The sequence below is a fragment of the Plantactinospora sp. BB1 genome, assembly GCF_003030385.1.
Taxonomy (GTDB): Bacteria; Actinomycetota; Actinomycetes; order Mycobacteriales; family Micromonosporaceae; genus Plantactinospora.
The window spans coordinates 2238360-2295411 of the sequence record NZ_CP028159.1 but is presented as its reverse complement, the minus strand read 5'-3'; the positions used below and the strand labels follow the sequence as shown (position 1 = coordinate 2295411).

Sequence of the window (57052 nt, the reverse complement as noted above, 5' to 3'; positions counted from 1 at the left end):
AGCCGGCCGTCGAGAATCGTGCCGACCGCCACCAGACAGGGCACCAGGGTCAGCGGCCCGTACGTGAACGCGGCGACCCGGGCGGTGAGCAGCCAGCCGGTGACCGGCGGCCGGCGCGGGGTGACCTCCCGCCAGGAGATGCCCCGCCGGTCGACGACCAGCCGGCTCGGGTGCCGGACCAGGTACTCCCGCAGCGACGGCGACCGGTAGAGCAGCCAGACGACGGCGACGCAGAGTACGGCCAGTACGGCGAAGCCGAGCACTCCCGGCAGCGCGGGTACGCCGGCCCGGGGCACGATCAGCCGGCCGACCGCGAAGACGGTGGTCACCGCGAGGATCAGCCCGAGCGGGCGGGCACCGGCCCGGCCCCGCCGGACGTGCCGGATCAGGATCAGGAAGCCGAGGGTACGCAGCAGCGCCCAGCCGCTGCGCACCGCCAGCCCGAAGCCGCGCTCGTCGGCGTACCACCAGTTGAGCGCGTCGACCGCGACGGTGGCCGCCGCGGTCGCGGCGAGCAGCCAGGTCAGCACGCGGACGGCGGACGGCCGCCGGACCTCGGTCGCGGCGGCCGTCGTCATGCCGTCGATGATGCCCGACCCGGGCCACCGGCACACCCGCTCGGGCGTGCGGAGCGGGCCGGGCCGGCTGGTCGGCCGGGTGTGCCCGGCGGGCCGAACCCGGCTGGTCGGCCGGCTGTGCCTAGCGGCCCGAGCGCGGCTGGTCCACGCCGACCCGGGCCGCCTCGTCGTCGAGTCGGGCCCGCAGCGCGTCCAGCTCGGCCCAGAGCACGCCGGGCAGCTTGTCACCGAACTTCTCGAACCACTCGGTGATCATCGGCAGCTCGTCGCGCCACTCCTCGACGTCCACCCGGGTCGCGATCCGCAGGTCCTCCGGGCTCATGTCCAGCCCGTCGACGTCGAGCGCGTCCGGGGCCGGTACGAACCCGATCGGCGTCTCGACCGCCTCGCCCCGGCCCTCCAGCCGCTCGACGATCCACTTGAGCACCCGGGAGTTCTCGCCGAAGCCGGGCCAGATGAAGTCGCCGTCGGCGTTCTTGCGGAACCAGTTGACGTAGTAGATCTTCGGCAGCTTCGACTCGTCGCCGTCGGTGCCCTTGCCCATCTCGATCCAGTGCCGGAAGTAGTCCCCGCCGTGGTAGCCAATGAACGGCAGCATCGCCATCGGGTCCCGGCGGACCACGCCGACCTCGCCGGAGGCGGCGGCGGTGGTCTCCGAGGAGAGCGTCGCTCCCATGTAGACACCGTGCACCCAGTCCCGGGCCTCGGTGACCAGCGGGATGGTGTCCTTGCGCCGCCCGCCGAACAGGATCGCGTCGATCGGTACGCCGTTCGGGTCGTTGAACTCGTCGGCGACGATCGGGCACTGGAGCAGCGGGGTGCAGAACCGGCTGTTGGCGTGCGAGGAGAGTTCGCCGCTCTCCGGGGTCCAGTCCCGGCCCTTCCAGTCGATGAGGTGGGCCGGCGGCTCGCTCATCCCCTCCCACCAGATGTCACCGTCGTCGGTCAGCCCGACGTTGGTGAAGATGGAGTTCCCCAGGTCGATGGTGCGCATCGCGTTGGCGTTGGTCTTCCAGCCGGTGCCGGGCGCGACGCCGAAGAGGCCGTACTCGGGGTTGACCGCGTAGAGCCGGCCGTCCGGGCCGAACCGCATCCAGGCGATGTCGTCGCCGATCGTCTCGACCTTCCAGCCCGGGATGGTCGGCTCCAGCATCGCCAGGTTGGTCTTGCCGCAGGCGGACGGGAAGGCGCCGGCGATGTACTTCACCGTTCCCTCCGGCGAGGTCAGCTTCATGATGAGCATGTGCTCGGCGAGCCAGCCCTCGTCCCGGGCCATCACGCTGGCGATCCGCAGCGAGTAGCACTTCTTGCCGAGCAGCGAGTTGCCGCCGTAGCCGGAGCCGTAGGACCAGATCTCCCGGGTCTCGGGGAAGTGCGAGATGTACTTGGTGTCGTTGCAGGGCCAGGCCACGTCCGACTGGCCCGGCTCCAGCGGTGCGCCGACCGAGTGCAGCGCGTGCACGAAGTCCGCGTCCTCCCCCATCCCGGCCAGCACCGTCGTGCCCATCCGGGTCATGATGCGCATGCTCGCCACGACGTACGGGCTGTCGGTGATCTCGACGCCGAACATCGGCTGTTCCGCCTCCAGCGGACCCATGCAGAACGGAATGACGTACATGGTGCGTCCGCGCATCGAACCCCGGTAGAGGTCGGTCATGATGCGCTTCATCTCGGCCGGGGCCATCCAGTTGTTGGTGGGGCCGGCATCGCCCTCGTCGACCGAGCAGATGAAGGTGCGGTCCTCGGCCCGGGCCACATCGCCAGGATCGGTACGCCCCCAGAACGAGTTCGGCTTACGGGCCGGATCGAGGCGTACGAGGGTGCCGGCGTCGACCAGTTCGTCGGTGATCCGGCGCCATTCCTCGTCCGAGCCGTCGACCCAGACCACCTGGTCGGGACTGGTGAGTTCGGCTACCTCTTTGACCCAGGCGAGTAGTTTCGGATGGCTTGTCGGAGCTTGATCGAGACCCCGGATAGTAGCCGGAGCGGCCATGACAGTTCTCCTTTGGTCGACGCTGACCGATTGCAGGGCGTGCGGTGCCGAACAGACCGGCGACCGCGTCGCCTTGTGAAAGCCTGGGATTTCCGTCAGCGTAAACCGAGCCGGCGTTCGGGGCAGCGAGACTGGTTGTGAAGAACTGCACAAGATGCGGCCGGGCTGCGGTAAGGCGATTCTTTCCTCGCTCCCACGCGCAGTTTCACGCAAATCCTTCAGGGCAACCGCATTGCGTCACGGCATCCTCACAGTGGTCAGTGACGCCAGGTGACCCGGACGTCACATCCGACCCTCCGCTCGCCGGACCCGCACGCTCGGCACGCCGGGCCGGACGGGGTCCGGCGCCGCGAGTCGCCGGTTGCGGCCCGTGCGGACGAGCGGCAACCGGTACGCTCAAGCCGTGTCCTCGACCGCCACCGGCGAACAGCCCTCCCTGCCGGATGCACGACGCGGCGTGATTCGCACCCTTCTGGACCGGTTCGGTCACCTGATCCATGAGCTGGGCAAGTTCGGCACGGTCGGCGGGGTGGCCTTCGTGGTCGACTTCGTACTGTTCAACTACGCCAACGCGAGCCTCGGCTGGGAGACCCTCACCGCGAAGACCTTCTCCACGGTCATCGCCGCGACCGTCGCCTTCGTCGGCAACCGGTTCTGGACCTGGCGGCACCGGGAACGCTCCGGCATGGCCCGGGAATACTCGCTCTACTTCTTCTTCAACGCCGTCGGCCTGGGCATCGGCCTCGCCTGCCTGGCCATCAGCCACTACGGGCTCGGCAGCATCTGGCCGGGCGTGTTCAAGTCGCTGGTCGCCGACAACATCGCGGCCAACTTCGTCGGCGCCGCGCTCGGCACCTTCTTCCGGTTCTGGTCCTACCGCCGGTTCGTCTTCGTCGGCCCGGCGGCCGCCGACGCACCGGATGTGATCACGCAGAGTCACAAGAGGCAGTGACCGGCAACCCACCTCCGTCCGGTCGGCGCACCCGGCGCCCAGATCTGCCCTAAGGTGGTCGAATGCGTTTCGCCCGTCTGTTGCCCGAACGCTGGCAGAAGTTCCTGCGTGAGGTGCTGAAATTCGGTGCCGTCGGGGGTTTGAACGCCGCCATCAACTACGCGGTGTTCAACGCCCTGGCGCTCACCGTGTTCGCTGACGGGCAACTGAAGGCGAATGTCATCGCCACGGTCGTCGCCACCGTCTCGTCCTATCTGATGAATCGGCACTGGACCTACCGGGACCGACCGAAGTCGGCAATGCGCCGCGAGTACGCCCTCTTCTTCCTCTTCAACGGCGCCGGGCTGGCCATCGAGCTGGGCGTACTCGCCGTGGCCAAGTACGGGTTCGGCATCAGCAGCCTGCTGGCGCTCAACGTCGCCAAGACGGTCGGCGTCGGGCTGGCCACCATCTTCCGGTTCTGGTCCTACCGCACCTTTGTCTTCCGGAAATCCCCGAACAGGTCGTTCGTCCCGGTCGAGGACGGTGCGGCGGGCGGCACCACCGCCTCCAAGCGGACCGCCGAGCTGGACGACGACTTCCTGGCCGAGCTCGACCCGGTCGCCGAACTCGCCGAGGCGGTCGGCGAGCTCACCGAGCCCGACACTGCCGGCCCCCAGCCTGCCGGCGTTGCCGGTGGTGGTCAGGGCGCGGGTCCGGAGACCGGGGTACCCGACCACGCGGCCACACCCGCCGCGAACGGGCGGCGAACCGCTGCCGGGACGCCGGACGCCTCCGCCCAGCCGCTCGAGGTCCAGTTCGCCGAGACCATCGACGCCGCGCTGGAGACCGAACTCGCCGCCGAGCTGAACGCCGCTCCCCGGCGTTCGTCAGCCCGCTGAGCGGCGCGGTGAGCCGCTCGGGTACCGGCGCGCCCGCCGAACTGTTCTTCGAGGACCTGACGCCCGGCCGCTCCTTCGACCTCGGGATCACCGTCGTCGACGGGCGGGAGATGGTCGACTTCGCCCGGCGCTTCGACCCGCAGTGGTACCACGTCGACGAGGAGTTGGCCCGGCGCAGCCATCACGGCGGACTGATCGCCAGCGGCTTCTTCACGGTGAGCCTCTTCATGCGGGCGTACGTCGACCACGTGCTCGCCCGGGCCGCCGGGGACGCCTCACCCGGGCTGGAGGAGCTGCGTTGGCTGGCCCCGGTACGCGCCGGTGACCGGCTGGCGACCCGGCTGACCGTACTCGGCAGCAAGCCGTCGGTCGCGCGGCCCGGCTTCGGGACCGTCACCCTGACCGCCAGCATGGACCGGCTGGACGCGGAGGGCAAGCCGGACCGCGAGGTGCTGCGTACCCGCTTCCGGGGCTGGTTCCTCATGCGGGAGCCGCTGCCGCCGGGCTGACCTGGCCGGGCGCCCGAACGAAAGGGCCCCTGCCCGGCCGCGCGCGGCGACTCGGGTGCCAGGGGCCCTTCCGGACGTTACTTCGACTCTTCGCGCAGCGGCTTGTTCGACTCTTCGCGCAGCGGCTTGCCCTCGGCCATGTCGGCCATGATCTCGCGCATCTCGCCGTCACCGAGCGAGTGCTTGTCGTGGTTGGCCTCGACGAGTTCGTAGAGCATGGTCTGCACCCGCTCCACGCCCGGGATGTCCTCCAGCACCGACTGGCCCCGCTCGCCGGCCGACTCGATGGTCAGCGTGCCGCAGCCGAGCAGCCGTTCGAGAAACTTCTGGTTCATCGAGTGGTCGTTGATCCGGCCGAGCGGGATGTCCCGGCGGTCGCGGGAGAAGACGCCCTTCTGCAACAGCACCCGCTCGTTGGTGAACAGATAGTGCGTGGTCCGCCAGACCAGGTACGGCCGGACGCTCAACCAGACCACCAGCACCAGCGCGACCGCCGCGATCACGTAGCCGAGCACCGTGCCGGCACCGCTCGACGGCAGCAGAACGAGGCCGGCGACCACGGCGGCAACGGCCAGCACCAGCACCACGACCGGTCGGATCAACGCCTTCCAGTGTGGGTGCAGGTGCGTTACGACATGCTCGTCCTGGGTGAGCACGTCCTCAGGGAAAGCCACCCCATCCTCCTCGTCCATAACCGAATGTCCGCGGTGACCGTAGCGGTTCCGCGCCACCGCCGTGGTATCCGGTATCGACTCTTTATCGACGGTCGGGATTCCGCGAAGGCGGCGGCGAGTCGGACGGTCGTCGTCGACTTCGCGGCGACTCCGCAGCCGATCCCCGCAGCCGATCCCTGCCGACGATCCGGTCGCCGGTGAGCGCTGGCGGTCAGCGCAGGTGCAGGACGTCAGCGCAGGTGCAGGACGTCGCCGGCGGCGACCCGGCGCTCGCCGTCAGCGGTGGCGAGCACCAGTTGCCCGTCCGGGTCGACCGTGCTGGCGGTGCCGACCAGTTCGTCCCCGGCCGGCAGCAGCACCCGTACCTCGCGGCCCAGGGTGGCGCAGTTGCGCACGTACGCCTCGTGCAGGCCGCAGGCGAGCGCGTCGCCACCGGCGGTCCGCCAGCGGCCGTACCAGCGGTCGATTCCGCGCAGCAGCGCCCGCAGCAGCGGGTCCCGGTCGGTGGCCGCCGCACCGGCCAGTTGCAGCGAGGTGGCCGGCAGCCCGGTCGGGTTGACCGGCAACTCGTCGGCGCGGACCGTGACGTTCACGCCCAGCCCGAGCACCACCCCCGGGTCCGCCGCACCGGCCGCGGAGACCCCCTCGGCCAGGATCCCGGCGGCCTTCGCCTCGCCGTTCGGCCGGCCACCGGCCGCACCGGTCGACGGACCCTCGGCGCCCGCCGCGCCCGGGGACCGGCCCGTCTCGTCCGGGAACCGGCCGGTCTCGTCCGGGGACCGCTCGGCGGGGCGGCCGTTGCGCGGGCCGGCCCAGAGCAGGAGATCGTTCGGCCACTTCAGCGCCGAGTCCAGCTCGGCCAGCAGGTCCACCGCCTCCACCAGGGCGACACCGGCCAGCAGGGGCAGCCAGCCGTACCGGGACGCCGGCACCGCCGGCCAGTCCCGGGCGGGCTCGGCCAACCCGGGCCGGAGCAGCACGCTGACCGCGAGCCCGGCCCGGGCCGGCGACTCCCAGGTACGCCCGCGCCGGCCCCGCCCCGCGGTCTGCCGCTCGGCGACCACCACCAGCCCCTCCGGCTCACCGGCCCGGGCGGCCTCGGCCGCGTCGGCGTTCGTCGACCCGGTCTCGCGGTGCAGTATCAGCCGGGTCCAGAGGCTCTCCGGGGTGATCAGGGCCCGCCGGAGCCGCCGCGCGTCGAGCGGCGGACGGTCCAGGTCGGTGTACGGCGATCCCGGCATCAGCCCAGCGTACGGCTCCGGCCCGCCGGTGCGGGGCCGACCGTCGCGGCGGGGTCCTCCCGCCGGTCGCCGGCCGGGCTCCCCGCACGGAGATCGAGTCCCGGGGCCGGGTGGTGCGGCACACGCCCCGCCACCGGGCGGTGGCCGGGGCGCCGGCCGTCGTTACGATCGCGAACGTGACTGGGCAGCCGAGCACCACCGACGTCGACCCCCACAGCACCGCCGGCCGCCTCGCGGACCTGGACCGCCGGGTCGACGAGGCGGTGCACGCCGGTTCGGCCCGGGCGGTGGAGAAACAGCACGCCCGGGGCAAGAAGACCGCCCGGGAGCGGATCGAGCTGCTGCTCGACCCCGGTTCCTTCGTCGAGCTGGACGGGCTGGCCCGACACCGGTCGACCAACTTCGGGCTGGACCGCACCCGCCCGTACGGCGACGGCGTGGTGACCGGGTACGGCACCGTCGACGGCCGGCAGGTCTGCGTCTTCGCCCAGGACTTCACGGTCTTCGGCGGCTCCCTCGGCGAGGTCTTCGGCGAGAAGATCGTCAAGGTGATGGACCTGGCGATGAAGATCGGCTGCCCGGTGATCGGGATCAACGACTCCGGCGGCGCCCGGATCCAGGAGGGCGTGGTCAGCCTCGGCCTCTACGGCGAGATCTTCTTCCGCAACGTCCGCGCCTCCGGGGTGATCCCGCAGATCTCCCTGGTGATGGGTCCTTGTGCGGGCGGGGCCGTCTACTCCCCGGCGGTCACCGACTTCACCGTGATGGTCGACCAGACCTCGCACATGTTCATCACCGGGCCGGATGTGATCAAGACGGTGACCGGTGAGGACGTCGCGATGGAGGAGCTGGGCGGGGCGCGTACCCACAACACCCGCAGCGGCAACGCGCACTACCTGGCCACCGACGAGGACGACGCGATCGACTACGTCAGGGCGCTGCTGTCGTACCTGCCGAGCAACAACCTCGACGAGGCGCCGGTCTTCGAGGCCCCGGCCGAGCTGGAGGTCACCGACGTCGACCGGGAACTGGACACGCTGATCCCGGACTCGGCGAACCAGCCGTACGACATCCGCCAGGTGATCGAGCACGTTCTCGACGAAGGGGAGTTCCTGGAGGTACAGCCCCTCTACGCGCAGAACATCGTGGTCGGCTTCGGTCGGGTCGAGGGGCGGCCGGTCGGGGTGGTGGCGAACCAGCCGATGCACTTCGCCGGCTGCCTGGACATCGCCGCCTCGGAGAAGGCCGCCCGGTTCGTCCGCACCTGCGACGCGTTCAACATCCCGGTACTCACCTTTGTGGACGTTCCAGGCTTCCTGCCCGGTACCGGCCAGGAGTGGGACGGCATCATCCGGCGGGGCGCCAAGCTGATCTACGCGTACGCCGAGGCCACCGTCCCGAAGGTCACCGTGATCACCCGGAAGGCGTACGGCGGGGCGTACGACGTGATGGGCTCCAAGCACCTCGGCGCGGACCTCAACTTCGCCTGGCCGACCGCGCAGATCGCGGTGATGGGCGCGCAGGGCGCGGTGAACATCCTCTACCGTGCCGAGCTGGCCGCCGCCGACGATCCGGCCGCCGTCCGGGCCGAGAAGATCCGGGAGTACGAGGACACCCTCGCCAACCCCTATGTGGCGGCCGAGCGCGGCTACGTCGACTCGGTGATCCGGCCGGCGGAGACCAGGAGCCAGATCGTGCGGGGGCTGCGGATCCTCCGCACCAAGCGCGAGACGCTGCCGGCGAAGAAGCACGGCAACATCCCGCTCTGACCCCGGCCGGGGCGACTCAACAGGGCGGGTTCGCGGCCTCGCAGAGCCGGACGGCGGCGCGCCGGGTCAACGCCTCGGCCCGCTTCGGGTCCGGCGCCTCGTCGACCCGGTCCACAGTGGCCACCAGGTCGCCGACCCGGACGACTCCGACCAGCCGGCTGGCCGGGCCGTCGACCACCGCCGCACTGTCCTGCCGGCGGACCGTGGTCCGCCAGTCCAGCAGCACCGACTCGTCCCCGGCGAAGTCCTCGGCCAGGACCCGCCAGCGGTGCTCCGCGTCGACGGCAAGCCCGCGGCCGTCGACCTCGATCGCCCCGGGGGTGCGGTATTCGGCGCAGAGGTCGGGCACCGCACGGGCGTCCGCGAAGACCTGCCGGGCCGCGCCGGGGAGGAGCCGGAAGACCCGTTCGTGTACGACCGGCGCGCCGCTGTGCGGGTCACCGGGTACCGTCGGCGGCTGCTGCACGGTGTGCCGGCGGACCACCCGGGCCAGCCCGTCGTAGCGGTCCCGTAGCGCGTACCCGGGGCAGCCCAGCGGCACGGTCGCATCGACCACCTCCACCACCGTCTCCAGCCGCACCTCCTCCCGTTCCACCACCAGCCCCGGCCCGACGTCCTCCGGTTGCAGCAGTGCCGACGCCGGAATGGCGACCGGATCCGGCGACGGCACCGGAGCCGACGGTCCGGCCAGCAGCGGCTGCCCCCCGGCCGGCAGCGGCCGTGGCACGTACCGCTCGACGGCCATCACCGAGCCCGACGCGACCACGACGAGCACCGCGACCGTCCCGACCAGCGACCTGATCCGACTACGCCGCCGGGCCCGCGTGCGGATCTCCTCGGGCGCGAGCCAGCGGACCGTGGCGACCTCCTCGGCGATCCGGTCCGCCAGCTCCGGCCCCACCCCGGCCGACAGATCCGTCGGACCGCTGGTGGAAGGGCGTGCCGACCGACCCGTCGACGGATCGGACCGGTACCCGGGCTGGGCGGCCCGGGTGGACATCAACTCAGGCATCGGCGGCCTCCTCCAGATCCACGACCGTCAGCAGGCCGGCCAACGCCGCCCGGCCACGGGCCAGCCGGGCCTTCACCGTGCCGACGGGTGCCCCGGTCTCCCGGGCCACCTCGGCCACCGGCAGGCCGAGCAGGTAGTACAGGGCGATCGCGGTACGTTGCTCCTCCGGCAGCCGGCGGAGCGCGGCGACCACCTCGATCGTCTCGGTACCCGGCGCCGGGGTGTCGGCCGGCAACCCGTGCCGCAGGTACGCCCGGCTCCGGCTGCGCAGGCTGCGCCAGCGGCTGATCGCCACCCGGGCGGCCACCACCCGTACCCACGCCTCCGGATCGGCGTACCCGGACACCCGCGACCAGCGCTGCCACGCCCGGATGTACGCCTCCTGGACGGCGTCCTGGGCCTCGGCCAGGTCACCGGTCAACAGATAGACGTACCCGAGCAGCCGTTGCCGGCTCCCCCGGTAGAACTCGTCGAAGTCGTCGACGTCGGGCACCTGCGACCTCCCCTGCCGGACATAGCCAATACGCCTGGGCCCCGGGGTGCGGTTGCGGGTCGGGTGCAAACTGTTCGGCAACGATGCCCTTCGGTCTGGGCTCGGCGGGACCGGTCAGGTCGCTCAGGTCAGCTCAGGTCAGGTCAGCTCAGGTCAGCTCAGGTCAGGTCAGCTCAGGTCAGCTCAGGTCAGCTCAGGTCAGGTCAGGTCAGCTCAGCTCAGCTCAGGTCAGGTCAGGTCAGCTCAGCTCAGGTCAGCTCAGCTCAGGTCAGGTCGGCGATCGGGAACTCGGCGGCCGGGATGTGTTCGCGTACCGCCCGGCGCATCGCCCGCTGCACCGCCGCGTTGGCCGGGGTCGGCACCCCGTGCAGCCGGCCGAGCAGCACGATCTCGCCGTTGAGGTAGTCCGTCTCGACCGATCCGGCGTCCCGGGCGAGGCTCTGCCAGGTCGAGCCGCCCTGCCGGGGCTGCCCGGCCACCGGTACCGCCTCGACCCGGTCACCGCGCTCGTCGGCTTCCTCCGCCCGCGAGGTGTAGCCGATCCCGGCCGCGTCGAGCACCGCCTCCCCCTCGGCCAGTACCGCCGCGAGCAGCTCGGCCGCCCGGGCCGCCCGCCGGTCGTCGGCCCCGGATGCGGTGCCGCCGACCGAGAGGCCGAAGAGCGCCTGGACGCCGTTGCCGAGGTTGCGCAGCAGCTTGCCGTACTTCCAGCGCATCACGTCGTCGCGGACCGGGGCGAGGAACCGGGCCGCCGCCAGGTCCGCGCCGATCCGCCGCGCGAGGTCGTCGGAACCGTGTGGGAAGGCGCCGAGATGCAGCATCCCCGAGTACGGGTGACCGCTGGCCACCACCCGTCCGGGTTCGAGGTGGGTCGCCGGGAGCCAGACGCAGACCGGATAGACCCGGTCGAAGAGCCGGGCGGCGGCGCGCTCGTTCGCGACCCCGTTCTGCGCGGTCAGCAGCGGCAGCCGCTCTGCCGCCGTACCGCCGCCCTGGACCGGGAGGTCGGCCCAGCTCCGCAGCGCGGCCTCGGTGTCCTGCGACTTCACCGTCAACACCAGCACGGTGTCCGAGGTCAGCGGCTGGTCGACTCGGTCCGTGGCGGGGTCGCCGATGGCGGGGAGCCGGCCGACGTACTCGCCGTCCGGGGTGTTCAGGGTCAGCCCGTGCGCCCGGATCGCGGCCAGGTGCGCGCCCCGGGCCACCAGGGTCACGTCCCGGCCGGCCTCGCCGAGCCGTACCCCGATGGTGCCGCCGACCGCACCGGCACCGATGATCACGTAACGCATCTCGTCCCCTGTTTCCTCGGCCGCTCAGCGTGGTCGGCTCGGCGTGGTCGGCGTGGTCGGCGTTCGGCCCGGCCCGCTGGTCAGCCGGGCAGGCCGGTGGAGTTCAGTATCGGGCCGGTGAGCAGGGCGGCTCCGGCCAGCAGGGCGATCAGGTTGACCGCGCCGAAGACCCCGACCCAGACCAGGCCCGGTACCCGGGTCAGCCAGGCGAGCTGGTCGGCGTCCGACTGCGGCAGTTGACCGCGCCGCCGCAGCGTCTGGAGTTCACCCACCGGCCGTACGCCGCCGAGCAGCAGGAACCACACCCCGGTGTACGCGAACGCCGCCTGCACCTCCGGCGACGCCATCCAGGAGACCCCGAGTACGACCCCGGTGGTGACCACGATGGAGATGATGCCGAAGACGTTGCGGATCATCACCAGCATGGCGAGCAGCAGTGCGACCGCGACCCAGAGCAGCAGAGTGATCCGGTTTCCGCCGAGTACCCAGGCACCGGCCAGCCCGATCAGTGACGGTGCCAGATAGCCGGCGAGCAGGGTGAAGACCATCCCGGGACCGGTCGGCCGGCCCGCCGACAGGGTCAGGCCGGAGGTGTCCGAGTGCAGCCGGATGCCCTGGAGACGACGTCCGGTGAGTACGGCCGCGAGCGCGTGCCCACCCTCGTGCGCGATCGTGATGGCGTTGCGGCCGATCCGCCAGGGCAGCCGGGTGAGCACCACGGTGAGGGCCACCAGCCCGGTGATCAGGACCAGCAGCGGGGGTGGGTCGGGCTGAGCCCCGAAGAGCTTGTCCCAGAGGTCTGTCAAGCCGTCCACTGACATCCGAGCGAGCCTAGCTCACGTCGCCGCTGCCCAGCGGGCTGCCTACTTTTCGTGCTCGACGACGAAGACGCCCAGCCCCGGATGGCCCTGCACCAGACCCTTCGCCTTGAGCCAGCTCACCGCGCCACGCACCACCGTGACGGAGACACCGTATTGCGCACGCAGCGCTGCGGTGCTCGGCAACTGGTCGCCCGGCGCCAGCGCTCCCGATTCGATCTGCTCGGTGAGGTCGTTGATGATCTTTTGTGTTTTCGAGGTGGGCACGATGCACTCCCTGGTCCGCGGTGACATTTGATCACGGTGAACCGGACGACCACAAGCATCAGGAGGCATCTAGAGGCATATGGTGTTGCCTTGCTCTACCTTATGCATTAAGTTCCGAGGAGCCGATTCCTCCCTGGTCCGCAACTTGGCGGGGGTCGGTCTCCCGCGCGGCGGCTCGTCTCCCTCCGACAGCCCGGCGAGCCGTCGCGCGCCCCGCAACCGCCGGAGGTCCGCAATGGAACGCGACCGCTCCATGGCAATAGTCGAACGACATCGCCCGGCGCCACTGTGGCGGCTACTCGGCATGTGGCGGTGTGTCGCGTGCCGGCGTCGCTGGCCCTGTCCCCGCTACCGCGACGCCCGCAGTGACCTGCTCGCCCGGGACCGGCACGACATCGCGGAGGTGGCGCGACGACTCAACAGCCGCTGGCCGCAGCCCTGACACGAGTTAGCGGCAGCGGGACCTATCATCACCTCTCCGGTCGATAACTGATCCGGCTGCCGCTATCCCTCGCTGTCGCTATCCCTCGTTGTCCAGTCTCAGCGGAGCTGCGCGGCGGACCCCGCCTGCGCCGGGCCCGTCGTGGGCATGGCGACCTGGGCTGGCACCGCCGTCTGGTTCTGCACGCCTCGCCGCAGCAAGAACCAAGCGCCGACCGTAGCGACGGCCACGGTGACGACGCTCGCGAGCGCGATCAGCGCGACCATTCCGACGCTCGCCACCAGTATGGCGAGATCGCCGATCGCAACCAGCATCCACAGTGCAATGCTCGGCTTCGTCGCATGATGTCGGGAACGCATCAGTCGTACCTCCTTCCGTCGAGATCATCACTACCCCGATGAAAGTGAGGTCATGCCTGTCAACTCTTCGCGGGTCGGAACCCGTCCGCGATGATTTTGAAGGTGGCGAGTTCACGGTCCCAGTCGGCCGCCTCGGTGTCCCAGCGGATCGCGTACGCCTTCTTGCTGCTGGTGACGAAGCCCCGGTTACGGACGTGCATCCGCACTCCGCCCTCGTCGTGCAGCCACTCCCAGTCGGCGGCCTTCAGCCAGTAGTCGACCGACCGGATCGTCACCCGCTGGTAGTTCGTGTAGTCGCCCCGTCGATACCGCTCCTGCTCCGTCCAGTCCGCGACGGGATCCGGCCGAGGATCGTTCGTCTGGTCGATCATCAGGAAGCGGCGGCTGTCGGGATCGTTGAACTTGACCCGCGGCCCCTCCCTGCTGACCGTCCACCCGTTCGGCACCGGCACGGCGAACCCGGTCCGGTCCTGGTGCAGCTTCCAACCCGCCGGTAGCTGCGGAGCGGCCTGACCCGTCGGCGTCACCGGCGGCTGGGCCGGCTGAGCGGTGGTCGCCGCCGGTGTGGGCTCCGGGGGTGCGCTGGTGGGATCGGCGGACGGCGTACCCGGCGGTTGGCTCGTCGGTGCGGAACCGGAACTCGGGTTCCGGTCCTCGCTGCCCGACTCGCCGTCGCGGGTCAGCGGCACGATCACGACGAGGGCGAGCAGGAGGAGTACGACCAGCCCGCCGAGCAGCCACATCCGGCGGTTGCCGGCCGCGACGGCGGCCAGCGGGCCGCGCCGGTCGCCGTACTCTTCGTCGCGGCTCGTCGGGACCGCCGCCCGGCCCGCCGGCTGCGCCACCAGGTTCTCCGGCTGCGCCGCCTGGTCTGCCTGCCGAGCTGCCTGATCTGCCTGCTGGTCTGCCGGCGACTGCTCTGAGGACGAGGTTTCCGCCTTCGGCTGGACCGCAGTTGGCGCTGGCTCCGACTTCGCCTCGACCTCGTCGGCCGACTGTCCGGGCACGACGACGACGGTCGGCTCGGCGGGCGGCCGGGCGCTGTCCGAGCTGGCGGGTTCCTCCGACACCTCCGCTGCGGGTGCCTCCGCCGCCGGCTCCTTCTCGGCCGGCGGGGCGGGCAGCTTCGTCGTCTCGGCAGCCGGCGGAGCGGTCGGGAGCTTGGTCGTCTCGGCAGCCGGTGGAGACGCCGGCAACTTGGTCGTCTCGGCGGCCGGCGGCGTCGCCGGGGCAGGGGGCGGTGCGGTCGGTGGCGCGGCAGGGGCCTGCCGGGGCGACGGCAACGGCACGATCCGGGTACGCGGCTCGCCCGGTTCGCGCGGGCCGTGCGGCCCCGGTCGGCGTACCCCGTCAAGCAGTGACAGCCCCGGGTTCCTGCGCCGGCCTGACGCGCGACGGAGCAACCGCTCCGCCACCTCGGCGTTGATCCGCGTCGTCGGATCCTTGCGCAACAGCCCCGCGAGCACGGCCTTGAGCGGGCCGGCGCGGCGCGACACCGGCGGCGGTTCGGTGGCCAGCGCTGCCAACGTCGCGATCGCGGAGGGCCGGGCGAACGGCGACTGCCCCTCGACGGCGGCGTAGAGCGTCGCGCCCAGCGACCAGAGGTCACCCTCCGGCCCGGCCGTGCCGTCCTTCGCCCGCTCCGGCGCGATGTACGCGGGCGACCCCAGTACCAGTCCGGTACGGGTCACGTTCGGGTCACCCGGCACGGTGGCGAGGCCGAAGTCGGTCAGTACCACTCGGCCGTCGTCGCCGAGCAGCACGTTGCCGGGCTTCACGTCCCGGTGCATCACCCCGGCCCGGTGCGCGGACTTCAGCGCGCCGAGCACCCCGAGCCCGATCTCGGCGGCCCGGGTCGGCGACACCGGCCCGTCACTGGCAAGTACGTCCTGCAACGACCGCGACGGGATGTACTCCATGACGATCCACGGATCACCGTCAGTACGCAGTACGTCGAAGACCCGGACCACGTTCGCGTGGTTGAGTCGGGCGATCGCCCGTGCCTCGCGGAGCGAGCGCTCGCGCATCTCCCGACGCTCGTCCTCGGTCAGCCCCGGCGGCGGAACCAACTCCTTGATCGCGACGTCGCGGTGCAGCACCTCGTCACGCGCCTTCCAGACCCGACCCATCCCGCCCTGGCCGAGCGGCTCGACAAGTCGGTACCGGTCAGCGATGAGTTGAGGAGGCGCACTAGACACCCGTGGACGGTACCCAACGGCAACAAGAGTCACACCCTCGGCACGCCTATCTGAGACGCCCACCAATTGACGAGGACGTACCCTCAATGCCATGACCGACGAAGAACCGCTGCTCCGGGTGGTCCGAGGTACCCCCACCCCGGAGGAGTTGGCCGCCCTGGTCGGGGCGATCTTCCTCCGTCCGCGACCGACCACATCGGCCCGACCCGCCGCCGTGTCGACCTGGGCACAGAGCGGTCGCCCCGGTACGGTGTCCCCGTCCGGCATGCCGGCCCACACCGGTGGTGACGCCTGGCGGGTCTCCGGCCTTCCTCACTGACCTGCTCTCGGCGCCCCGACGGGGCTGCCCACGCCGGCCCGTACCCACTAACCTTGGTGTGGGGCAGTACGTAGCACCTGGGGAGAAGACGTGATACCTGAGGAAGACCGCGGCCCTGCGTGGCTGCGCGACTACGGCGGCGCCATAGAGGCTGACATCCAGCGAATGGAAGAGTTCGCCCAGCAGCTCCTGGCCGAGGTCCAGAAGAACTACGTCCCACACATGGAAGAAGTCCAGTCGGACATGCTGCCCAACTTGCCTTCGCCGCACGCGGGCTTCGCCGAGTTGGTGTCGTTCTTCGAGGCGCACCGGACCGTCCAGCAGGACACCTCGACGCGAGTCTGGGACGTCGGCGACGGCACCGGCGGCCTCGCCACCGCCGCCGAGAAGGTCAGCAAGAACTACGGCCAGGCCGACGCGTTCTCGCAGGCCCGAGTCCGCGATGTCGAGAGTGCGCTGGACCAGACCGGTGTAGCGGCGCCGCCGCCACCAGGGTCGCAGAACGCGACGCCGTCGCAGGGCGGCACGGAGAACACGGGGAGCCCCAATGCTTGATGACGGAGGCGGGCGGAGCGGCCAGATCTCCGGTACGACCAACTGGACGTCACACAACGTCCAGCAGATGTGGGACCTGCTGGCCAACCAACAGACGGATACGCACTGGCAGCACGTCAGCGGCTGGCGGAAGACCTCTGAACTCAGCTCACTACACCTGTCGCGATTGAAGCAGTACCGCGAGAACCTGATCGAAGCCTGGCCACCGGAGAAGAGCGAGGCTTCGAAGGCGTACGTCGCACGGCTCGACTTCCTCATCCAAACGGTGCAGGGCGTCTACGACACGGCCGCCGCGAACCAGCAGGCTCTCACCGGTGTGACTCAGGCGATCTGGGAGTCGCGCAGGAACCTTGAAGAGATTCACAAGGAATACCTCGCCAAAGAGCAGGCCAAGCAGCAGTACGACGCGGCCGTTACGGCGAACAACGGCCGGCCGCCTGCCGGACAGAAGCCGACGACCCAATCCGACCTGGAAGACCTGAACTGGCGCGCTCGCCACATCATGTACGGGCTCAGCAGCGAGCTCGCCACCGCCCAGGTACAGCTCCGCAAACCTCCGGTGTACAAGACTCCAGGGGATGCGAGAGATGAGACTGGTAGCGGAAGTGGGTCGGGTGGTAGTAGCGCCATGGGCGGTTCGAGCCCACCGGTGCTTCCGCCCGTTGTCCCGATGCCAGCGGGTGGGGGCGCGAGCTACAGCCCTCCACCGACTCCGGCCATCCACACTGTCGTTCCGACGCCATCTGTGCCTGGTGCCGGCCCAATTCTCGGTGGTACTGGACCGATAGCTCCCCCAGCTGTGCCGCCAACGCCGCCGAGTGTCATTCCACCGCCACCACCGACCACTGGCCCCGGTCTGCCAACGCCCCCGATTCCCCCTGGCCTCCCGCCCGGAGCCAGGCCGCCAGGGCCACCCCCTGGGGCGAAGCCGCCCGGACTGCCTCCTGGCTATCCCACCCCGGGTGGCGGACTGAACAAGTCGGGACTTAACCCCAATGTCGGAGTGGGCCCGCGAGTAATGCCTCCGGGCGGCCTGATCGGTGGAACACCGGGCACAGGTCTCTCACAGCCTGCTTCAGGAGTGGGGGGAACTCGGCGCATCAACCCAGTCGGTGGTGTCATCGGCGGTAACGGCGCGGGCGCCATATCACCCGGCGCTGGCCAGCGGCTGAGTGCCGGCATGAGCCGTTCCTCCATGGGCAGCCCCGGTCAGGTGGGGATGGGACCAGGCGCGCGAACTGGTGCCCAGGGCAGTAATGACGAGAACGACCGACACTGGGACCCGGATAATCCATGGGAGACCGACGAGGGAGTCGCACCGGTCATGCTGCCCAGCCGAGATAGCGGCAGGATCGACCCTGGCCCAGCGATTGGTTACAAGCGGTGAGACTTCGCACGACCCGCGCGGCCGTGGCACTCCTTTGTGCCACGGCCGTCGCCGTTTTCCCGGCCAGGGTAGCTCAGGCCGACCAGGTGCGAAACAATCAATGGCATCTCAGGTACTTGAAGGTTGCCGAAGCGCACAGAATTAGCCAAGGAGAAGGGGTCGCTGTTGCCGTCATCGACACCGGCGTCGACCCACATCCCGACCTTCGCAATAATCTCTTACCAGGCACCGTCACGGAGGGCGGCGGTTCCGGCAACGGTCGTCAGGATAGCGACCCCGGAGGCCATGGCACCGGGATGGCCGGCCTGATAGCTGCCCACGGCCGCGGGGGCAACGGGGCCCTCGGAATCGCACCAAAAGCCAAGATTGTTCCAATACGGAACGGAAACAAGAGTCACGATACAGACGATACCGCCAAGGCCATCGAATGGGCTGTATCGAAGCGGGTTGATGTCATTAGTTTGTCATCAGGAGGAGGATCTTCATCCCGCCTGAATGCAGCATTACGAGCAGCATTCGAAGCGGACATAGTAGTTGTTGCAGCAGCCGGCAACAGGCCGGGAGACTTTTTAATCCAGTTTCCCGCTGCCGCAGAGGGAGTCGTTGCAGTTGGCGCGACCGACCAGAAAGGAGCACACGCCGACATTTCTGTTACGGGCAAGAGACTAGCCCTCAGCGCGCCTGGAGTCGACATCTACAGCACGTCGGTCAACGGGCGCTACCGCACTGGCACTGGTACGTCCCCTTCAACTGCAATCGTGGCTGGGGCGGCTGCGCTCGTACGGAGCAAGTTCCCGGATCTGTCCGCTGAGGAAGTTGTACATCGGCTCACCGCTACCGCCGACGACAAGGGAACGCCGGGTCGGGACGAGGAGTACGGGTACGGCGTACTGAACCTGGTCAAGGCGCTGACGGCCGACGTACCTCCCTTGGAGGGAAGTGCCAACCCGAGCGCTAGCGCCGCGCCCAGCCCCACCCAGACGCAGCCTGCTGACAACGCCGCTCCAGAGCCGGAGAACAAGTCGAACGCCGGCTCGACGATCCTGATCGGTGTCCTGATAGCTCTTGTCGTACTCGGTCTGTTGGTGACCCTGCTGGTGGTGCTCCTGCTACGGCGACGGCAGCAGCCACGCCTCTGAGCCGCTCCGGAGACGAACCGTCCCGAACCGAACCGATGCGCACACCCGGCCCGAGCGCGGGTAGCCCTCGTCGGGCCGGGTAGCGTTGGCCGTCGTGCGAACGGAAAATCGGCTGCGCCTGGTGCTCGCCTCGGCGAGCCCGGCCCGACGCAAGCTCCTACAGGCCGCCGGCATCGAGCCGGAAGTGCTGGTCAGCGGGGTCGACGAGTCACAGGTGGACCCGTCGACCCCCGAAGCGCTGAGTCTCACGCTGGCCCAGATGAAGGCCCGAACCGTCGCCGAGCGATTCGGCGCAGACCTGACCGCCAGCAATGTCACCACCACGGGCAGCGGCGCCAGCACGGGCAGCGGCAGTGGCGCCGGCACCGACAGCGGCAGCAGCGCCGAGAGCCGGAGGCAGCCCGACCACAACCTCCGTACGCTCGTCCTCGGCTGTGATTCTGTGCTCGCCTTCGACGGGGAGATTCTCGGCAAGCCGGCCGACGCGGACGAGGCGACCCGTCGCTGGCAGGCGATGCGGGGCAAGAGCGGCGTGCTGCACACCGGGCACTGCCTGATCGACCTGTCGACCGGGCGCGAGGTGGCCCGGGTCGCCGCCACCGGCGTCTACTTCGCCGAAATCACCGATGACGAGATCGCCGCGTACGTCGCGACGGGCGAGCCATTGCAGGTGGCGGGCGCGTTCACCATCGACGGGCTGGGCGGTCCGTTCGTCGACCGGGTGGACGGCGATCCTGGGGCGGTGATCGGGCTCTCCCTGCCGCTGTTCCGCAACCTGCTCGGCGAACTCGACCTGCGGATCACCGACCTCTGGACTGACCGGGCAGCCCCGAACGGTGCCGGCTTCGGGACGGAGACGACAGCGGCGGACGACCCACACTGACCGAACCGCTACCGTCCGCCGCCAACCTGGCATAGCGTCGAGCGGTGCCGACGAAGTCGATCCCGCTCACCGATGACCTTCACGCGTACGTCCTGGCGCACGGCTCACCGCCGGACGCCCTGGTCCGAGAGCTGATCGACGAGACGGTCTCCCTGTTGCCGGCCGACGCCGGGATGCAGATCGCTCCGGACCAGGCCGGGCTGCTCACCTTTCTGACCAGGCTGGTGAACGCCCGGCAGGCGGTCGAGGTCGGCACCTTCACCGGGCTCTCCTCGTTGGCGATCGCCCGTGGCCTTCCCGCCGACGGGCGGTTGACCTGCTTCGACATCTCCGAGGAGTACACGGCGGTCGCCCGCCGGTACTGGGCGCGGGCCGGGGTCGACGACCGGATCGAGCTGCGGATCGGCCCGGCCGCCGAGACGCTACGGTCCCTCCCCTCCGAGCCACACCTCGATTTTGCCTTCGTCGACGCCGACAAGACGGGCTACCCGACCTACTGGGCCGAGTTGGTGCCGAGGATGCGTACCGGTGGGCTGCTCGTGGTGGACAACGTGCTGCGGGGCGGCCGGGTCCTCGCCCCGGAGACCGTGGCCGACCGGGCGATCGCCGACTTCAACGAGGCGGTACTCGCCGACGAGCGGGTCGACCTGGTGATGCTGCCGATCGCCGACGGCCTCACCCTGGCCCGCCGCCGCTGACCACCGCCGACACCGACTGCGGCCCAGCCGCTACGGGTACGGGTGGAACCGGCGCCGCAGCCGACTCCACCCCGTACCCGATGGGGAGCTAGCGGACGCTGCGGGCGAACTCGCGGGCGGCCCAGACCACGGCGAGCGTCGTGATCACCGCCATCACCGACAGTCCCTGCCAGACGGCGTCGTTGCCGAGATCACCGGCGAAGAGCGCCCGGGCACCGTCGACCGCCCAGGAGAACGGGTTCCAGTCGGCGATCCCCTGCAACCAGCCGGGCGCGAAGGTCAACGGCAGCAGGATCCCGGATAGCAGCAGGACCGGCTGGGCGATGGTGTTCATCAGCGGCGCCAATGCGTCCTCGCTCTTCACCACCAGCGCGATCCCGTACGACAGCGCCGACGTCATCAGCGCGATCAGGGCCAGCAGCAGGTACGCGAGCAGCAGGTCCCCGATGAAGACCGATAGTCCGAACGCCAGCGCCAGCAGGGTGATGATGATCGCCTGGGCGATCAGCGACACCACGTCCCGCAGTGACCGGCCGAGCAGCAGGGCGAGCCGGCTGACCGGGGTGACCCGGGATCGTTCGATCACCCCGGCCCGAAGTTCGGCGATCAGACCGAAGCCCTGGAACAGCCCGCCGAAGATGGCGAGCAGCACCAGCAGGCCGGGCACGAAGATCCGGTACGCCTCCGCGTTGCTCGACGCCTGCAACGCGGGCTTGAGTAACGGGGCGAAGAGCAGCAGGTACATCACCGGCTGGAAGATGCCGACGAAGAGCCAGACGGGCTGGCGGACCAGCAGCAGGAACTGCCGCTGGAAGATCAACCACGTGTCGCGGGCGAATTTCATCAAAGTCTCCTGTTCGGCGGTGCGCGGCGTGGGCGCGGGACTCGCGCGGCGTAGGCGCGGGACTCGCGGCGTAGGCGCGGGACTCGCGGCGTAGGCGCGGGACTCGCGCGGCGAGTGGTCAGGACTCGCGCAGCGAGCGGCCGGTCTTGGTGAGGAACACGTCGTCGAGGCTGGGCCGGTGCAGCTCGATCGAGCTGAGCGCGATCCCGGCGGCGTCGAGCGTGCGGAGGATCTGGGGCATGTCCCGGGCCCCGTCGTTGACGTAGAGCCGGAGCGTGCCGTCGTCGGAGGTCTCCAGGCTGGTGACGTACGACTCGGTCTCCAGCACCTTGCCGGCGTCCTGGGCCGAGCCTTCGATGGCGACCAGCACCACGTCGCCGGAGATCTCCCGCTTCAGCTCCGCCAGTGTGCCCTCGGCGACCACCTCGCCGTGATCCATGATGGCGATCCGGTCGCAGAGCGCGTCCGCCTCGTCCAGGTAGTGCGTGGTGATGAAGACGGTCATGCCCTCGGCGCGCAGCCGACGGATCTCGTCCCACATGTGGGCCCGGCTCTGCGGATCGAGGCCGGTCGTCGGCTCGTCCAGGAAGACGATCTTCGGCTCGTGGATGATGCCGAGCGCGATGTCGACCCGGCGACGCTGGCCTCCGGAGTACGTCTTGCACTTGCGGTCGGCGTACTCGGTGAGCTGGAACGCCTCCAGGGCGCGTACCGCGCGTCGCTGCGCCTCGGCCTTGCTCAACCCGTACATCCGGGCGTGCAGGACCAGCTCCTCGCGGGCGGTCGACTCGTCCCAGGTGCTGCCGCCCTGGGCCACGTAGCCGATCCGTCGCCGCACCTCACCGGGGTTGGTCCGCAGGTCGACACCGGCGATGTTGGCCTCACCGCCGTCCGGCTCGATCAGCGTGGCGAGCATCCGCAGCGTGGTGGTCTTGCCCGCGCCGTTCGGGCCGAGAAAGCCGAAGATCTCCCCCTCGGCCACCACGAGGTCGACGCCGCGGACCGCGTCGACCGACTTCTTCTCTCTGCCCTGTCGGGAGCGGAACGACTTCCGCAACCCCTTCGTCTCGATCATGCCTGCTCCTGGTCAGCCGGACCGGCATCCCCACCGGCCCCATCCCCCGGGGCACGCCAGAAGGCGCCCACCGCAACGCTTCCGGGAGGCTAACGCGATATAGCGCATCTAGTCAACGTTGATTATTACGTGTCGGAGGTCCGGCCCTCGCCGTCCGCGGACGGCCGGACCGGCGCGGCCGACGACCCCGCCGACGACGGGCCGGACGGCGGCTCGGACGATGCCTGGGACAACGGCTCCGATGGCGGCTCCGACGACGGCCGACGCTCGCCGGTCCAGGACGCCTCGCTGGCCATCGGGGCGTACTGCGCCCAGTCGATGTTCTCCGCGTAGTCCTCCGGCAGGTACGGCACCCCGGCGTCGATCAGGTCGGCGATCCGCTCACACCAACTGATCTCCCCCTCCGCACGGGCGATGGACAACTGCCACATCCAGGCGACGTGGACCGGCTTGTCCTCCTTCATCCAGCCGGACTCCATCGCCGCGCGCAGGCTGTCGTTGACCGCCCGCAGCAGCCGGGCGCGGTTACGCAGCGCTGCGGACGCCTCTTCTCGGGGCAGCGCGGGCAGGAAGGAGAAGGCCGCGAAGAACGGGTCGACGACCTCGCCGAGGTTCCACCAGTTGCCCCTGAGCAGGCCCTGGAACTCGTCCTCGCCCTTCGGCGTGATGCCGTAGGTGACCCGGGCCGGACGGGCGCCGACCTGCTCGGTGGCCACCTCCCGTAACAGTCCCTCCTCGGTCAGCTTGCGCAGCGCGTGGTAGATCGAGCCGGGCTGGACGTTCGCCCACTTGTCCGCACTCCACCGCAGCAGTTCGCGACGTACGTCATAGCCGTGCACCGGTTGCATCCACCGGACCAGGCCGAGAATCATCATTCGGGTAGCTGACACACCAGAAGCGTAATAGCCAAAATTGACTAGCTACCAACGCCGTCCGCTGGCGTGCCGGCCACTGCCACGCGAGCGCGTACCGCCAGGGTCGCTGACCGAGCCACCGCCGACCGCCGCGAGCCCGGAGGGCGCGACCGGGGACGGGCCACGGCGGCACAGGCGGCCGGGCGGCACGGGAACGGGTCAGGGACGGTACAGGGACGGGCCAGGGCGGCAGTGGAGCGGCACAGGGACGGGTCGGGCCGGCCGAGCCGCACCGCCCCACCGGGCGGTGGGGCGACCGGGATCGTGACAATGTTCCTGGCAACGTCCCTGGCAGCCACCCCCGGCGAGCCGGTGACGGTGGGAGCGATTCGAGGAGGAGCAGCCGCGTGCGCAAGGTACTGATCGCCAACCGGGGCGAGATCGCGGTCCGGGTCGTCCGCGCCTGCCGGGACGCCGGACTGGCCAGCGTCGCCGTCTACGCCGACTCCGACCGGGACGCGCTGCACGTCACCCTCGCCGACGAGGCGTACGCGCTCGGTGGCGAGACCGCGACCGAGACGTACCTGCGGATCGACAAACTGCTCGACGTCGCCGCCCGGTCCGGCGCTGACGCCGTACACCCGGGTTACGGGTTTCTCTCCGAGAATGCCGACTTCGCGGCCGCGGTGATCGACGCCGGCCTGACCTGGATCGGGCCGACGCCGCAGGCGATCCGCGACCTCGGTGACAAGGTCACCGCCCGGCATCTCGCGCAGCGGGCCGGCGCTCCGCTGGTGCCCGGCACGGCCGAGCCGGTGAGCGGGCCGGAGGAGGTGCTGGCCTTCGCGGCCGAGCACGGCCTGCCGGTGGCGATCAAGGCTGCGTTCGGCGGCGGCGGCCGGGGTCTCAAGGTGGCCCGGACGACGGAGGAGATTCCGGCGCTCTTCGAGTCGGCGACCCGGGAGGCGCTGGCCGCGTTCGGCCGGGGCGAGTGCTTCGTCGAGCGTTACCTGGACCGTCCCCGGCACGTCGAGGCGCAGGTCCTCGCCGACCAGCACGGCAACGTCGTGGTGGTCGGTACCCGGGACTGCTCGCTGCAACGCCGGCACCAGAAGCTCGTCGAGGAGGCGCCCGCGCCGTTCCTGACCGACGAGCAGCGGGCGCAGATCCACGCCAGCGCGAAGGCGATCTGCCGGGAGGCCGACTACCACGGCGCCGGCACCGTGGAATACCTGGTCGGCGCGGACGGCACCATCTCCTTCCTGGAGGTGAACACGCGGCTCCAGGTCGAGCATCCGGTGACCGAGGAGACGGCCGGCATCGACCTGGTCCGGGAGCAGTTCCGGATCGCGTCCGGCGAGAAGCTGCGGCTCGACGCCGATCCGGTCCCGCGCGGGCACTCGATCGAGTTCCGGATCAACGGCGAGGACCCGGGCCGGAACTTCCTGCCGGCACCCGGCACGGTGACCGCGCTGCGGCTGCCCACCGGACCCGGCGTACGGGTGGACACCGGCATCACCGCCGGTGACGTGATCGGCGGAAACTTCGACTCGCTGCTCGCCAAGGTGATCGTCACCGGGGAGACCCGTACCGAGGCGCTGGAGCGGGCCCGCCGGGCCCTCGACGAGATGGTGGTGGACGGGATGGCCACCGCGCTGCCGTTCCACCGGCTCGTCGTCCGGGACCCGGCGTTCACCTCCGCGCCGTTCGCCGTGCACACCAGGTGGATCGAGACCGAGTTCGACAACACGGTGCCGGCGTTCACCGGGGCCGCGCCGGCAGTCGAGCCTGCCGGCGCCCGAGAGACCGTCGTGGTCGAGGTGGCCGGCAAGCGGCTGGAGGTGAGCCTCCCCGCCGGCTATGCCACGGGTACGGCCACGGCCGCCGCTCCGGCCGCGTCCGGTACCTCCGGTGCCGGTGCCCGACGGCCGGCCCGGCGCGCCGGCCGCTCCGGTGCGGCGGGCGGGGTCACCGCCGGTGGAGACGCGCTCACCTCCCCGATGCAGGGCACCATCGTCAAGATCGCGGTTGCCGACGGTGACACTGTCGCCGAGGGGGACCTGATCGTCGTCATGGAGGCGATGAAGATGGAGCAGCCGCTGCACGCGCACAAGGCCGGCGTGGTGAGCGAACTGGCCGCCGAGGTCGGCGCTGTCGTCACCGCGGGCGCCGCCATCTGCCTCATCCGCTGACCCGCCCGGCGCCCGGCGCGGGCGCTACGCGGACGGCCCCGGTTCTGCCTCATCCGCTGACCCGCCCGGCGCCCGGCCCGGCGGTACGCGGACGGCCCGGGTCCGGCCGGCGGACGGCCGGGTCCGGCCGAGCGACCACCGGCGCCGCGTCAGCGAGCAGAGAGGCCGGTCACGGGACCGGCGGGACTGTCGGGCCGGGTGGATCGTCCTCCGGCATGATGGCCAGGTGCGGTTCATCACCGGCGGGAAGCCCACCCAGGACCTGACCTACAACGACGTCTTCCTGGCTCCGGTCCGGTCGGCCGTGGAGTCCCGGCTCGACGTCGACCTGTCCAGCAGCGACGGGACCGGCACCACGATCCCGATCGTGGTCTCCAACATGACGGCGGTGGCCGGCCGGCGGATGGCCGAGACGGCGGCCCGGCGCGGAGCCCTGACGGTACTGCCGCAGGACATCCCGATCGAGGTGGTCGCCGAGGTCATCGGCTGGGTCAAGCAGCGGCACCTGGTGCACGACACCGCGATCACGCTCGGCCCGACCGACACCGTCGGAGACGCCATCCACCTGCTGCCGAAGCGGTCGCACGGCGCGGTGATCGTGGTCGACCCGGACGGCCGGCCGGTCGGCGTGGTGACCGAGGCCGACACGGTCGGGGTGGACCGGTTCGCGCAGTTGCGGCATGTGATGTCCACCGAACTGCACACCGTGCCCGCCGAGGCCGATCCCCGGACCGGGTTCGACCGGCTGTCCCGGGGCCGGCGACGACTCGCCCCGGTGGTCGACGTCGAGGGCCGGCTGGTCGGGGTGCTGACCCGCCGGGGCGCGCTCCGGGCCACGCTGTACCGGCCGGCGCTGGACGGCAAGGGCCGGCTGCGCATCGCCGCCGCGATCGGCATCAACGGCGACGTCGCCGGCAGGGCCGCCGCGCTCTTCGAGGCCGGGGTGGGCACCCTGGTGGTGGATACCGCGCACGGCCACCAGGAGCGGATGCTCCGGGCACTGCGCGCGGTACGCAGCCTCGACCCGCCGGTCCCGGTGGCCGCCGGCAACGTGGTGACCGCGGAGGGGGTACGGGACCTGGTCGAGGCGGGTGCGGACATCGTCAAGGTCGGCGTGGGGCCGGGGGCGATGTGCACCACCCGGATGATGACCGGGGTGGGCCGGCCGCAGTTCTCGGCGGTACTCGACTGTGCCGCCGCCGCCCGCGAGCTGGGCCGGCACGTCTGGGCGGACGGCGGGGTACGCCACCCGCGCGACGTCGCCCTGGCCCTGGCCGCCGGGGCGTCGAACGTGATGATCGGCACCTGGTTCGCCGGCACCTACGAGTCGCCCGGTGACCTCTACACGGATGCCGACGGCCGGCGTTACAAGGAGAGCTTCGGGATGGCGTCGGCACGGGCGGTCAGCGCGCGTACGGCCGAGGACAGCCCGTACGACCAGGCCCGGAAGGGGGTCTTCGAGGAGGGCATCTCCAGTGCGCGGATGTATCTCGACCCGAACCGGCCGGGCGTCGAGGACCTGATCGACGAGATCGTCGCCGGGGTACGCAGCGCGTGCACGTACGCCGGGGCGGCCGATCTCGCCGAGTTCCACGCCAACGCCGTGGTCGGGGTGCAGAGCGCCGCCGGTTACACCGAGGGGATGCCGCTGCCCACCAACTGGTGAGGTGACGGAGCGGCGGCTCAGCCGGACTTGGCGAAGAGTCGGCTGATCACCAGCCTGGCGGCGGTCTCCGGGTCGTCGCCGACCTGGTCGGGCCGGAGCACCCTGCCCAGCCAGAGGGTGGCGAAGCCGTGCACGATCGACCAGGCGGCCAGTTCGGTCTGTGCCGCCTCCTCGCCGGCCGGCGCCGCCGGCAGCCCGGCCACCCCGGCCCGGAGTGCCGCCCGGGCCCGTTGTTGGGCGGCGGCGAGTCCGGCGTCGTCGCGGTGGAAGAGTTCCGGCCGGAACATCACCTCGAAGTGTGCCCGGTGGCGCACCGCGAACATGACGTAGCCGACGCCGAGTTCGAGCAGGCTGCCGTCGGTCTCCTGGCGGACCCGGGCCAGCGTGTCGGCGAGCATCTGGTAGCCCTCGGTGGCGAAGGCGGTGAGCAGCCCGGCCTTGTCGCCGAAGTGGTGCGCCGGGGCGGCGTGCGAGACGCCGGCCCGGCGGGCCAGGTCGCGCAGGCTGAGCGCGGCCGGTCCGGACTCCTCGATCGCGGTCGCGGCGGCGGCGAGCAACGCCCGCCGCAGGTTCCCGTGATGGTACGGCCGCCCGGCGGCATCCTCCTCGGTCATACCCGGCAGCATATCTTGCTGTTGACAAGATGCCCCTGCACGAGCCAATCTTGATGCTGACAAGTTCCCCTCGACCGGAATGGACACCGTCATGGCGCCGCTGATCGCCCTACTCGCCGGCTCGCTCGGCGCCCGACTCGCCGGGCTCCTCGGCGTCGACGCGCTCGACGGCTGGCAGCCCGCCCTCCGGATCGGGCTCGCCCTGATGTTCCTACTCACCGGCTACGCGCACTTCGCGCCGAGCCACCGCCGCGATCTGATCGCGATGGTGCCGCCGGCACTGCCCCGAGCCGCCCTGCTGGTCACCGCGACCGGCGTACTGGAGCTGGCCGGAGCGGTCGGACTGCTCGTCCCGGCCAGCGCCCGCTGGACCGCTGCCGGGTTGGCGCTGCTGATGGTCGCGATGTTCCCGGCCAACGTCCACGCCGCCCGGCACGGGCTGACCCTGGCCGGTCGACCGGCCACCCCGCTCGGCATCCGCACCGCCGAACAGGTGCTCTTCGTCGGCGCCGCCCTGCTGGTGCTCCTGCTCCCCGACTGATCCCGGCCCCGACCGGAAGCGCGATCCGACCGGGGCCGCGCCGCCAGGGGCGTGGTTCAGGGCAGCAGGTCCGCCGAGCGGTCGGCCACGATCCCGCCGATCAACCGCAGCGCGTCCGGCGCCGACATCGGCTCCACCGACCGGCCGTCCCGCAGCCGCAGCGCCACCTGCCCGGCCGCCACCTCCCGGGCGCCGAGCACCGCCGCGTACGGGACCCGCCGCCGGGCCGCCTCCCGGATCCGGGCACCGAGTGATCCGTCGACGGCCAGCTCGGCCCGCAGCCCGGCGAGTACGCAGTCCCGGCGGAACGCCTCCGCCGCCGCCACCTGCTCCGGCCCGACCGGGAGGACGTGCACCTGGACCGGGGCGTACCAGGCCGGGAAGGCTCCGGCGTGCACCTCGATCAGGTACGCGAAGAGCCGCTCCATGCTGCCGACCAGGCTCCGGTGCACCATCACCGGCCGGGCCCGCCGCCCCCGACGGTCGGCGTAGGAGAGGTCGAACCGGGCCGGCTTGTCGAAGTCGAGCTGAATGGTGGCGAGGGTCGACTCCCGACCCGCCGCGTCCCGGACCTGGATGTCGATCTTCGGCCCGTAGAACGCCGCCTCCCCCGGTGCCTCGACGTACGGCAGGCCGCCCAGCGCCGCCCGGAGCAGCTCCTCGGCGCGCCGCCACTGCTCGTCGTCGCCGACGTACTTCTCGGCCGGCCCGCGCAGCGACAGCCGGAACCCCGCCGGGCGTACCCCGAGCGCGGCGTGCGCCACCCGGATCAGCTCCAGCACCTCGGCGACCTCGGCGCCGACCTGCTCCGGCGGGCAGAAGTTGTGCGCGTCGTTGAGCGAGATCGCCCGTACCCGGCTGAGCCCGCCGAGCACCCCGGACCGCTCCGGCCGGTACATCCCGCCCAGCTCGGCGATGCGCAGCGGCAGTTCCCGGTAGGAGCGGCCCCGGGCCCGGTAGATCAGGGCGTGGTGTGGGCAGAGCGCCGGCCGGAGGACGAACTCGTCGTCGGCGGAGAGGCGCAGCACCGGGAACATGTCGTCGGCGAAGTAGCCGAGGTGCCCGGAGAGTGCGAAGAGTTCGCGCTTGCCGAGCGGGGGTGAGTAGACGTGCTGGTAGCCGGCCCGGCGCTCCAGCTCCCGGACGTACTCCTCGACGCTGTGCCGGGCGGCGGCACCGGCCGGCAGCCAGACCGGCAGCCCGGCCCCGGAAAGCGGATCGGCGTGGAACAGCTCCAGCTCGCGGCCGAGCCTGCGGTGGTCGTGCATCTCTGTCTCCCGGATCGGTACGGACCCGGCGGCGACTCCGCCGGGACCGGCGCCGATCTGGGAAACACGACGAGGCCCCGGAGCGGATCGCCCCGGGGCCAGTCGACGAGTGTGGTCTGCGTCAGCGCGGCACGCCGGGGTGTCCCGGCGTCGTCGTCTCGCTCATCACGCTGCGCATGGCGGCCACGGTACTCCCGCCGGTCGCACCGGCGCAGCGCATTTTCCGCCGCCGCTGTGGAGCGCCGGCCGGGGCGGTTGCCCAAGGGAGGCGATGGGCCCGTTGGGAGGGCCGCCGGCGCGGGACCCGCCGGCGGCCCGGTGGCGAACCGCTTCGACCACCGGGAACGGGGGACCCGACGGGACACGGCTCGCGCGCCGACAACGGTACGCCGACAGCCGCGTCGGCACCGCCCCGAAAGCTATCCGTACCACCGCCTGGAGCCGGCACCGCAGACTCCCCGGACCGCTACTCCAGGCCGTGCAGCATCAACTGCCGGGCCGCCTCGGTGATCGAGCCGGAGAGCGACGGATAGATGGTGAAGGTCATCGCCAACTGGTCGACGGTGAGGTTGTTCTCCACCGCCATCGTGATCGGCAGGATCAGCTCGCTGGCGTTCGGCGCCACCACCACCCCGCCGACCACCTGCCCGCTGGCCGGCCGGCAGAAGAGCTTGACGAAGCCGTCCCGCACGTCGGCCATCTTGGCCCGGGCGTTACCGGCCAGCGGCAGCATCACCTGGCGGGCCGGGACCCGCCCCGAGTCCACCTCGTTCTGCGACACCCCGACGGTGGCCAGCTCGGGGTCGGTGAAGACGTTGGCGGCGACGGTACGCAGCCGCAGCGGCGAGACCGCCTCGCCGAGCGCGTGCCACATGGCGATCCGGCCCTGCATGGCGGCGACGCTGGCCAGCGGCAGCACGCCGGTGCAGTCACCGGCGGCGTAGATGCCGGGCACGTTGGTCCGGGAGACCCGGTCGGTGCTGACGTAGCCGCCCGGCGCCACCGTCACGCCGTACTCGGTCAGGCCGAGGTCGGCGGTGTTCGGGACCGAGCCGACCGCCATCAGCGCGTGCGAGCCGTGCACCAGCCGGCCGTCGGCGAGTTCCACCTCGACCCCGTCGGCGGAGCGGCGGACCGCGTTCGCCCGGCTGTTGTTCAGGATCTCCATGCCCCGGGACCGGAAGACCTGCTCGATCGCCATCGCGGCGTCGGGGTCCTCGTGCGGCATCACCCGGTCACGGCTGGAGACCAGGGTCACCTGCACCCCCATCGCCAGATAGGCGCTGGCGAACTCGGCGCCGGTGACGCCGGAACCGATCACGATCAGCCGTTCCGGCAGCTCGGGCAGGTCGTACACCTGGCGCCAGGTCAGGATCCGCTCGCCGTCGGGTACCGCGCTGGGCAGCACCCTCGGGTTGGCGCCGGTGGCGATCAGCACGGTCGAGGCGTCCATCGAGTACGTGGAGTCACCGTCCGACGGGGTGACCAGCACCCGGTGGGTGTGACCGAGCGTGTCTTCGCCGAGCCGGGCCCGACCGGAGACGAAGGTCACACCGGCCTTGATCAGCTTTGCCTGGATGTCGGCGGACTGGGCGAGCGCGAGCCGCTTGACCCGGCCGTGCACGGTCGGGGCGTCGACGGTGATCGCGTCCAGCCCGTCCGAGTGGACCCCGAACTCCTCTGTGTCCCGATATCCGGTCACCACCTCGGAACTGGCGATGAAGGTCTTCGACGGTACGCAGTCGTGCAGCACGCACGCCCCGCCCGCGCCGTCGCTCTCGACCACCGTCACGTCGGCGTCCAACTGGGCGGCGACCAGCGCCGCCTCGTAGCCGGCCGGGCCTCCGCCGATGATCACAATCCGGCTCACAGTGCTCGCCCTCCGTCGCTGCTTCCAGTGACAATCTTGCTCAGAACCCGTCCGACACGCACGGTCGTATTCTCCCCCACCCCTCCACCGGGCTATCGTCATCGCCGTGCGTCATTACGCCGCGTACGGCTCAAACCTCGATCCCGCCCGGATGCGGGCCTACTGCCCGCACTCACCCATGGTGGGCACCGGCTGGCTGGAAGGCTGGCGGCTCACCTTCGCCGGTGAGGGGGTGATCGGCTGGGAGGGCGCCGTCACCACCATCGTCGAGTCGCCCGGCGATCGGGTCTTCGTCGCACTCTACGACGTGCACTCCTGGGACGCCGCCCAACTCGACGAGGTCGAGGGGGTGGCCTCCGGCACGTACCGGAAGCTGCACGTCCGGGTCGTCACCCTGGACGGCGAGATCACCGCCTGGGTCTACGTCTTCGCCGGCTACGAGGGCGGGCTCCCCACCGCGTGGTATCTGTCGGAGATCGCCAACGCGGCGGAGAAGGCCGGCGCGCCCGACGACTACGTGGCCGAACTGCGCTCCCGGCCCACCGGCACCGCCTCGGCCTGACCCGACCGCCCGCGCCCGGCTCCCGCACTATCCCGGGAGCGGGCAGGGGATCTCCACGGTCACCAGCGTCGGGCCGCCGACCGGGCTGCGCACCGTGAGCACCCCGTCGAACGCGCCCAGTCGGCGCCGCACGCCGCGCAGCCCGGTACCCCGGGCCGGGTCGGCGCCGCCCCGCCCGTCGTCGGCGACGGTGACCCGCAGCGTCGTACCGGTGTGCGTGATGTCGATCTCCACGGTGCTCGCCCCGCCGTGCCGGCTGGCGTTGGCCAGCGCCTCCAGCGCGCAGAAGTACGCCGCCGACTCCACCGGCGCGTCGAGCCGGCCGGGCAGCTCACCGGTGACCCGTACCGGCACCGGGCTGTCCAGCGCCACCGCCCGGAGCGCGTCCGGCAGACCCCGCTCGGCGAGTACCGGCGGATGGATGCCCCGGACCAGGTCGCGCAGCTCGGTCAACGCGGTCGCCGAGGCCTGCCGGGCCTGGGCCACCAACGCCTGCGCGGCCGACGGGTCCTCCTCGATCAGCCGTTCCACCCCGGCCAGGTTGAGTCCGACCGCGATCAGCCGGGCCTGCGCCCCGTCGTGCAGGTCCCGTTCGATCCGGCGCAGCTCGGCCGCCTGGGTGTCGACGGCGTCGGCCCGGGTCTCGGTCAGTTGCCGCACCCGCAGCGCGAGTTCGGCCGACCGGGTCGGTGCGAGCAGCAGCCGGTCGTACCGCAGGCGCAGCCGGAGCAGGGCCGGGGCGAGCAGCGCACCGAGGGCGGCCAGCACCAGGCCGAACAGGGCGCTGGTCCAGCCGGGAATCCCGGCGAGGTCCGGCGCGACGTGGGTGACGCCGTACCAGATGTACCAGGGGGTCACCCACTCGCCGCTGAACAGCCCCACCGGCACCGCCCACGGCCACCACCACAGTGGCTGCCCGACCAGCCCGTAGAGCCCCACCGAGACCAGGGCGGCCGGGACCAGGCCGAGCATCCCGAGCAGCGGATTGGTGACCATCCAGAGCTGGTCGCGCCAGAATGCCGGATCGCCGAGCGTCCACCCGTACGCCTGGGCCCGGATCGCCGTCGCCCGGTCGTCGTAGAGGGTCCGGCCGACCCGGTAGCGGCCGTCCCCCTCCCGGCTCGGCGGCGCCGGATACGGCCGGTACGGCTCCGGGATCGTCACACCGGCCCAGGCGCGGACGTAGCGGCGGTAGCGGCTCACCAGCGGTCGGGTCAGCCTCGACACCTGCGGCGAGAGCCCGCCCCAGGTGAGCAGGAGGGTCAGCAGGTTCAGCAGGAAGCCGCCGAACGCCGCGAAGCCGAGCCCGGCCAGACCTGCGCCGTGCCAGGTGGCGGCCGAGGACCGGCTCAGCACCCGGGCCAGTCCGGACCGGTGCCACCAGGACCACTGCGACGACGGCTGGAGCAGCAGCCGGCTCCACCCGGCGTGCAGCCGCAGCGTCAGCGGCGCGACCGCGAAGCCGAGCACGACCAGCGCCAGCCCGGCCGCCAGCGCCAGCGCCGGCGGCGGGGAGCCGACGACCGGGGCCGCGCCGCCGGTCAGCCCGAGCACGCCGAGTCCGACCCCGGCACCGGCCAGCACCGGCGGTGCCAGCGTCGCCAGGCCGCCGGCGAAGGGCGTGAGGTGCAGCCAGGTCCACTCGCGGAGCAGCGCCGGGTCCTCGCCACGCCAGGTGAGTTCCATCAGGTACGCCGGGAGCCGGGGCGAGCGGTACAGCTCGTTCTCGTGCACGTACCAGCCGTCGGCCCGGCGCTGCGGCACCGGGGGTCCCGGGCGGTGCTCGACCGGCACGGGGACGCCTCCCCAGCGTCCGGCCAGCCGTCGACCCAGGTCCGTCAGCCGCTTGGCGGCCCGGGCCGCCGGCAGGTACGGCACGACCAGGGTGGCCGCCGCCACCAGCAGTACGGACATCAGCAGGCCGAGCAGCCCCAGCCCGGTCTGGGCGAGGTTGCGGACGAACGCGAGAGCGTACCGGCGCGACATGCCTCCAGTCTGGCCGCCGGGCGCCTCGGGCGGACTGCTGCCAGACGCCCGGCCGGGGTGTAGTTAGCTGCACCCCGGCCGGGCAGGTGGACGCATTACGGCCGGCGCCGCGAATTCCTAGCGTTTCTGCCATGACAGTCATCGAGGTCAGCAACCTACAGAAGCGGTACGGCGACCAGGTCGCGGTCCGCGACGTCTCCTTCGAGGTACGGGCCGGAGAGATCTTCGGGATCGTCGGCCCCAACGGCTCCGGCAAGACCACCACGGTGGAGTGCCTGACCGGGCTGCGCCGGGCCGACGCCGGGACGATCCGGGTCTTCGGGCTCGACCCGACCCGGGACCGCACCGAACTGCGCCGCCAGGTCGGCATCCAGCTCCAGGAGAGCCACCTGCCGGACCGGCTGAAGGTCTGGGAGGCGCTCGACCTGTACAGCTCGTTCTATCCGGAGCCGGCGGACTGGCGGGCGCTGATGGAGGAGCTGGGGCTGACCGCCAAGCGGAACACGGTCTTCGGCAAGCTCTCCGGCGGGCAGAAGCAGCGGCTCTCGGTCGCGCTCGCCCTGGTCGGCAACCCCCGGATCGCGGTACTCGACGAGTTGACCACCGGGCTCGACCCGCAGGCGCGCCGGGACACCTGGCAGCTCGTCCGCCAGGTCCGGGACCGGGGCGTCACGGTGGTCCTGGTCACCCACTTCATGGACGAGGCCGAGCGGCTCTGCGACCGGCTGGCCGTGATCCGGTCCGGCGAGGTGGTCGCGCTCGACTCCCCGGCCGAGCTGGTGGCCCGGGCCGAGGTGCCCGGCGTCGCGCGGCCCACCCTGGAGGACGCCGTCCTCGCCCTGACCGGTCCGACCGCCAGCAGCCCGAACTGACCCCCACCCGAGCGAACCCGAAGGATCGAGGAATTCTGATGAACGCCACCGCCCTGCCCGAGTCCGTTCCGTCCGGCGCCACCGGCCGGGCAGACCGACGCCGTACCGCCGGCCGGAGCACCGGCAAGCTGATCGTCACCGAGGCGAAGCTCTTCGTCCGGGACCCGCTGGGCTCCTTCTTCGCGGTGATCTTCCCCGCCGCCCTGCTGCTGATCCTGGGCAGTGCCATGCCGGGCTTCAACGAACCGAGCGCGGACGTCGGCGGCCGAAAGCCGATCGAGGTGTACCTGCCGATCACCCTGGCCCTGGCGATCGGCACCGTCGCCCTGGTCAACCTGCTGGGCACGCTCGCCAGCAACCGGGAGAAGGGCATCCTTCGCCGGCTCTCCACCACCCCGGTCTCGCCGGTCCGGCTGCTGGTGGCGCAGTTGACTGTCAACGTGGCCGCGCTGCTGGTCGGCTCGGCGCTGGCGCTGCTCGCCGCTCGGCTGGTCTTCGGGATCGAGGCCCGGCCGAACGTACCCGGAATGCTCGCCGCCTTCGTGCTCGGTTCGGCCTCGATGGTGGCGCTGGCCCTGCTGGTGGCCGCCTTCACCCCGACCAGCCGGGCCGCGATGGGCATCGGCAGCGTCGCCTACTACCCGATGCTCTTCGCGGCCGGTGTCTGGACCCCGGGCCCGCTGATGCCCGAGGCGGTACGCCGGATCGCCGACTTCACCCCGCTCGGCGCCGCCTCCCAGGCACTCCAGGACACCTGGGCCGGCGACTGGCCCCAGCCGCTGCACCTTGCGGTGCTGGTCGGTTCCATCGCACTCTTCGGTGGCCTGGCCGCGAAGCTGTTCCGCTGGTCGTGACCGCCCGGCCCGGTCGCCGGGCGCTCGGGACGCCGTGGTTCCGCCGCAGTCCGGCGGGGCCACGGCGGTCGCGCGCCCGGGGTGTGGTCAGTCCCGGCCTGTGGTCAGTCCAGGTTGGGCGGTGACATCCGGACCCCGGTCAGCGCCGCACCGAGCAGGCTGACCAGTTCCACCCGTTCCGCCGGGTCGAGCACCCCGTACGCCTGCGCCACGATCCGGTCGGCCACCGACTCGGCCCAGAGCCGCCGCCGGACCAGCGGCCCGACCGGCGGGTACGGCGGCGACCAGCCGTACGCCACCGCGCCGGACTCGCCCTCCGGGCCGGCGAGGATGATCTCCATCGCCGTCATCCCGGCCGCGCGTACCGCCATCAGGCTGGCCCCGGAGTAGTACTCGAAGAGCAGGTGCAGCAGTACCGCCGCCCGCGCGGCCGGGGCGGCGTCCGCCGGTACGGGCATGCCGCGCCAGGCCGCGAAGAGCGGCATCCCGGTGGCGTCGGCGGCCACCACGACCGGTTCGACCAGCTCGATCAGCCGGGCGATCGGCGGGAAGCCGGCCAGGTAGTCGATCCCCCAGCGGCAGCACTCGGCCCGGCTGACCTCAGCCACGGCGCTCGGGGTGGCCACCCGGACGGCGGTCTCCCAGCCGTCGGCGACCGCGTCGGGCGAGAGGATGCCGATCGCGGCGGCGACGGTCTCGGTGCGTACGTCGCCGAGGACCGCGCCTCGGCCGGTCACCAGGAACGCCCAGCCGGAGATGCCCATCTGGCGGGCCCGGCGCAACGTGCGGGGGCACTCGATGAAGGCGCTGCCCAGCTTCAGCACGGTCGGCCTGGCCGCACCGGCGGCCTGCTCGGGGGTCAACGACACTGCCTTCCGGTCTGAGTTCCGGGTTCCGCCCGCGTCACCCGGTTGAGTCTGCCTCGCGGATCGGCATTTGGGCAGCCCCGGCCGCCAGCCGCGCCGAAGCGACTCGCCGGGCGGCTCCGGCCGGACGGGTCCGCGCCCCCGCCGGGAGCACTCCGGACGGTCCGAGGCGGAAGCGGCGGTGGTGGTGGTAGGGCGGTGGTGTCGGGTCAGGGCGTATCGTCGCCGTCCTCCGCGGCCGCCTCGACGGCCGCCTGCACCTCGCCGGCCCAGCGCCGGGCGGCGACCGCGCCCCGCTCGGCGGCCCGCCGCGCCAGTTTGCGCCGGCCGGACTCCTGTTCGGCGGCGGTGCGGCGTCGTTCCAGTTCGGCCAGTTCGGACTCGATCGCGTGAAGCGCCGCCACGGCGTCCCGCTCGGCCGCCACCGCCTCGGCCAACTCCGCCTCGGCCCGCTCCTGCCGGGTACGCGCCTCGGCCAGCGCCCGGTCCAGGGTACGGCGACGGGCGGCCCGGGCGGACTCCTCGGCCCGGGCGGCCCGGGCTGCCGCCCGCTCGGCGGTCGAGCTGCCCCGCCCGCCGGCACCCTCCGGTCGCGCCGCCCCGCCTTCCGCACGCCGGCCCCGCGCGGTACCGGTCCGGGCGCGACGGCCCGGCTCGGTGGACTCCTCAACGGCCTCCTCGGCGGCCTCCCCGACCGACTCGTCGACGGCGCCGCCGGTCGGCTCGTCGGCGTCCGGACCGCCGACGATCAGTCGCAACTGCGGTCGGGGTACCTCGCCGAAGCCGGCGTAGCTGGTCGCCCGGACCAGCCGGCCGGACCGGGCCTGCTCGGCGACCTCGACGTCGGCCAGCGCCGCGTTCAGGGTCGCCTCCACCTCGGCCAGTGGGAGCTTTCCGGCGGCCAGCCGGGGATCCGTCTCCTCGGCGAGGGTCCGGGCCTGGCCGACCAGCGCGCCCACCACGCCCCGCCGCTGCGCGGAGAGTTCCCGCAGCCGGTCGCCGCGCAGTTCGCGCTGGGCGCCGCGCAGCGCGGCGGAGAGTTCGACCAGTTCGGCCATCAGCTCCGGGCGGCGCAGGGCCAGCAGGTTCACCAGCCAGGCCGCCACGGTCGGCTTGCGCAGCTTGGCGATCTCCCGGGCCGTGGCCGGGTCACCGGCGGCCCGGGCCGTGGCGACCGCCTCGGTGCGGGCCGCGACGAAGCCGTCCGGCGGGGCGGCGTAGAGCCGTTCCACGAGGTCACGAGGGAGGCCGGGCATGGTCCTGATTCTCCGGGATTCAGCCGCCGAGGGCTGCGGGCACCGGGCGGGCGGGAGTGTCGCCGGCCGCCCCGTCCAGTGTGGACGCGTTCCTGGTCAGTCGCATCGAGACTCCTCGGTCACCGAATCGTGATGTCCCCAGCGCAGTCTGCCGGAACCGGGTGGACTTCGCGGCGCGTCTGACGGAACGCCTCTACGGGGGACGGACGAACGGAGGGGACATGACCAGACGAAGTGGGACGGTGGCCGGACGCGGCGGGATCCTGGCCGGACGCGGCGGGGCCGTGGCCGGGTCGGGGCGGCGCCGGCTGGCCGGGCTGCTGGGCGCGGTGGCGCTGGCCGCCGCCCTGGCGCTGGCCGGTTGCGGCGCCGACGGGGGCGACGCCGCCGGCACCTCGGCGGCGGACGCCCCGGCCGGCGGTGCCGAGCAGGGGGCACAGCCCGGTGCGGCCGAGGTGCCGTTGGCCGGGGGCGGAGAGCCGCAGGCCGGCCAGCCGGCGAAGGAACCCGCCACCGATCTGGGGGTGGGCCAGCGGGCGATCGTCTACACCGGCTCGGTCACCGTGCGGGTGGACGACGTGGCGGCGGCGGCTGCCCGGGCGGTGGGCATCGTGAGCGGTGCCGGTGGCTTCGTCGGCGGTGACGACCGGAGCAGTGACGCGTCGCGTTCCGAGGCGACCCTGCAACTGCGGGTCCCGGCCGACCGGTTCAGCGCGGTGGTGGACGAGATCGCCCGGCTCGGCGAGCAGTTGCGCCGGGAGGTGAAGAGCGACGACGTCACCGAGGAGACGCTCGACCTGGACGCCCGGATCGCCACCCAGAAGGCGAGGGTGGAGAGCGGCCGGCGGCTGCTGGCCCAGGCGAAGTCCCTCTCCGAGCTGGTGATGCTGGAGAGCGAGCTGGCCAAGCGGGAGGCGGATCTCGCCTCGCTGGAGGCGAAGAAGCGCCGGCTGGCCGACCTGACCGCGCTCTCCACGGTCACCGCCATCCTGCTCGGGCCGAACGCACAGGTGCCGGAGGACGACGAGCCGGCGACCGGGTTCCTCGCCGGGCTGGAGGGCGGCTGGAAGGCGTTCGTGGTGTCGTTGCGGGTCCTGCTCACCGTGCTCGGCGCGCTGCTGCCGTGGGCCGTCGGGCTGGGCCTGCCGGTGCTCGGGGTGGTCTGGCTGCTCCGCCGGCTCCGCAGGCGGCGCTCCCGGCCGGGGCCGTCGGCCCCACCCCGGACCGCGCCCACGGTCCCGGCCCAGGCGTCGGCCCCGCCGGACTGAGCCACTTCTCCGGGTACGCCGGGAGCCGCCGCCGCGGTGCCCGGCGTACCCGGGACTAGCCGGCCAGGGCCTTGAGCGCGGTCTGCACCAGCAGCCGTACGCCGACCCCGATGGCCCGCTCGTCCACGTCGAACGTCGCCCGGTGCAGGTCGACGTTGGCCGCCGCCCGCCCGACGCCGAGTCGGGCCAGCGCGCCCGGTACGTGCTCCAGATACCAGGAGAAGTCTTCGCCGCCCATGCTCTGCGGGGTCTCGGCGATCCCGGCCGGGCCGGCCGTGGCCGCCGTGGCGGCGGTGAGCACCCGGATCGCCCCGGCGTCGTTGACCACCGGCGGGCGCCCGCGCAGGTACTCGATGTCCACGGTGGCGCCGGTCGGGGCGATGACGTCCCGGACCACCTGGGCGACGATCTTCGGCGCCTGGTCCCAGGTGTCCCGGTCGAGCACCCGGAGCGTGCCGGCCGCCATCGCCTCGTTCGGGATGACGTTGTACTGGGTACCCGCCGAGGCCTGGCCGAAGACCAGCAGCAGTCCGCTGTTCGCCGGTACCCGGCGGTTGACCAGCGCCGGCACCTCGGTGACCAGCCGGCCCAGCGCGTCGACCAGGTCCACCGTCAGGTGCGGCCGGGCGGTGTGCCCGCCCGGCCCGGCCAGCCGGACGGTGATGTTGTCCGCCGCCGCGGTGATCGGGCCGACCCGGAGGCCGACCTGCCCGACCGGCAGGTTGGGGTCGCAGTGCAGGGCGAAGATCTGGGTCACGTCGGTCAGCCCGCCGGCCTCGATGACCTCCAGCGAGCCGCAGGGCAGGATCTCCTCGGCCGGTTGGAAGATCAGCCGGACCCGCCCGTCCAGCTCACCCCGCCGGGCGAGTTGGGCGAGCAGCAGACCCACCCCGAGCACGACCGTGGTGTGCACGTCGTGTCCGCAGGCGTGGCAGGCCCCCTCCACGGTGGACCGGTACGGTACGTCCTTCACGTCCGTCAGTGGCAGTGCGTCAAGATCGGCCCGGAGTGCGACCACGGGTCCGGACGCCCGCCCGTCGATGTCGCAGATCACCCCGTTGCCCTTCGGCAGCAGGCGCGGCTCCAGGCCGGCGAGTGCCAGTTCCCGGGCGATCAGGGCGGCGGTGTCGAACTCCCGACCGGAGAGTTCCGGGTGGGCGTGCAGGAACCGGCGGGTCGCGATCAGGTCGGGCAGCCGGACGTCGAGCGTCCGGTCGAGCCCGAAGGGCAGGGGCTCGGCCCCGGGCGGCGTCTCGGATTCCGACGACGCCGGCTGGCTGCCGGTCGGCAGTTGCAACGCACTCGTCACGTCGAATTCTCGATCACTGTGGATGGGATGGGACTCGGACAGCCTAGACCGCCGACGGTGACGCTGCGCAACCTCGTTCTGGTAGTGATCAGACAGCACAGCGTCACGAAAGCCCTGGTAGAAGCGCTCGGCAACGTACGGAGGGCTACCTATCCCGCCATCAGACCCCGCCATCTGTGCCACACCTCCTACAACGCGTGACGGTTTCACCGGTCACGATCTAGCTCGGCAGCAACGCCACCTGCCCGATTTGTCGAGTTGTCCGACGGTCCTCGGGCAGACGAGGGTGGAACACCACCGGGTGGGGTGGCGGGGGTCCTCCAGGGTGACAGTCCGTGTCAAACGGGCCGCGCACTGGCTGTCCGTCATCTGCCGGCCGGGCCCGACCACCTCCCGATACCCGAAAAACCGCGCCGGCACTCCAGAGGCCGCCGATCCACCCGAAAGGGGCACCTGCCCAGCGGGCGGACGAGCCGCCCGGAGATCTCCGCCGCGGTCAGAACCGGTCGCTGGGCCGGTACGTCCCCCATACCTCGCGCAGCACGCCGCAAACCTCACCCACGGTGGCCCGGGCCCGCAGCGCCTCCTTCATCGGATAGAGCACGTTCCCGGTACCCGAGGCGGCCGTGCGCAGGTCGGCGAGGGCGCGCTCGACGGCGCCGCCGTCCCGGTCGGCCCGCAGCCGGGCCAGCCGCTCCCGCTGGGCCGCCTCGATCGCCGGGTCGACCCGGAGCGGCTGGTACGGCTCCTCCTCGTCGACGGTGAACCGGTTGACCCCGACCACCACCCGGTCACCGGACTCGATCTCCTGCGCCACCCGGTACGCCGACGACTCGATCTCGCGCTTCTGGAAGCCCGCCTCGATCGCCTCCACCGCCGAGCCGTACTCGGCGACCCGGGCCATCAGCTCCCGCACCCCCGCCTCGATCTCGTCGGTCATCGACTCCACCACGTACGAGCCGGCGAACGGGTCCACGGTGGCGGTCAGGTCGGTCTCGTAGGCCAGCACCTGCTGGGTACGCAGCGCCAGCCGGGCCGCCTTCTCCGTCGGCAGCGCGATCGCCTCGTCGAAGCTGTTGGTGTGCAGCGACTGGGTGCCGCCGAGCACCGCCGCGAGGCCCTGCACGGCGACCCGGACCAGGTTCACCTCCGGCTGCTGGGCGGTGAGCTGCACCCCGGCGGTCTGGGTGTGGAAGCGCAGCATCAGCGACTTCGGGTTCCGCGCGCCGAACTCGTCCCGCATCAGGTTGGCCCAGATCCGCCGGGCGGCCCGGAACTTCGCCACCTCCTCCAGCAGGGTGGTCCGGGCCACGAAGAAGAACGACAGCCGGGGTGCGAAGTCGTCCACGGCCAAGCCGGCGGCGAGCGCCGCGCGGACGTACTCCAGGCCGTTGGCCAGGGTGAAGGCGATCTCCTGCACCGGGGTCGCCCCGGCCTCCGCCATGTGGTAGCCGGAGATCGAGATGGTGTTCCACCTCGGCACCTCCTCGCGGCAGTAGGCGAAGGTGTCGGCGACCAGCCGCAGCGACGGCTTGGGCGGGAAGATGTAGGTGCCCCGGGCGATGTACTCCTTCAGGATGTCGTTCTGGATCGTGCCGTTCAGCGCCGAGCCGGGCACCCCGGACTCCTCCGCCACCAGTCGGTAGAGGAGCAGCAGCACCGAGCCGGGGGCGTTGATGGTCATCGAGGTGGAGACCCTGTCCAGCGGGATGCCGCCGAAGAGGGTGCGCATGTCCTCGACCGAGTCGATCGCCACGCCGACCTTGCCGACCTCGCCGTGCGCGATCGGGTGGTCGGAGTCGTAGCCCATCTGGGTGGGCAGGTCGAAGGCGACCGAGAGGCCCATGGTGCCGGCGGCGAGGAGCTGGTGGTAGCGCGCGTTGGACTCGGTGGCGGTGCCGAAGCCGGCGTACTGGCGCATGGTCCAGGGCCGCGAGGTGTACATCGTCGGGTAGACGCCCCGGGCGTACGGGAACTCACCGGGCGCACCGAGCCGGGTCTCCAGATCCCCCGGTACGTCGGCGGCGCCGTAGACCGCCTTGATCGGGAAACCCGACTCGCTCGACCGACCTTCACTCATGACCGGCATGGTAGGCCCGACCCGCTGACCAGGCTCCGCTGGGCCGAATCGGCAGCGCCGCAGGGGGCACCGGAGGCGTCCGGGCGGGCTCGACCCGACGTCGGCGCCCCGGTGAGCGGGCCGGTACGCCCCGTCGACAAACACGAACGCATGGTGAGGTGACAACCACGTACGGTCGAGTTCTCGGGAACTCCGGCGGTTGTCTTTCCCTTCTGCGGTCGGAACCCGCAATATAGGGGGGTTCTGTCCTGTGCCCCCTCGATTCTCTTCGGTGGCTTTTCTGTGACTCAGATCCCGACGTGGAGTGGCGGACCGGCCAATCCCACCAACGGACGTGCGGCACCCGGCATCACCATCGGCGGTCGGTACTCGTTGCGGGCGGCGGTCGGCCACGGCGGCATGGGCACCGTGTGGCGCGCGGCCGACACCCTGCTGCGCCGCGACGTGGCGGTGAAGGAGGTCGTACTCCCGCCGGGGCTGGCCCCCAGCGACCGCGACGCGATGTACGAACGCACCCTCCGCGAGGCGCGGGCCGCGGCGGCCCTGCAACACCCGGCGGTGGTGCAGGTCTACGACGTGGTCACCGAGGGCGGGCGGCCGTGGATCGTGATGGAGCTGCTCGACGCGCGCAGCCTCGCCGACATGGTGATCGAGGACGGACCGCTGGCGCCGCGCGCCGTCGCCAAGATCGGCATCGCCCTGCTCGGCGCCCTTGAGGTGGCGCACGCGATCGGGGTGCTACACCGCGACGTCAAGCCGGCCAACGTGCTGATCTGCTCCGACGGTCGCTGCGTGCTCACCGACTTCGGGGTGGCCCGGATGCCGACCGACGTCCAGCTCACCACCCCGGGCATGGTGCTCGGCTCGCCGCACTTCATCTCGCCGGAACGGGCCATGGGCCAGGACTTCGGCCCGCCCAGCGACCTCTTCTCGCTCGGCGTCACCCTCTACACGGCGGTCGAGGGGCGGCCGCCCTTCGACAAGGGCGACCCGATCGAGACCATGCACGCGGTGGTGGAGGACCCGCCGGCCCCGCCGGTCCGGTCCGGGGCGCTGACCCGGGTGCTGCTCGGACTGCTGGAGAAGGATCCGGCCCGCCGGCTCGACGTGACCGCCTCCCGCACCATGCTCCGCGAACTGCTGGCCGGCCCGCTGGCCAGCAATGCCGCCGGGCACATGGTCACCGACCCGTACGCGGTGGTGCCGAGCCAGCGTTCGCCGTGGCAGCAGCCGGCGGGCGCTCCCCAGTCACCGGCGCCGGCCGGAGCCCAGCCAGGCCGGTCCGGCCGGCCGGCGACCAACGGCGAGATCGGCGGCTCGGCGATGCTCGCCCCGGGCGAGTCCCTGACCGAGCGGATCGCCCGGAGTTCCCGCGACACCGCCAGCTCCAACCGGCCCCCGGCGGCCGGCGCCAACCCGCTGGACACCCCGACCGGGGCGATGCCGGGCTCGGCCGGCCGGCGCAGCGGGCCGCTCCACACGCCGACCGGCGCGATGCCCGGGACCGGCGGCCGGGGCGGCACGGTGCACACCGCCAGGGGTGGCGGCGTGGGCCGCGGCCTGGCCGGCGCCCGGCAGGCCGGCGACTCGGTGGTGCGGACGGTCCAGGGCTGGCCCCGGAAGATGCAGCTCGCCGTGGCCGGCGGGGTCGCCGCAGTACTGCTGGTCAGCATCGTCGCGCTCTCCATCGGCGGCGACGACCCGGCCGACACGCCGCCGCCGCAGGCCGGACCGACCAGCCAGGCCCCGGTACCGGCGTCCTTCGCCACCCAGCCGCACGACGAACGCGGAGTCTCGCTCAACGTACCGAAGGACTGGAAGAAGGCGGCCCCGAAGAAGGCCGTCTACATCGACTACACCGACCCGGACGGCAGCGGACGACGGGTCCGGGTGCTGGTCGAGGACTTCAAGGGCGACAGCTCACGCCGCTGGGCGGAGATCGCCGCGAACGGATTGAAGTCGAGCAAGAGCTGCGCCAAGCCGTACCGGCAGGTGGGGCTGACCGACGAGGAGCTGAGCGGCAAGCCCGCCGCGCAGTTGGAATACACCTGCGGTGACGGCGACGAGCAACGGCACGGCATCTGGCGTGGACTGGTGCAGGGCGGCAAGGTGTACTCCTTCTACCTGACCACCCCCGATGCCCGGTTCGAGGAGAGCAAGCCGATCTTCGACGAGATGGTCAAGTCGTTCCGGCTCGGCAGCGCCGGCTGACGCCTTCCCACCCGGCCCCGCCTCCGGCGTACACCACGCCGGGGCGGGGCCGGACTGCGTCCGGGGGTGGCCGGCGTGCTATCACAGTCCGATGGTGGCGAAACCGAAGCAGCCCGACGGCATCTCCCCGGACGGGTCCCCCGACGAGCTGACCGGGCTGCGGGCACGGGCGCAGGCGTGGCTCGACGACGACCCCGATCCGGCGACCCGGGACGAGCTGCGCGGGGTAATCGACCGGCTGCCGGCGACCGCCGCCGAGCTGGCCGACCGGTTCGCCGGGCCGCTCACCTTCGGCACCGCCGGGCTGCGGGGTCCGCTGCGCGCCGGCCCGAACGGGATGAACCTGGCCGTGGTCACCGCGGCCGCGGCCGGGCTGGTCGGCTGGCTCGCCAGCCGGGACGCGTCCGGCCCGCTGGTGATCGGGTACGACGCCCGGCACGGCTCGAAGGAGTTCGCCGAGCGGACCGCCCGGGTGGCCACCGGTGCGGGGCGGCCGGCCCTGCTGCTACCCCGGCCGCTGCCCACCCCGGTGCTGGCGTACGCGGTCCGGGCCCTCGGTGCGGTCGCCGGGGTGATGGTCACCGCCAGCCACAACCCGCCGCAGGACAACGGCTACAAGGTCTATCTGGGCGCCTCGACCGGCGGCCTCCGGGGCGCGGGGGCGCAGATCGTGCCCCCGGTGGACGCCGAGATCGAGGCGGCGATCCGGGCGGTCGGGCCGCTGGCGGCGGTACCGCTGGGCGGGCCCGGGACGGTGCTCGGTGACGACACGGTCGCCGGGTACGTCCGGGCCACCGCCGGGCTGATCGACCCGGACGGGCCGCGCGGGCTGACCGTGGCGTACACCCCGCTGCACGGGGTGGGTGCCGCCGTACTGACCTCGGTCTTCGCCCGGGCCGGGTTCGGCGTGCCGGGGATCGTCGCCGAGCAGGCCGAGCCGGATCCGAACTTCCCCACCGTCTCATTCCCCAACCCGGAGGAACCGGGCGCGACCGACAAGCTGGTCGCGCTCGCCCGGCAGATCGGCGCGGACATCGCGCTGGCGAACGACCCGGACGCCGACCGGTGCGCGGTGGCGGTCCCCGACCCGGTACGCGGCTGGCGGATGCTGCACGGCGACGAGGTGGGGATCCTGCTGGCCGACCATCTGGTCCGGCAGGGCCGCACCGGCCTGTACGCCACCACGATCGTCTCGTCCTCCCTGCTCCGGACGTTGTGCGCGGCGCGTGGCGTGCCGTACGGGGAGACGCTGACCGGGTTCAAGTGGATCGTCCGGGCCGAGGCCGGCGACGCCGAGCTGGCCTACGGCTACGAGGAGGCGCTCGGCTACTGCGTCGCCCCCGACCAGGTGCGGGACAAGGACGGGATCAGCGCCGCGCTCACCTTCGCCGAACTGGCGGCGACGCTCAAGGCGCAGGGGCGGACCGTGACCGACCGGCTCGACGAGTTGGCCGGCGAGTTCGGGGTGCACCTGACCGACCAGCTCTCGGTCCGGGTCGACGACCTGGGCGAGATCGGCAAGACGATGGCCTACATCCGGGGGAAGACCCCGAAGACCCTGCTCGACGAGCCGGTGACCTCGGTCGAGGACCTGACTCCGGCGGCGGACGTACTGATCCTGCGTACCGACTCGGCCCGGGTGGTGGTCCGGCCGTCCGGGACCGAGCCGAAGCTGAAGGCGTACCTGGAGGTGGTGGAGCCGGTGGTCGACGGTGACGTGCCGGCGGCCCGGGAGCGGGCCGCAGCCTCGGTCCGCGCCCTGCGCACCGAGACCGCCGCGGCCCTCGGTATCTGGTAGCCGGCCGCCCGCCGGCCAGGTGTCGGGCGGGGGCGGCCGGCGGTCAGCTCCGGCTGCCCAGCGCGGCGTCGATGGCCCGGGAGAGCGCGGCGATCACCAGCGCCACCGAGGGGCGGATGGTGGACTCCTCCAGGCTCCCCCCGTCGGTGAAGCCCGCACTCCGGGCGATCTCGGTCAGCCGCTTCCGGGCGTCCTCGGCGGCCGGTCCGGTCAGTCCGAGGCTCGGCTGCACCCGGATCGCCGCCATCACGGCGGCGAGCGCGGCGGTCCGCTCGTCGGGTACGGCCTCGCCGGTCAGCGCGGCCGTCAGCCGGCCCCGGATCTCGGCCTCGACCGACGGGTCGAGCACCGGGTACCGGTGCACGTGGATGTAGCCGAGTTCGGTCTCGTCGACGTCGCTGATCACGCCCCGGGTGCAGAGGTCGCTCAGGATCCGGTCGCGCAGCCCGTGCCGGAGCCGCTGCACCCAGGAGGCCGGTGTGTGCGGGGTGTCCGCCGCGATCCGGGCGAGCACGTCGTCGGCGATCGGGTCGCCGGTCGGCGTGGGGTCGGTGGCCACGATCGAACCGTCGGAGAAGGCGACCCGGCCGGCGAGCGCGAGGTCGACCAGCACGGCGGCGGCCATGCCGAGGTCGAGCCCGATCCGGGAGCCGGTCGCCTTGCCGGACTTATCGTCGTAGCCGAGCAGCAGCAACTCCTCGGCCAGCCCAACACCTGTCATGGCCCGGAACGGTAGCCGTTCCGCGCCAGCCGCGCATGTGTCCCGGCCGGACCGGTGGACGCTCGGCCCGGAATCCGGAACCGGTCGGGCTGGAATCAGAACCGGGGCATGCCGCCGAACTGCCGGTCACCGGCGTCACCGAGCCCCGGGACGATGAACATCTGGTCGTTGAGCCGCTCGTCGATCGCGGCGGTGACCAGTCGCAACGGCAGCCCGGAGCGGTCCAGCCGCTCGATGCCGGCCGGCGCGGCTAGCACGCAGAGCACGGTGATGTCGGTGCAGCCTCGGTCGGCCAGCAGCCGGCAGCAGTGCTCCAGCGAACCGCCGGTGGCGACCATCGGGTCGAGTACCAGCACCGGCCGGCCGGTCAGGTCGGTCGGCAGCGACTCCATGTAGGCACGCGGCTCGTAGGTGTGCTCGTCCCGGGCCAGCCCGACGAAACCCATCGACGACTCGGGCAGCAGGCCGAGCGCCGAGTCGGCCATGCCGAGCCCGGCGCGGAGCACGGGTACCAGCAGGGGCGGGTTGGCCAGCCGGGTGCCCTGGGTGGGTGCCACCGGCGTGTCGATCGGGAACTGTTCGACCGGCAGCGAGCGCGCGGCCTCGTACACCAGCATGGTGGTGAGTTCCTGCAGCGCGGCGCGGAACGACGCCGAGTCGGTCCGGGCGTCGCGCATCACGGTCAGCCGCGTCTGGGCTACGGGGTGGTCAACCACGAGTACGTCCACGGTCGCTCAACCTACCGCTAACCTCGGGCGGGACCTCGTCCCGGTCGCCCGCTCCCCGGGCCGGTGGCGTCGGCGCCCGACCGGCGGCTATGGCCAAGATCACATGCTCGGGCCGGTGCGTAGACTTGCCGCCATGACGGCGACAGCGGCGTCGGCGCGCTCCGACCTGACCGAGGTGGGGCGTTCCGAGGCGACCCTACGGGCCTTCCTGCACGGCCTACCCGGCGTGGACCAGGTCGGCGCGGAACAGCGGGCGGCGATGCTCGGCACCCGCTCGATCAAGACCACCGCCAAGGCGTGGGCGATCGACCTGGCGATCCGGATGGTCGACCTGACCACGCTGGAGGGCGCCGACACCCCCGGCAAGGTACGCGCGCTCGCCGCCAAGGCGCTCCGCCCGGACCCGGCCGACCCGTCCTGCCCGCCGGTCGCCGCCCTCTGCGTCTATCCGACGATGGTTCCGGTGGCCGCCGAGGCGCTCTGGGGCCCGACGGCCCGACCGGCCGGCGACGCGGGCCGGGTGCACCTGGCGAGCGTGGCCACGGCCTTCCCGTCCGGGCAGGCGCCGCTGGAGGTCCGGCTCGCGGACACCCGCGCGGCGGTGGCCGCCGGGGCGGACGAGATCGACATGGTGATCAACCGGGGCGCCTTCCTCTCCGGCCGCTACCAGGAGGTCTACGACGAGATCGTCGCGGTGAAGGCGGCCTGCGGGGACGCCCACCTCAAGGTCATCCTGGAGACCGGCGAGCTGGTCACCTACGACAGCGTCCGGCGGGCCTCCTGGCTGGCCATGCTGGCCGGCGCCGACTTCATCAAGACCTCGACCGGCAAGGTGCCGGTGGCCGCGACCCTGCCGGTCACCATGGTGATGCTGGAGGCGGTCCGGGACTTCCGGGACGCCACCGGCCGGCAGGTCGGGGTCAAGCCGGCGGGCGGGATCCGGACCACCAAGGACGCGATCAAATACCTGGTGCTGGTGAACGAGACCGCCGGCCCGGACTGGCTGCACCCCGACCAGTTCCGGTTCGGCGCCTCCAGCCTCCTCAACGACCTGCTGATGCAGCGCACCAAGTTGACCACCGGCGTCTACTCCGGCCCCGACTACTTCACCCTGGACTGACGATGTTCGAATACGCCCCGGCGCCGGAGTCGCGCGCCGTCGTGGACCTGAAGCCGTCGTACGGGCTCTTCGTCGACGGCGAGTTCGTCGAGTCGGGTGACGGCGGCACGATCAAGTCGATCAACCCGGCCTCCGAGGAGGTGCTCGCCGAGGTCGCCGAGGCCGGCCCCGGCGACGTGGACCGGGCGGTCCGGGCGGCCCGCCGGGCGTACGAGGAGGTCTGGGGGCCGATGCCGGGCCGGGACCGGGCCAAGTACCTGTTCCGGATCGCCCGGATCATCCAGGAGCGGGGCCGCGAGCTGGCCGTGCTGGAGTCGCTGGACAACGGCAAGCCGATCCGGGAGTCCCGGGACGTCGACGTCCCGCTGGTCGCCGCGCACTTCTTCTACTACGCCGGCTGGGCCGACAAGCTCGGCCACGCCGGCTTCGGCCCGGACCCGCGCCCACTCGGCGTCGCCGGTCAGGTCATCCCGTGGAACTTCCCGCTGCTGATGCTCGCCTGGAAGATCGCCCCGGCGCTGGCCGCCGGCAACACGGTGGTGCTCAAGCCGGCCGAGACCACCCCGCTGAGCGCGCTGCTCTTCGCCGAGATCTGCCAGCAGGCCGACCTGCCGCCCGGGGTGGTCAACATCGTCACCGGGGCCGGCGAGACCGGCCGGGCGCTGGTCGAGCACGACGGGATCGACAAGGTCGCCTTCACCGGCTCCACCGAGGTCGGCCGGCAGATCGCCCGCTCGGTCGCCGGCACCCGCAAGAAGCTCACCCTGGAGCTGGGCGGCAAGGCGGCGAACATCGTCTTCGACGACGCCCCGGTCGACCAGGCCGTCGAGGGCATCGTCAACGGCATCTTCTTCAACCAGGGCCACGTCTGCTGCGCCGGCTCCCGGCTGCTGGTCCAGGAATCGGTGTACGACGAGGTGCTCGCCTCGCTCAAGCGCCGGATGGCCCGGCTGCGGGTCGGCGACCCGCTGGACAAGAACACCGACATCGGCGCGATCAACTCGGCGGCCCAGCTCGACCGGATCCGGACGCTCAGCGAGATCGGGTCGAGTGAGGGGGCCGAGCGCTGGTCCCCGCCGTGCGAGCTGCCGGACCGGGGCTTCTGGTTCGCCCCGACCATCTTCACCGGGGTCAGCCAGGCACACCGGATCGCCCGGGAGGAGATCTTCGGGCCGGTGCTCTCGGTGCTGACCTTCCGTACCCCGGCCGAGGCGGTGGAGAAGGCGAACAACACGCCGTACGGGCTCTCGGCCGGGATCTGGACCGACAAGGGTTCCCGGATCCTCTGGATGGCCGACCGGCTGCGCGCCGGAGTCGTCTGGGCGAACACGTTCAACAAGTTCGACCCCACCTCGCCGTTCGGCGGCTACAAGGAGTCGGGCTACGGCCGAGAGGGCGGCCGGCAGGGGCTGGAGGCGTACCTCGATGTCTGAACGGGTGGCGGTACGCAAGACGTACAAGCTCTTCATCGGCGGGAAGTTCCCGCGCAGCGAGTCGGGGCGGTCGTATCCGGTGCAGAACTCCAACGTGGCACTCGCCTCCCGCAAGGACGTCCGGGACGCCGTACTCGCGGCGCGGGCGGCGGTCAAGGGCTGGTCGGGTGCGACCGCGTACAACCGGGGGCAGATCCTCTACCGGGTCGCCGAGATGCTGGAGGGCCGGCGGGACCAGTTCGTCGGTCTCGGTGTGCCGGCCGACGAGGTGGACGAGGCGATCGACCGCTGGGTCTGGTACGCCGGCTGGGCCGACAAGCTGACCCAGGTGTACGGCAACGCCAACCCGGTCGCCGGGCCGTACTTCAACATCTCCGCGCCGGAGCCGACCGGAGTGGTCGGGGTGCTCGCCCCGGCCGAGCCGGCGCTGCTCGGGCTGGTCAGCGTGGTGGCTCCGGCGATCGTCACCGGCAACACGGTGGTGGTACTGGTCGCCGAGGCGAGCCCGCTGCCGGCGATCACCCTCTCCGAGGTGCTGGCCACCTCCGACCTGCCCGGCGGGGTGGTGAACCTGCTCACCGGCCGCCCGGCCGAGACCGCGCCGTGGCTCGCCGGGCACATGGACGTGAACGCGCTCGACCTGACCGGGGTGGACGATCCGGGGCTCGCCGCCGAGCTGGAGCGGGCGGCGGCCGGAAACCTCAAGCGGGTGCTCCGGCCGGCGGCCGGGCCGGTCGACTGGACCGCCGATCCCGGCATCGGCCGGATGACCGCGCTGCTGGAGACGAAGACCGTCTGGCACCCGAAGGGCGTCTGAGCCGGCGGCCGGAGCTGCGTCACAGGGCGGCCACCGGGGCGGAGACTATACGACAACGGGTAGTAGAATTGCCGCGTGACGCGACTCGGTGATCTCGAACGTGCAGTGATGGACGTGCTCTGGGACCGGGGTACCGGTGCCGGGGCGACCGTCCGCGAGGTGGCCGAGGCGTTGCGGGACCGTGAGCTGGCGTACACCACGGTGATGACGGTGCTCGACCGGCTCGCCGGCAAGGGCATGGTCGAGCGGGAGCGGGAGGGGCGGGCCTGGCGCTACCGGCCGGCCGCCAGCCGCGAGGCGCACATCGCCCGGCTGATGCTCGATGCGCTGGACCTGGCCGGCAGCCGGGACGCCGCGCTGGTCCGGTTCGCCCGCTCGGTGACCGGGACCGAGGCCGAGGTGCTGCGCGCGGCGCTCGACGAGGAGGCCGACGAGTTCCCGGCCGCGTCCGACCGGCCGCCGGCCGCGGAACGGCAGGGCTGAGCCGATGCTCTACGCCGCGCACTTCGCGCTCGCCGTGCTGGCCTGCTATCTCGCCGCCCAGGTGCTGGCCCGTTCCGGCCGGCTCGGCGCGGGGTGGGCGTGGCACAGTCCCCGGGTCGCGATCGTCTGCTGGCAGTTCGTCGGGCTGGCGCTGGGGCTCTCCGCGATCGGGCTGCCGATCTCGCTCGGGCTCGCCCCGTACGGCCAGGGCACCGGCTCCGCACTGCGCTCGCTCGCCGGTGACCTCTTCGGCGGTGGCGACCTGCCGCCCGGCCTGGGGGTGACCCATCTCGGCCTGGTCGGCATCGGGCTGGGGGTGGCGGCGGTGCTGCTCGGCTCGACGGCGCGGAGCCTGCTCGGCGCGCTGCGCGCCCAGCGCCGGCACCGGGACCTGTTGACCCTGGTGGCCCGGGACGACCCGGCCGCCCCCGGCGCACTGGTGCTCGACCACCCGAGCGCGGCCGCGTACTGCCTGCCCGGGGTACGCCCGCAGGTGGTGGTCAGCGCCGGCACCCTGAGCCTGCTCGACCGGGCGCAGCTCGCGGCCGTACTCAGCCACGAGCGGGCGCACGCCGACGAGCGGCACGACCTGGTGCTGCTTCCCTTCACCGCGCTCTGCCGGGCACTACCCGGCGTCGGCTGGGTACGCGCGGCACACGACGCCGTCGCCCTGCTGGTGGAGATGCGGGCCGACGACAAGGCCCGGCGGCTGCACGCCGACGGCCCGCTCGCCGCCGCGCTGCTGCGGTTCGCCAGCGCGGGTGCCCGGGTCACCCCGGCCGGTGCGCTCGGGGTCGCCGACGGTGAACTCGACGCCCGGGTGCAGCGCCTGCTGGAGGTACGCCGACCGGGCCGGCTGCCCGGCGCGACCGCGCTGGCGCTGGCGACGGCCCTGGTCACCCTGCCGGTGTCGCTGTTCCTGCACTGAGTCGTCGGGCATCTACTACACCTCGTAGTAAACTGGCCCTGTCACGGAAGCTGCCCGAAAAGATGCGTGGGAAATGGGTCTTCGACGGTCGCCGGCCACGCCGGACGGACGGGGTGATGCCGCCGGCAGCGCCCCGGCTCCCACCGTCGCCGGTCCCGGCACCCACCCCGGCATCGCCCAAGCCGCCGGCATCGCCCCGTACCCCGGTGCCGGGCGACGTGCAGGTCCACCCGGCCCGGCTGATCGCCAGCCTCCCGGTGCGGCCGATCGCCGGCCTTCCGGTGCGGCTGATCGCCGGCCTTCCGGTGCGGCGGTGAGTCGCCGGCCGTTCGATCCCCGCCTGCTGCGCCGGGTGCCCGGCGCACGGCGTCAGCTCGGACTGCTCGGTGTGCTCGGCGTCGTCGCCGCCGGACTCGTCATCGCCCAGGCCACCACCCTCGCCATCGTGCTGGCCGAGGCGGCCGGCGGGCACCTCGACCGGGCCGCGCTGGCCGGCTTCCTGGCCAGTGTGGCCGGCCGGGCGGCCCTGCTCTGGGCGCAGGGCACCCTGGCGGCCCGGACCGCCGCCACGGTCAAGGCCACCCTCCGGGCCGACCTGCTCGCCGCCGTCGACCGGCGCGGACCGGCCTGGCTCTCCGGGCAGCGCGGCGGTCAGCTCGCCACCCTGGCCGGGCGCGGCCTGGACGCGCTCGACGCGTACTTCACCGGCTACCTGCCGCAGCTCGTGCTGAGCATCACGGTGCCGCTGGCCGTACTGGCCCGGCTGTTCCTCGCCGACTGGAGTTCCGCCCTGGTGATCGCGGCGACCCTGCCGCTGGTCCCGATCTTCGGAGCGCTGCTCGGCTGGCAGGCCCAGGCCGCCACCGAACGCCAGTGGCGCCGGCTGGCACTGCTCGGCGGCCACTTCCTGGACATGCTGCGCGGGCTGCCCACCCTGCACCTGTTCGGCCGGGCCCCCGCCCAGGTGGCCGTGGTACGCCGGATGGCCGACCGGCACCGCCGCGCGACGATGCGGACGCTGCGGATCGCCTTCCTCTCCGCGCTGGTACTCGAACTGGTCGCCACCCTCTCGGTCGCCCTGGTCGCGGTGCCGATCGGCCTGCGGCTGCTCGGCGGCGGGCTCGCCCTGCAGACCGCGCTGCTGGTGCTGCTGCTCGCCCCCGAGGCGTTCCTGCCGCTGCGCGCCGCCGGCAGCCAGTTCCACGCCAGCCAGGAGGGACTGACCGCGCTGGACGAGGCGCTGACCCTGCTCGGCCCCGAGCCGCCCGCCGGCAGCACCGCCGCCCGGGCTCCGGCCGCGCCGGCCGTCGTGCGCACCGGCGACCCGGGCGGCCGGGACGGCGAATACCCACCCACGCCCGGCGGGCACAGCGGACACGGCGGACACGGCGGGCACGGCGGGCACGACGAGATCAGGTTCGAGTCCGTGACCGTGGAATACCAGCGCGGCATCGCGCTGCGGGAGGTCACCCTCACCATCCGGCCCGGCGAACGGATCGCGGTCGTCGGGCCGAGCGGCGCCGGCAAGAGCACCCTGTTGAACCTGCTGCTCGGATTCGTCACCCCCAGCAGCGGGCGGATCACCGTCGGCGGTACCGACCTGGCGACGCTGGACCTGGCCGGGTGGCGCCGGCAACTGGCCTGGGTACCGCAGCGGGCTCACCTGTTCGGGACCTCGCTGGCCGACAACATCCGGCTCGGCGCACCGGACGCGCCGATCGGGGCGGTCCGGGACGCGGTCCGGGCCGCCGACCTGACCGAGGTGGTCGCCGACCTCCCCGACGGTCTCGACACCCGGCTCGGCGAGCGCGGCCACGGGCTCTCCAGCGGGCAGCGGCAGCGGGTGGCGCTGGCCCGGGCCTTCCTCCGGGACGCCCCGATCGTGCTGCTCGACGAGCCCACCGCCCGGCTCGACGCCGGTTCCGAGGCGGCCGTACTCGCGGCCACCCGACGGCTGGTCGCCGGCCGTACGGCCCTGCTGGTGGCGCACCGCCCGACGCTGCTGGCCGAGGCGGACCGGGTTTTCCGGGTCGAGGACGGACGGGTGACCGAGCAGGAGCCGGTCGCGGCGCTGCCCCGGGAGGTGGTGGCGTGAGACTGCGTCCCGAACGGACCGTCTGGCGGCTGGCCCGCCCGTACCTCGGTCGGCTGCTCGGCGCCGGCCTGCTCGCCGCCGGTACCGAACTCGCCGGGCTGGCCCTGCTGGCGACCGCGACCTGGCTCCTGGTCAGCGCCGCCGGCCGACCGCCGCTGGACACCCTCACCGTGGCGATCGTCGCGGTACGGGCCCTGGCGATCGGCCGGGGCGTGCTCCGCTACACCGAGCGGCTGGCCGGGCACGACGCCGCGCTGCGGGTCGTCACCGAGGTTCGGGCCCGGGTCTTCGCCGCGCTGGCGGCCCGGCGCACCGCCGCCCCGCAGCGCTCCGCAGACCTGCTCAGCCGGCTCGTCTCGGACGTCGAGGCGGTGCAGGACCTGCTGCTCCGGGTGCTGGTCCCGGGGGCGGCGGCCAGCCTCGTGGGCCTGCTCGCCGTGCTCGGCGCCTCCGCCGTCGCCCCGCTCGCCGGGCTGGCGCTGGCCGGCGGGCTGCTGCTGGCCGGAGTCGTGCTCCCGGCGCTGGCGGCGGTGCTCACCCGGCGTACCGCCGACCGGGTGGCGCCGTTGCGCGGCGCGCTCGCCGGGGACGCGGTGGACCTGACCGCCGGCGCCGCCGACCTGGCCGCGTTCGGCGCGACCGGAGCGGCGCTGGACCGGGCGGACGCCCGGGCCCGCGAACTCGCCGGGCTGGAGCGCCGGACGGCGGCGCTGGGCTGGGCCGTCGACGGCCTCGGGGTACTGGTGGCCGGTGCGACCAGCGCCGCCGTGCTGACCGTGGCGTTGCGGGCGGGCGTCTCCGGGGTACTCGTCGGGGTCCTCGCGGTCGGCACGCTCGCCGCCGTCGAGGCGGCCCTGGCGCTGGTCGGCGCGGCCCGGCACTGGACCCGGCTGCGCGCCGGCCTGACCCGGGTGGCCGACCTGCTGGTGGACGCCCCGGCGGAGTCGGCGGCGACCCCGGGCGTCGGGTCCGGTGACGGCTCCGGGACGGCGCGGGTGGCCCGACGCTGGCACTGCCGGGTCGAGGGGGTGAGCCTGCGGTACCGTCGCCCGGGCCCGCCCGCGCTCGACGGGGTGAGCCTCGACCTTCCGGCGGGGAGCCGGATCGCCGTCGTCGGTCCGAGCGGTGCCGGTAAGAGCAGCCTGCTCGCCGTGCTGACCGGGATGGTCCGGCCGGACCACGGCCGGGTACTGCTGAACGGCGTCGACCTGCCCGACCTGCCCGTCGAGCGGCTGCCCCGGATCGTCGGCGGGCTCCTCGCCGAGGCACACGTCTTCCACGCCACCGTCCGGGAGAACCTCCTGCTCGGCCGGACCGGCGACGACCCGACCGGCGGGACCGACGAGGACCTGGTCGGCGCGGCCTCGGCGGCGGGCCTGCTGGACTGGGTACGCCAGCAGCCCGCCGGCTGGGACACGATGGTGGGCGAGGACGGCGGTCAACTCTCCGGCGGGCAACGTCAGCGGCTGCTGCTGGCCCGGGCCCTGCTCGCCGCCCCGGCCGGCGTCCTGGTGCTGGACGAGCCGACCGAGGGTCTCGACCCAACGGCTGCCGACGCGGTGCTCGGCTCGGCGACCGCGTACGCCGGCCCGGACCGCACCGTGGTACTCGTGACGCACCGACTGTCCGGTGTGGACCGGTACGACGAGGTCGTCGTCCTCGACCAGGGGCGGATCGTCGACCGGGGCAGCCACGCCGAACTCGTCGACCGACCGGGCTGGTACCGCGACCAGTGGCTACGCCAGACCGGCGCGGAACGGGACTATCTGGCGCTCGGCGGCTGAGCCCGGCGCGGACGCCTCAGGCGGGTGCGCCGGGGGTGGGTGCTCCGCCGAGGAACTGCCCCACCGTCGAACTGAACTCCTGCCAGCTCGTCCGCTCACCCGCCAGGGCACGCTGCCCGGCACCGGTCAACTCGTAGGTCCGGCGCTCGCGGCCGTTGACCGTGCTCCAGGCGCTGCTGACGTAGCCGGCCCGCTCCAACCGGCGCAGCGCCGGATAGATGGTCCCGGTTGGCAGATCGAGCACGCCGCCGCTGCGGGCCCGGAGCGCCTCGATGATCGCGTAGCCGTGCAGCGCCCCCCGCTCGAGCACCGCGAGCAGCAGCGCATCGAGATGGCCGTGCAGCGCCTGGGCGTTCATAGGTAGTAAGCCTACTAATATATGCGGCGAAGTCCAACGGGGTGCCGGCATCCACGCCCGCCGCCGGCCTACTAGGGTGTGTGCGCAGAGTCACCGATCCGCCGGCACCCTCGCCGGGTCGGGTGCCCACATCGAGCGCACAC

51 protein-coding genes and 2 pseudogenes (1 of these 53 running past the window's edge) are annotated in these 57052 nt (G+C 72.5%); 27 read left to right on the top strand and 26 right to left on the bottom strand.

Annotation, left to right across the window (positions count from 1 at the left end; genetic code table 11):
- Positions 1-578, bottom strand: partial view of a hypothetical protein gene (locus tag C6W10_RS09920; protein ID WP_107263808.1) — the 5' portion only. 313 nt of this gene lie to the left of the window's left edge; the window shows 578 of its 891 coding nt (coding positions 1-578); the start codon lies at positions 576-578; the stop codon falls past the left edge of the window.
- Positions 579-699: 121 nt separating this feature from the next.
- Complete coding sequence (locus C6W10_RS09915) at positions 700-2571, bottom strand: phosphoenolpyruvate carboxykinase (GTP) (RefSeq protein ID WP_107257816.1); 1872 nt, start codon at positions 2569-2571, stop codon at positions 700-702.
- A gap of 457 nt (positions 2572-3028) precedes the next feature.
- Between C6W10_RS09915 and C6W10_RS09910 the strand changes: the two genes are divergently transcribed.
- The 3 genes from C6W10_RS09910 (at position 3029) to C6W10_RS09900 (ending at position 4913) form a co-directional block, all read left to right on the top strand.
- On the top strand, positions 3029-3523 hold the full coding sequence (locus tag C6W10_RS09910; RefSeq protein WP_234359195.1) for a GtrA family protein: 495 nt from the start codon (positions 3029-3031) through the stop codon (positions 3521-3523).
- Between the two features lie 62 nt (positions 3524-3585).
- Complete coding sequence (locus tag C6W10_RS09905) at positions 3586-4404, top strand: GtrA family protein (protein WP_107257814.1); 819 nt, start codon at positions 3586-3588, stop codon at positions 4402-4404.
- A gap of 8 nt (positions 4405-4412) precedes the next feature.
- Complete coding sequence (locus C6W10_RS09900; RefSeq protein ID WP_199853164.1) at positions 4413-4913, top strand: MaoC/PaaZ C-terminal domain-containing protein; 501 nt, start codon at positions 4413-4415, stop codon at positions 4911-4913.
- A 77-nt stretch (positions 4914-4990) separates the two neighbouring features.
- Here the strand turns inward: C6W10_RS09900 and C6W10_RS09895 are convergent, their stop codons facing one another.
- The 3 genes and pseudogenes from C6W10_RS09895 to C6W10_RS39660 all read right to left on the bottom strand — a co-directional run.
- Positions 4991-5587, bottom strand: coding sequence for a PH domain-containing protein (locus tag C6W10_RS09895; RefSeq protein WP_107263806.1), 597 nt, complete (start codon positions 5585-5587; stop codon positions 4991-4993).
- 230 nt (positions 5588-5817) lie between these two features.
- The gene (locus C6W10_RS39665) at positions 5818-5982 is read right to left on the bottom strand and encodes a hypothetical protein (protein WP_369938668.1); all 165 of its coding nucleotides are present in this window, start codon (positions 5980-5982) and stop codon (positions 5818-5820) included.
- Positions 5983-6402: 420 nt separating this feature from the next.
- Positions 6403-6828 (bottom strand): annotated as a pseudogene (locus C6W10_RS39660) (biotin--[acetyl-CoA-carboxylase] ligase); the annotation flags it as partial.
- 176 nt (positions 6829-7004) lie between these two features.
- On the opposite strand from C6W10_RS39660, the gene C6W10_RS09885 reads away from it, so the two are divergent.
- Positions 7005-8597, top strand: a complete 1593-nt coding sequence (locus tag C6W10_RS09885) for an acyl-CoA carboxylase subunit beta (RefSeq protein WP_107263805.1) — start codon at positions 7005-7007, stop codon at positions 8595-8597.
- A gap of 16 nt (positions 8598-8613) precedes the next feature.
- Here the strand turns inward: C6W10_RS09885 and C6W10_RS09880 are convergent, their stop codons facing one another.
- From C6W10_RS09880 to C6W10_RS09860, 5 genes are all read right to left on the bottom strand, one after another.
- Positions 8614-9609 (bottom strand): hypothetical protein, encoded by a 996-nt coding sequence (locus C6W10_RS09880; RefSeq protein ID WP_159104532.1) that lies wholly within the window; start codon positions 9607-9609, stop codon positions 8614-8616.
- Entirely contained in the window at positions 9602-10102 is a 501-nt protein-coding gene (locus C6W10_RS09875) for a SigE family RNA polymerase sigma factor (protein ID WP_107257811.1), read from the bottom strand. Before C6W10_RS09875 ends, C6W10_RS09880 begins: the two co-directional genes overlap by 8 nt.
- Before the next feature lie 263 nt (positions 10103-10365).
- A complete protein-coding gene (locus C6W10_RS09870) occupies positions 10366-11391 on the bottom strand; it encodes a ketopantoate reductase family protein (RefSeq protein ID WP_107257810.1) in 1026 nt (341 codons plus the stop codon).
- A gap of 80 nt (positions 11392-11471) precedes the next feature.
- A complete protein-coding gene (locus C6W10_RS09865; RefSeq protein WP_107257809.1) occupies positions 11472-12212 on the bottom strand; it encodes a M50 family metallopeptidase in 741 nt (246 codons plus the stop codon).
- A gap of 42 nt (positions 12213-12254) precedes the next feature.
- Positions 12255-12476, bottom strand: coding sequence for a winged helix-turn-helix domain-containing protein (locus C6W10_RS09860; protein ID WP_159104531.1), 222 nt, complete (start codon positions 12474-12476; stop codon positions 12255-12257).
- Positions 12477-12729: 253 nt separating this feature from the next.
- On the opposite strand from C6W10_RS09860, the gene C6W10_RS37210 reads away from it, so the two are divergent.
- Positions 12730-12918, top strand: a complete 189-nt coding sequence (locus C6W10_RS37210; protein WP_159104530.1) for a hypothetical protein — start codon at positions 12730-12732, stop codon at positions 12916-12918.
- A gap of 98 nt (positions 12919-13016) precedes the next feature.
- Here C6W10_RS37210 and C6W10_RS09855 read toward each other — a convergent pair whose 3' ends face one another.
- Both C6W10_RS09855 and C6W10_RS09850 read right to left on the bottom strand, forming a co-directional pair.
- Positions 13017-13277, bottom strand: a complete 261-nt coding sequence (locus tag C6W10_RS09855; protein ID WP_107257807.1) for a hypothetical protein — start codon at positions 13275-13277, stop codon at positions 13017-13019.
- A 59-nt stretch (positions 13278-13336) separates the two neighbouring features.
- A complete protein-coding gene (locus C6W10_RS09850; protein ID WP_107257806.1) occupies positions 13337-15475 on the bottom strand; it encodes a serine/threonine-protein kinase in 2139 nt (712 codons plus the stop codon).
- A 91-nt stretch (positions 15476-15566) separates the two neighbouring features.
- On the opposite strand from C6W10_RS09850, the gene C6W10_RS09845 reads away from it, so the two are divergent.
- From C6W10_RS09845 to C6W10_RS09825, 5 genes are all read left to right on the top strand, one after another.
- The gene (locus tag C6W10_RS09845) at positions 15567-15794 is read left to right on the top strand and encodes an acyl-CoA carboxylase subunit epsilon (RefSeq protein WP_107257805.1); all 228 of its coding nucleotides are present in this window, start codon (positions 15567-15569) and stop codon (positions 15792-15794) included.
- Between the two features lie 90 nt (positions 15795-15884).
- Positions 15885-16349, top strand: a complete 465-nt coding sequence (locus C6W10_RS09840) for a hypothetical protein (protein ID WP_199853903.1) — start codon at positions 15885-15887, stop codon at positions 16347-16349.
- A gap of 1503 nt (positions 16350-17852) precedes the next feature.
- Entirely contained in the window at positions 17853-18875 is a 1023-nt protein-coding gene (gene mycP / locus C6W10_RS09835) for a type VII secretion-associated serine protease mycosin (protein ID WP_369938159.1), read from the top strand.
- A 94-nt stretch (positions 18876-18969) separates the two neighbouring features.
- Complete coding sequence (locus C6W10_RS09830; protein WP_234361684.1) at positions 18970-19758, top strand: nucleoside triphosphate pyrophosphatase; 789 nt, start codon at positions 18970-18972, stop codon at positions 19756-19758.
- Positions 19759-19802: 44 nt separating this feature from the next.
- Positions 19803-20456 carry an O-methyltransferase gene (locus C6W10_RS09825; RefSeq protein ID WP_107257803.1) on the top strand — a complete coding sequence of 218 codons (654 nt, stop codon included), beginning with the start codon at positions 19803-19805 and terminating at the stop codon, positions 20454-20456.
- Positions 20457-20544: 88 nt separating this feature from the next.
- Here C6W10_RS09825 and C6W10_RS09820 read toward each other — a convergent pair whose 3' ends face one another.
- The 3 genes from C6W10_RS09820 to C6W10_RS09810 all read right to left on the bottom strand — a co-directional run bounded on the left by C6W10_RS09820 (position 20545) and on the right by C6W10_RS09810 (position 23265).
- The gene (locus tag C6W10_RS09820) at positions 20545-21300 is read right to left on the bottom strand and encodes an ABC transporter permease (RefSeq protein WP_107257802.1); all 756 of its coding nucleotides are present in this window, start codon (positions 21298-21300) and stop codon (positions 20545-20547) included.
- Positions 21301-21418: 118 nt separating this feature from the next.
- A complete protein-coding gene (locus tag C6W10_RS09815; RefSeq protein WP_107257801.1) occupies positions 21419-22375 on the bottom strand; it encodes an ATP-binding cassette domain-containing protein in 957 nt (318 codons plus the stop codon).
- Between the two features lie 125 nt (positions 22376-22500).
- The gene (locus C6W10_RS09810) at positions 22501-23265 is read right to left on the bottom strand and encodes a PadR family transcriptional regulator (protein WP_234361683.1); all 765 of its coding nucleotides are present in this window, start codon (positions 23263-23265) and stop codon (positions 22501-22503) included.
- Between the two features lie 371 nt (positions 23266-23636).
- On the opposite strand from C6W10_RS09810, the gene C6W10_RS09805 reads away from it, so the two are divergent.
- Both C6W10_RS09805 and C6W10_RS09800 read left to right on the top strand, forming a co-directional pair.
- Positions 23637-25421, top strand: a complete 1785-nt coding sequence (locus C6W10_RS09805) for a biotin carboxylase N-terminal domain-containing protein (RefSeq protein ID WP_107257800.1) — start codon at positions 23637-23639, stop codon at positions 25419-25421.
- Between the two features lie 226 nt (positions 25422-25647).
- The gene (locus C6W10_RS09800; protein ID WP_107257799.1) at positions 25648-27087 is read left to right on the top strand and encodes a GuaB1 family IMP dehydrogenase-related protein; all 1440 of its coding nucleotides are present in this window, start codon (positions 25648-25650) and stop codon (positions 27085-27087) included.
- A gap of 17 nt (positions 27088-27104) precedes the next feature.
- On the opposite strand, the gene C6W10_RS09795 is transcribed toward C6W10_RS09800, so the two are convergent.
- Entirely contained in the window at positions 27105-27701 is a 597-nt protein-coding gene (locus C6W10_RS09795; protein ID WP_107263803.1) for a TetR/AcrR family transcriptional regulator, read from the bottom strand.
- 91 nt (positions 27702-27792) lie between these two features.
- Between C6W10_RS09795 and C6W10_RS09790 the strand changes: the two genes are divergently transcribed.
- A complete protein-coding gene (locus C6W10_RS09790) occupies positions 27793-28242 on the top strand; it encodes a DoxX family membrane protein (RefSeq protein ID WP_107263802.1) in 450 nt (149 codons plus the stop codon).
- 56 nt (positions 28243-28298) lie between these two features.
- On the opposite strand, the gene thrS is transcribed toward C6W10_RS09790, so the two are convergent.
- Both thrS and C6W10_RS09780 read right to left on the bottom strand, forming a co-directional pair.
- The gene (thrS, locus tag C6W10_RS09785) at positions 28299-29525 is read right to left on the bottom strand and encodes a threonine--tRNA ligase (RefSeq protein WP_369938666.1); all 1227 of its coding nucleotides are present in this window, start codon (positions 29523-29525) and stop codon (positions 28299-28301) included.
- Positions 29526-29976: 451 nt separating this feature from the next.
- Positions 29977-31380, bottom strand: a complete 1404-nt coding sequence (locus tag C6W10_RS09780) for an NAD(P)H-quinone dehydrogenase (RefSeq protein WP_107257797.1) — start codon at positions 31378-31380, stop codon at positions 29977-29979.
- 106 nt (positions 31381-31486) lie between these two features.
- On the opposite strand from C6W10_RS09780, the gene C6W10_RS09775 reads away from it, so the two are divergent.
- Positions 31487-31942 carry a gamma-glutamylcyclotransferase gene (locus tag C6W10_RS09775; RefSeq protein WP_101369614.1) on the top strand — a complete coding sequence of 152 codons (456 nt, stop codon included), beginning with the start codon at positions 31487-31489 and terminating at the stop codon, positions 31940-31942.
- A 27-nt stretch (positions 31943-31969) separates the two neighbouring features.
- Here C6W10_RS09775 and C6W10_RS09770 read toward each other — a convergent pair whose 3' ends face one another.
- On the bottom strand, positions 31970-33928 hold the full coding sequence (locus C6W10_RS09770; protein WP_107257796.1) for a sensor histidine kinase: 1959 nt from the start codon (positions 33926-33928) through the stop codon (positions 31970-31972).
- Positions 33929-34059: 131 nt separating this feature from the next.
- On the opposite strand from C6W10_RS09770, the pseudogene C6W10_RS09765 reads away from it, so the two are divergent.
- Positions 34060-34716, top strand: a pseudogene (locus tag C6W10_RS09765) (ABC transporter ATP-binding protein); the annotation flags it as partial.
- A gap of 122 nt (positions 34717-34838) precedes the next feature.
- Positions 34839-35654, top strand: coding sequence for an ABC transporter permease (locus C6W10_RS09760; RefSeq protein WP_107257794.1), 816 nt, complete (start codon positions 34839-34841; stop codon positions 35652-35654).
- 104 nt (positions 35655-35758) lie between these two features.
- Here the strand turns inward: C6W10_RS09760 and C6W10_RS09755 are convergent, their stop codons facing one another.
- Positions 35759-36517, bottom strand: a complete 759-nt coding sequence (locus tag C6W10_RS09755; RefSeq protein ID WP_107263801.1) for a hypothetical protein — start codon at positions 36515-36517, stop codon at positions 35759-35761.
- Positions 36518-36729: 212 nt separating this feature from the next.
- Complete coding sequence (locus tag C6W10_RS09750; RefSeq protein ID WP_107257793.1) at positions 36730-37776, bottom strand: hypothetical protein; 1047 nt, start codon at positions 37774-37776, stop codon at positions 36730-36732.
- A 263-nt stretch (positions 37777-38039) separates the two neighbouring features.
- Between C6W10_RS09750 and C6W10_RS09745 the strand changes: the two genes are divergently transcribed.
- Positions 38040-39044 (top strand): DUF4349 domain-containing protein, encoded by a 1005-nt coding sequence (locus C6W10_RS09745; RefSeq protein ID WP_369938664.1) that lies wholly within the window; start codon positions 38040-38042, stop codon positions 39042-39044.
- 55 nt (positions 39045-39099) lie between these two features.
- On the opposite strand, the gene C6W10_RS09740 is transcribed toward C6W10_RS09745, so the two are convergent.
- Both C6W10_RS09740 and C6W10_RS09735 read right to left on the bottom strand, forming a co-directional pair.
- Positions 39100-40353, bottom strand: coding sequence for an amidohydrolase (locus tag C6W10_RS09740; RefSeq protein ID WP_107257792.1), 1254 nt, complete (start codon positions 40351-40353; stop codon positions 39100-39102).
- 496 nt (positions 40354-40849) lie between these two features.
- Entirely contained in the window at positions 40850-42433 is a 1584-nt protein-coding gene (locus tag C6W10_RS09735; protein WP_107263799.1) for a methylmalonyl-CoA mutase, read from the bottom strand.
- A 282-nt stretch (positions 42434-42715) separates the two neighbouring features.
- On the opposite strand from C6W10_RS09735, the gene C6W10_RS09730 reads away from it, so the two are divergent.
- Together C6W10_RS09730 and C6W10_RS09725 are read left to right on the top strand one after the other, a co-directional pair.
- Positions 42716-44644: a serine/threonine-protein kinase gene (locus tag C6W10_RS09730; protein WP_107257791.1), complete on the top strand. Its 1929-nt coding sequence runs from the start codon at positions 42716-42718 to the stop codon at positions 44642-44644.
- 91 nt (positions 44645-44735) lie between these two features.
- Positions 44736-46442, top strand: coding sequence for a phospho-sugar mutase (locus C6W10_RS09725; protein WP_107257790.1), 1707 nt, complete (start codon positions 44736-44738; stop codon positions 46440-46442).
- 43 nt (positions 46443-46485) lie between these two features.
- Here C6W10_RS09725 and C6W10_RS09720 read toward each other — a convergent pair whose 3' ends face one another.
- Together C6W10_RS09720 and upp are read right to left on the bottom strand one after the other, a co-directional pair.
- On the bottom strand, positions 46486-47163 hold the full coding sequence (locus tag C6W10_RS09720) for a GPP34 family phosphoprotein (protein WP_107257789.1): 678 nt from the start codon (positions 47161-47163) through the stop codon (positions 46486-46488).
- A 95-nt stretch (positions 47164-47258) separates the two neighbouring features.
- A complete protein-coding gene (gene upp / locus C6W10_RS09715) occupies positions 47259-47891 on the bottom strand; it encodes a uracil phosphoribosyltransferase (RefSeq protein WP_107257788.1) in 633 nt (210 codons plus the stop codon).
- 133 nt (positions 47892-48024) lie between these two features.
- Between upp and deoC the strand changes: the two genes are divergently transcribed.
- The 8 genes from deoC (at position 48025) to cydC (ending at position 56551) form a co-directional block, all read left to right on the top strand.
- On the top strand, positions 48025-49011 hold the full coding sequence (gene deoC, locus C6W10_RS09710; protein ID WP_107257787.1) for a deoxyribose-phosphate aldolase: 987 nt from the start codon (positions 48025-48027) through the stop codon (positions 49009-49011).
- Positions 49012-49013: 2 nt separating this feature from the next.
- Positions 49014-50444: an aldehyde dehydrogenase family protein gene (locus tag C6W10_RS09705; protein WP_107257786.1), complete on the top strand. Its 1431-nt coding sequence runs from the start codon at positions 49014-49016 to the stop codon at positions 50442-50444.
- Entirely contained in the window at positions 50437-51261 is an 825-nt protein-coding gene (locus C6W10_RS09700) for an aldehyde dehydrogenase family protein (protein ID WP_107257785.1), read from the top strand. Before C6W10_RS09705 ends, C6W10_RS09700 begins: the two co-directional genes overlap by 8 nt.
- A 75-nt stretch (positions 51262-51336) precedes the next feature.
- Positions 51337-51744, top strand: coding sequence for a BlaI/MecI/CopY family transcriptional regulator (locus C6W10_RS09695; RefSeq protein WP_107257784.1), 408 nt, complete (start codon positions 51337-51339; stop codon positions 51742-51744).
- Positions 51745-51748: 4 nt separating this feature from the next.
- Positions 51749-52672 carry a M56 family metallopeptidase gene (locus tag C6W10_RS09690; RefSeq protein WP_107257783.1) on the top strand — a complete coding sequence of 308 codons (924 nt, stop codon included), beginning with the start codon at positions 51749-51751 and terminating at the stop codon, positions 52670-52672.
- 62 nt (positions 52673-52734) lie between these two features.
- Positions 52735-52989, top strand: a complete 255-nt coding sequence (locus tag C6W10_RS37205) for a hypothetical protein (RefSeq protein ID WP_159104529.1) — start codon at positions 52735-52737, stop codon at positions 52987-52989.
- On the top strand, positions 52986-54767 hold the full coding sequence (gene cydD, locus C6W10_RS09685; protein WP_107257782.1) for a thiol reductant ABC exporter subunit CydD: 1782 nt from the start codon (positions 52986-52988) through the stop codon (positions 54765-54767). Before C6W10_RS37205 ends, cydD begins: the two co-directional genes overlap by 4 nt.
- A complete protein-coding gene (gene cydC / locus C6W10_RS09680) occupies positions 54764-56551 on the top strand; it encodes a thiol reductant ABC exporter subunit CydC (protein ID WP_107257781.1) in 1788 nt (595 codons plus the stop codon). The genes cydD and cydC overlap by 4 nt, the downstream gene beginning before the upstream one ends.
- Positions 56552-56567: 16 nt before the next feature.
- Here cydC and C6W10_RS09675 read toward each other — a convergent pair whose 3' ends face one another.
- Entirely contained in the window at positions 56568-56909 is a 342-nt protein-coding gene (locus C6W10_RS09675) for a PadR family transcriptional regulator (RefSeq protein WP_107257780.1), read from the bottom strand.
- Positions 56910-57052: the final 143 nt, after the last annotated feature.

Coding starts and splice junctions, on each gene's coding strand:
- C6W10_RS09915 (WP_107257816.1), bottom strand. CDS start 2,571: ATGGCCGCTCCGGCTACTATCCGGGGTCTCGATCAAGCTCCGACAAGC.
- C6W10_RS09905 (WP_107257814.1), top strand. CDS start 3,586: ATGCGTTTCGCCCGTCTGTTGCCCGAACGCTGGCAGAAGTTCCTGCGT.
- C6W10_RS09880 (WP_159104532.1), bottom strand. CDS start 9,609: ATGCCTGAGTTGATGTCCACCCGGGCCGCCCAGCCCGGGTACCGGTCC.
- C6W10_RS09870 (WP_107257810.1), bottom strand. CDS start 11,391: ATGCGTTACGTGATCATCGGTGCCGGTGCGGTCGGCGGCACCATCGGG.
- C6W10_RS09865 (WP_107257809.1), bottom strand. CDS start 12,212: ATGTCAGTGGACGGCTTGACAGACCTCTGGGACAAGCTCTTCGGGGCT.
- C6W10_RS37210 (WP_159104530.1), top strand. CDS start 12,730: ATGGCAATAGTCGAACGACATCGCCCGGCGCCACTGTGGCGGCTACTC.
- C6W10_RS09855 (WP_107257807.1), bottom strand. CDS start 13,277: ATGCGTTCCCGACATCATGCGACGAAGCCGAGCATTGCACTGTGGATG.
- C6W10_RS09845 (WP_107257805.1), top strand. CDS start 15,567: ATGACCGACGAAGAACCGCTGCTCCGGGTGGTCCGAGGTACCCCCACC.
- C6W10_RS09820 (WP_107257802.1), bottom strand. CDS start 21,300: ATGAAATTCGCCCGCGACACGTGGTTGATCTTCCAGCGGCAGTTCCTG.
- C6W10_RS09815 (WP_107257801.1), bottom strand. CDS start 22,375: ATGATCGAGACGAAGGGGTTGCGGAAGTCGTTCCGCTCCCGACAGGGC.
- C6W10_RS09795 (WP_107263803.1), bottom strand. CDS start 27,701: ATGACCGAGGAGGATGCCGCCGGGCGGCCGTACCATCACGGGAACCTG.
- C6W10_RS09790 (WP_107263802.1), top strand. CDS start 27,793: ATGGCGCCGCTGATCGCCCTACTCGCCGGCTCGCTCGGCGCCCGACTC.
- C6W10_RS09770 (WP_107257796.1), bottom strand. CDS start 33,928: ATGTCGCGCCGGTACGCTCTCGCGTTCGTCCGCAACCTCGCCCAGACC.
- C6W10_RS09760 (WP_107257794.1), top strand. CDS start 34,839: ATGAACGCCACCGCCCTGCCCGAGTCCGTTCCGTCCGGCGCCACCGGC.
- C6W10_RS09750 (WP_107257793.1), bottom strand. CDS start 37,776: ATGCCCGGCCTCCCTCGTGACCTCGTGGAACGGCTCTACGCCGCCCCG.
- C6W10_RS09735 (WP_107263799.1), bottom strand. CDS start 42,433: ATGAGTGAAGGTCGGTCGAGCGAGTCGGGTTTCCCGATCAAGGCGGTC.
- C6W10_RS09725 (WP_107257790.1), top strand. CDS start 44,736: ATGGTGGCGAAACCGAAGCAGCCCGACGGCATCTCCCCGGACGGGTCC.
- C6W10_RS09720 (WP_107257789.1), bottom strand. CDS start 47,163: ATGACAGGTGTTGGGCTGGCCGAGGAGTTGCTGCTGCTCGGCTACGAC.
- deoC (WP_107257787.1), top strand. CDS start 48,025: ATGACGGCGACAGCGGCGTCGGCGCGCTCCGACCTGACCGAGGTGGGG.
- C6W10_RS09705 (WP_107257786.1), top strand. CDS start 49,014: ATGTTCGAATACGCCCCGGCGCCGGAGTCGCGCGCCGTCGTGGACCTG.
- C6W10_RS09700 (WP_107257785.1), top strand. CDS start 50,437: ATGTCTGAACGGGTGGCGGTACGCAAGACGTACAAGCTCTTCATCGGC.
- C6W10_RS09690 (WP_107257783.1), top strand. CDS start 51,749: ATGCTCTACGCCGCGCACTTCGCGCTCGCCGTGCTGGCCTGCTATCTC.
- C6W10_RS37205 (WP_159104529.1), top strand. CDS start 52,735: ATGCGTGGGAAATGGGTCTTCGACGGTCGCCGGCCACGCCGGACGGAC.
- C6W10_RS09675 (WP_107257780.1), bottom strand. CDS start 56,909: ATGAACGCCCAGGCGCTGCACGGCCATCTCGATGCGCTGCTGCTCGCG.